The organism is Flavobacterium sp. (assembly GCF_049240005.1).
Classification (GTDB): Bacteria; Bacteroidota; Bacteroidia; order Flavobacteriales; family Flavobacteriaceae; genus Flavobacterium.
The window spans coordinates 54,036-111,706 of sequence record NZ_JBMLTK010000058.1; the positions used below are offsets into that span (position 1 = coordinate 54,036).

Annotated in this window: 53 protein-coding genes; 28 read left to right on the plus strand and 25 right to left on the minus strand. The window is 39.5% G+C overall.

All coding sequences use genetic code 11. From position 1 onward, the window contains the following. Window positions 1-158: 158 nt before the first annotated feature. A complete protein-coding gene (locus tag ACOVQQ_RS05910; protein ID WP_421817375.1) occupies window positions 159-1,553 on the minus strand; it encodes an FAD-binding oxidoreductase in 1,395 nt (464 codons plus the stop codon). 181 nt (window positions 1,554-1,734) lie between these two features. After that, window positions 1,735-2,517 (minus strand): DUF2490 domain-containing protein, encoded by a 783-nt coding sequence (locus tag ACOVQQ_RS05915; RefSeq protein ID WP_421817376.1) that lies wholly within the window; start codon window positions 2,515-2,517, stop codon window positions 1,735-1,737. 89 nt (window positions 2,518-2,606) lie between these two features. Between ACOVQQ_RS05915 and ACOVQQ_RS05920 the strand changes: the two genes are divergently transcribed. Continuing rightward, on the plus strand, window positions 2,607-3,062 hold the full coding sequence (locus tag ACOVQQ_RS05920) for an META domain-containing protein (protein ID WP_421817377.1): 456 nt from the start codon (window positions 2,607-2,609) through the stop codon (window positions 3,060-3,062). Here ACOVQQ_RS05920 and ACOVQQ_RS05925 read toward each other — a convergent pair. Genes ACOVQQ_RS05925 through ACOVQQ_RS05945 form a run of 5 tightly spaced genes read right to left on the minus strand, consistent with a single transcriptional unit; the run spans window position 3,059 to window position 6,523 of the window. Continuing rightward, window positions 3,059-4,252, minus strand: coding sequence for a chloride channel protein (locus ACOVQQ_RS05925; RefSeq protein WP_421817378.1), 1,194 nt, complete (start codon window positions 4,250-4,252; stop codon window positions 3,059-3,061). The genes ACOVQQ_RS05920 and ACOVQQ_RS05925 overlap by 4 nt on opposite strands. After that, complete coding sequence (locus tag ACOVQQ_RS05930; protein WP_421817379.1) at window positions 4,249-4,665, minus strand: hypothetical protein; 417 nt, start codon at window positions 4,663-4,665, stop codon at window positions 4,249-4,251. The genes ACOVQQ_RS05925 and ACOVQQ_RS05930 overlap by 4 nt, the downstream gene beginning before the upstream one ends. A gap of 11 nt (window positions 4,666-4,676) precedes the next feature. Beyond that, window positions 4,677-5,207, minus strand: a complete 531-nt coding sequence (locus tag ACOVQQ_RS05935; protein WP_421817380.1) for a DUF1003 domain-containing protein — start codon at window positions 5,205-5,207, stop codon at window positions 4,677-4,679. 6 nt (window positions 5,208-5,213) lie between these two features. Further along, the gene (locus ACOVQQ_RS05940; protein ID WP_421817381.1) at window positions 5,214-5,930 is read right to left on the minus strand and encodes a DUF3307 domain-containing protein; all 717 of its coding nucleotides are present in this window, start codon (window positions 5,928-5,930) and stop codon (window positions 5,214-5,216) included. Then, entirely contained in the window at window positions 5,918-6,523 is a 606-nt protein-coding gene (locus ACOVQQ_RS05945; protein WP_421817382.1) for a SatD family protein, read from the minus strand. Before ACOVQQ_RS05945 ends, ACOVQQ_RS05940 begins: the two co-directional genes overlap by 13 nt. Window positions 6,524-6,834: 311 nt before the next feature. Here ACOVQQ_RS05945 and tgt point away from each other — a divergent pair, with 311 nt between their 5' ends. From tgt to ACOVQQ_RS05995, 10 genes are all read left to right on the plus strand, one after another. Beyond that, complete coding sequence (gene tgt / locus ACOVQQ_RS05950; protein ID WP_421817425.1) at window positions 6,835-7,965, plus strand: tRNA guanosine(34) transglycosylase Tgt; 1,131 nt, start codon at window positions 6,835-6,837, stop codon at window positions 7,963-7,965. A gap of 1 nt (window position 7,966) precedes the next feature. Next, window positions 7,967-9,079, plus strand: coding sequence for an LptF/LptG family permease (locus tag ACOVQQ_RS05955; RefSeq protein ID WP_298147551.1), 1,113 nt, complete (start codon window positions 7,967-7,969; stop codon window positions 9,077-9,079). Beyond that, complete coding sequence (locus tag ACOVQQ_RS05960) at window positions 9,066-9,950, plus strand: DMT family transporter (RefSeq protein WP_421817383.1); 885 nt, start codon at window positions 9,066-9,068, stop codon at window positions 9,948-9,950. Before ACOVQQ_RS05955 ends, ACOVQQ_RS05960 begins: the two co-directional genes overlap by 14 nt. Window positions 9,951-10,399: 449 nt before the next feature. Continuing rightward, a complete protein-coding gene (locus ACOVQQ_RS05965) occupies window positions 10,400-11,107 on the plus strand; it encodes a hypothetical protein (RefSeq protein ID WP_421817384.1) in 708 nt (235 codons plus the stop codon). 177 nt (window positions 11,108-11,284) lie between these two features. After that, window positions 11,285-11,875 (plus strand): DUF2199 domain-containing protein, encoded by a 591-nt coding sequence (locus tag ACOVQQ_RS05970; RefSeq protein WP_421817385.1) that lies wholly within the window; start codon window positions 11,285-11,287, stop codon window positions 11,873-11,875. 112 nt (window positions 11,876-11,987) lie between these two features. Next, window positions 11,988-12,248 carry a hypothetical protein gene (locus ACOVQQ_RS05975; protein ID WP_094487419.1) on the plus strand — a complete coding sequence of 87 codons (261 nt, stop codon included), beginning with the start codon at window positions 11,988-11,990 and terminating at the stop codon, window positions 12,246-12,248. Continuing rightward, window positions 12,238-12,384, plus strand: a complete 147-nt coding sequence (locus ACOVQQ_RS05980) for a hypothetical protein (RefSeq protein ID WP_165764527.1) — start codon at window positions 12,238-12,240, stop codon at window positions 12,382-12,384. Before ACOVQQ_RS05975 ends, ACOVQQ_RS05980 begins: the two co-directional genes overlap by 11 nt. A 309-nt stretch (window positions 12,385-12,693) precedes the next feature. Next, window positions 12,694-13,038, plus strand: coding sequence for a type II toxin-antitoxin system RelE/ParE family toxin (locus ACOVQQ_RS05985; RefSeq protein ID WP_421817386.1), 345 nt, complete (start codon window positions 12,694-12,696; stop codon window positions 13,036-13,038). Between the two features lie 2 nt (window positions 13,039-13,040). Continuing rightward, window positions 13,041-13,331 carry a helix-turn-helix domain-containing protein gene (locus tag ACOVQQ_RS05990; protein ID WP_421817387.1) on the plus strand — a complete coding sequence of 97 codons (291 nt, stop codon included), beginning with the start codon at window positions 13,041-13,043 and terminating at the stop codon, window positions 13,329-13,331. A 233-nt stretch (window positions 13,332-13,564) separates the two neighbouring features. Further along, the gene (locus ACOVQQ_RS05995; RefSeq protein WP_421817388.1) at window positions 13,565-13,801 is read left to right on the plus strand and encodes a hypothetical protein; all 237 of its coding nucleotides are present in this window, start codon (window positions 13,565-13,567) and stop codon (window positions 13,799-13,801) included. Between the two features lie 343 nt (window positions 13,802-14,144). Here ACOVQQ_RS05995 and ACOVQQ_RS06000 read toward each other — a convergent pair whose 3' ends face one another. Then, window positions 14,145-14,585: a hypothetical protein gene (locus tag ACOVQQ_RS06000; protein ID WP_421817389.1), complete on the minus strand. Its 441-nt coding sequence runs from the start codon at window positions 14,583-14,585 to the stop codon at window positions 14,145-14,147. On the opposite strand from ACOVQQ_RS06000, the gene ACOVQQ_RS06005 reads away from it, so the two are divergent. From ACOVQQ_RS06005 to ACOVQQ_RS06020, 4 genes are all read left to right on the plus strand, one after another. Further along, the gene (locus ACOVQQ_RS06005; protein ID WP_421817390.1) at window positions 14,584-14,907 is read left to right on the plus strand and encodes a hypothetical protein; all 324 of its coding nucleotides are present in this window, start codon (window positions 14,584-14,586) and stop codon (window positions 14,905-14,907) included. The genes ACOVQQ_RS06000 and ACOVQQ_RS06005 overlap by 2 nt on opposite strands. Window positions 14,908-15,084: 177 nt before the next feature. Further along, entirely contained in the window at window positions 15,085-15,591 is a 507-nt protein-coding gene (locus tag ACOVQQ_RS06010; RefSeq protein WP_421817391.1) for a hypothetical protein, read from the plus strand. A 407-nt stretch (window positions 15,592-15,998) separates the two neighbouring features. Continuing rightward, on the plus strand, window positions 15,999-16,343 hold the full coding sequence (locus tag ACOVQQ_RS06015; protein ID WP_421817392.1) for a type II toxin-antitoxin system RelE/ParE family toxin: 345 nt from the start codon (window positions 15,999-16,001) through the stop codon (window positions 16,341-16,343). Continuing rightward, window positions 16,327-16,629 (plus strand): helix-turn-helix domain-containing protein, encoded by a 303-nt coding sequence (locus tag ACOVQQ_RS06020; RefSeq protein WP_421817393.1) that lies wholly within the window; start codon window positions 16,327-16,329, stop codon window positions 16,627-16,629. Before ACOVQQ_RS06015 ends, ACOVQQ_RS06020 begins: the two co-directional genes overlap by 17 nt. 378 nt (window positions 16,630-17,007) lie before the next feature. Here the strand turns inward: ACOVQQ_RS06020 and ACOVQQ_RS06025 are convergent, their stop codons facing one another. Next, a complete protein-coding gene (locus ACOVQQ_RS06025) occupies window positions 17,008-18,270 on the minus strand; it encodes an asparagine synthetase B (protein WP_421817394.1) in 1,263 nt (420 codons plus the stop codon). A gap of 229 nt (window positions 18,271-18,499) precedes the next feature. Between ACOVQQ_RS06025 and ACOVQQ_RS06030 the strand changes: the two genes are divergently transcribed. Together ACOVQQ_RS06030 and ACOVQQ_RS06035 are read left to right on the plus strand one after the other, a co-directional pair. Continuing rightward, entirely contained in the window at window positions 18,500-23,158 is a 4,659-nt protein-coding gene (locus ACOVQQ_RS06030; protein WP_421817395.1) for a beta strand repeat-containing protein, read from the plus strand. Between the two features lie 544 nt (window positions 23,159-23,702). Continuing rightward, window positions 23,703-24,083 (plus strand): hypothetical protein, encoded by a 381-nt coding sequence (locus ACOVQQ_RS06035; protein WP_421817396.1) that lies wholly within the window; start codon window positions 23,703-23,705, stop codon window positions 24,081-24,083. Between the two features lie 545 nt (window positions 24,084-24,628). Here ACOVQQ_RS06035 and dnaB read toward each other — a convergent pair. The 5 genes from dnaB to cphA form a co-directional block, all read right to left on the minus strand. Continuing rightward, a complete protein-coding gene (gene dnaB, locus ACOVQQ_RS06040) occupies window positions 24,629-26,185 on the minus strand; it encodes a replicative DNA helicase (protein ID WP_421817397.1) in 1,557 nt (518 codons plus the stop codon). A 141-nt stretch (window positions 26,186-26,326) separates the two neighbouring features. Continuing rightward, window positions 26,327-27,280 carry an acetyl-CoA carboxylase carboxyltransferase subunit alpha gene (locus ACOVQQ_RS06045; RefSeq protein WP_421817398.1) on the minus strand — a complete coding sequence of 318 codons (954 nt, stop codon included), beginning with the start codon at window positions 27,278-27,280 and terminating at the stop codon, window positions 26,327-26,329. A 421-nt stretch (window positions 27,281-27,701) separates the two neighbouring features. Beyond that, a complete protein-coding gene (locus tag ACOVQQ_RS06050) occupies window positions 27,702-29,819 on the minus strand; it encodes a DPP IV N-terminal domain-containing protein (RefSeq protein ID WP_421817399.1) in 2,118 nt (705 codons plus the stop codon). 289 nt (window positions 29,820-30,108) lie between these two features. Next, a complete protein-coding gene (locus tag ACOVQQ_RS06055; RefSeq protein WP_421817400.1) occupies window positions 30,109-30,813 on the minus strand; it encodes a hypothetical protein in 705 nt (234 codons plus the stop codon). Continuing rightward, the gene (gene cphA / locus ACOVQQ_RS06060; protein ID WP_421817401.1) at window positions 30,794-33,418 is read right to left on the minus strand and encodes a cyanophycin synthetase; all 2,625 of its coding nucleotides are present in this window, start codon (window positions 33,416-33,418) and stop codon (window positions 30,794-30,796) included. The genes ACOVQQ_RS06055 and cphA overlap by 20 nt, the downstream gene beginning before the upstream one ends. Window positions 33,419-33,670: 252 nt before the next feature. On the opposite strand from cphA, the gene ACOVQQ_RS06065 reads away from it, so the two are divergent. Both ACOVQQ_RS06065 and ACOVQQ_RS06070 read left to right on the plus strand, forming a co-directional pair. Next, window positions 33,671-34,567 (plus strand): cyanophycinase, encoded by an 897-nt coding sequence (locus ACOVQQ_RS06065; protein WP_298147478.1) that lies wholly within the window; start codon window positions 33,671-33,673, stop codon window positions 34,565-34,567. Window position 34,568: 1 nt separating this feature from the next. After that, entirely contained in the window at window positions 34,569-35,411 is an 843-nt protein-coding gene (locus tag ACOVQQ_RS06070) for an isoaspartyl peptidase/L-asparaginase (RefSeq protein ID WP_421817402.1), read from the plus strand. Between the two features lie 10 nt (window positions 35,412-35,421). On the opposite strand, the gene ACOVQQ_RS06075 is transcribed toward ACOVQQ_RS06070, so the two are convergent. Continuing rightward, window positions 35,422-35,802, minus strand: a complete 381-nt coding sequence (locus ACOVQQ_RS06075; protein WP_421817403.1) for a lipocalin family protein — start codon at window positions 35,800-35,802, stop codon at window positions 35,422-35,424. A gap of 938 nt (window positions 35,803-36,740) precedes the next feature. Then, window positions 36,741-37,502 (minus strand): LuxR C-terminal-related transcriptional regulator, encoded by a 762-nt coding sequence (locus ACOVQQ_RS06080; RefSeq protein WP_421817404.1) that lies wholly within the window; start codon window positions 37,500-37,502, stop codon window positions 36,741-36,743. A 353-nt stretch (window positions 37,503-37,855) separates the two neighbouring features. Between ACOVQQ_RS06080 and ACOVQQ_RS06085 the strand changes: the two genes are divergently transcribed. The 8 genes from ACOVQQ_RS06085 (at window position 37,856) to ACOVQQ_RS06120 (ending at window position 43,480) form a co-directional block, all read left to right on the plus strand. Then, window positions 37,856-38,410, plus strand: a complete 555-nt coding sequence (locus ACOVQQ_RS06085; protein ID WP_421817405.1) for a hypothetical protein — start codon at window positions 37,856-37,858, stop codon at window positions 38,408-38,410. A 19-nt stretch (window positions 38,411-38,429) separates the two neighbouring features. Further along, window positions 38,430-38,831, plus strand: coding sequence for a hypothetical protein (locus ACOVQQ_RS06090; protein ID WP_421817406.1), 402 nt, complete (start codon window positions 38,430-38,432; stop codon window positions 38,829-38,831). A gap of 18 nt (window positions 38,832-38,849) precedes the next feature. Then, on the plus strand, window positions 38,850-39,860 hold the full coding sequence (locus tag ACOVQQ_RS06095; RefSeq protein ID WP_421817407.1) for a hypothetical protein: 1,011 nt from the start codon (window positions 38,850-38,852) through the stop codon (window positions 39,858-39,860). A 226-nt stretch (window positions 39,861-40,086) separates the two neighbouring features. Beyond that, window positions 40,087-40,374: a hypothetical protein gene (locus ACOVQQ_RS06100; RefSeq protein WP_421817408.1), complete on the plus strand. Its 288-nt coding sequence runs from the start codon at window positions 40,087-40,089 to the stop codon at window positions 40,372-40,374. 11 nt (window positions 40,375-40,385) lie between these two features. After that, window positions 40,386-41,900 carry a hypothetical protein gene (locus tag ACOVQQ_RS06105; RefSeq protein WP_421817409.1) on the plus strand — a complete coding sequence of 505 codons (1,515 nt, stop codon included), beginning with the start codon at window positions 40,386-40,388 and terminating at the stop codon, window positions 41,898-41,900. Continuing rightward, complete coding sequence (locus ACOVQQ_RS06110) at window positions 41,887-42,429, plus strand: hypothetical protein (protein ID WP_421817410.1); 543 nt, start codon at window positions 41,887-41,889, stop codon at window positions 42,427-42,429. Before ACOVQQ_RS06105 ends, ACOVQQ_RS06110 begins: the two co-directional genes overlap by 14 nt. A gap of 16 nt (window positions 42,430-42,445) precedes the next feature. Next, window positions 42,446-42,955 (plus strand): hypothetical protein, encoded by a 510-nt coding sequence (locus ACOVQQ_RS06115; protein ID WP_421817411.1) that lies wholly within the window; start codon window positions 42,446-42,448, stop codon window positions 42,953-42,955. An 81-nt stretch (window positions 42,956-43,036) separates the two neighbouring features. Beyond that, window positions 43,037-43,480: a hypothetical protein gene (locus ACOVQQ_RS06120; RefSeq protein ID WP_421817412.1), complete on the plus strand. Its 444-nt coding sequence runs from the start codon at window positions 43,037-43,039 to the stop codon at window positions 43,478-43,480. Between the two features lie 367 nt (window positions 43,481-43,847). Here ACOVQQ_RS06120 and ACOVQQ_RS06125 read toward each other — a convergent pair whose 3' ends face one another. From ACOVQQ_RS06125 to ACOVQQ_RS06165, 9 genes are all read right to left on the minus strand, one after another. Beyond that, window positions 43,848-45,371 carry a serine hydrolase domain-containing protein gene (locus ACOVQQ_RS06125; protein WP_421817413.1) on the minus strand — a complete coding sequence of 508 codons (1,524 nt, stop codon included), beginning with the start codon at window positions 45,369-45,371 and terminating at the stop codon, window positions 43,848-43,850. A gap of 156 nt (window positions 45,372-45,527) precedes the next feature. Then, window positions 45,528-46,370: a helix-turn-helix domain-containing protein gene (locus ACOVQQ_RS06130; protein WP_421817414.1), complete on the minus strand. Its 843-nt coding sequence runs from the start codon at window positions 46,368-46,370 to the stop codon at window positions 45,528-45,530. Between the two features lie 912 nt (window positions 46,371-47,282). Beyond that, window positions 47,283-49,148: a membrane protein insertase YidC gene (gene yidC / locus ACOVQQ_RS06135; RefSeq protein WP_421817415.1), complete on the minus strand. Its 1,866-nt coding sequence runs from the start codon at window positions 49,146-49,148 to the stop codon at window positions 47,283-47,285. 17 nt (window positions 49,149-49,165) lie between these two features. Next, complete coding sequence (locus ACOVQQ_RS06140; RefSeq protein WP_421817416.1) at window positions 49,166-50,779, minus strand: CTP synthase; 1,614 nt, start codon at window positions 50,777-50,779, stop codon at window positions 49,166-49,168. Between the two features lie 69 nt (window positions 50,780-50,848). Further along, window positions 50,849-51,085: a DUF3820 family protein gene (locus tag ACOVQQ_RS06145; RefSeq protein WP_094485265.1), complete on the minus strand. Its 237-nt coding sequence runs from the start codon at window positions 51,083-51,085 to the stop codon at window positions 50,849-50,851. Beyond that, window positions 51,086-51,490: an OsmC family protein gene (locus tag ACOVQQ_RS06150; protein ID WP_421817417.1), complete on the minus strand. Its 405-nt coding sequence runs from the start codon at window positions 51,488-51,490 to the stop codon at window positions 51,086-51,088. Next, window positions 51,490-53,388 carry a LysM peptidoglycan-binding domain-containing protein gene (locus ACOVQQ_RS06155; protein WP_421817418.1) on the minus strand — a complete coding sequence of 633 codons (1,899 nt, stop codon included), beginning with the start codon at window positions 53,386-53,388 and terminating at the stop codon, window positions 51,490-51,492. The genes ACOVQQ_RS06150 and ACOVQQ_RS06155 overlap by 1 nt, the downstream gene beginning before the upstream one ends. Window positions 53,389-53,408: 20 nt before the next feature. Further along, window positions 53,409-54,938 (minus strand): glutamine-hydrolyzing GMP synthase, encoded by a 1,530-nt coding sequence (gene guaA / locus ACOVQQ_RS06160; RefSeq protein ID WP_421817419.1) that lies wholly within the window; start codon window positions 54,936-54,938, stop codon window positions 53,409-53,411. A gap of 600 nt (window positions 54,939-55,538) precedes the next feature. Further along, the gene (locus ACOVQQ_RS06165; protein WP_421817420.1) at window positions 55,539-56,519 is read right to left on the minus strand and encodes a fasciclin domain-containing protein; all 981 of its coding nucleotides are present in this window, start codon (window positions 56,517-56,519) and stop codon (window positions 55,539-55,541) included. Between the two features lie 426 nt (window positions 56,520-56,945). Between ACOVQQ_RS06165 and ACOVQQ_RS06170 the strand changes: the two genes are divergently transcribed. Continuing rightward, on the plus strand, window positions 56,946-57,635 hold the full coding sequence (locus tag ACOVQQ_RS06170; RefSeq protein WP_421817421.1) for a toxin-antitoxin system YwqK family antitoxin: 690 nt from the start codon (window positions 56,946-56,948) through the stop codon (window positions 57,633-57,635). Window positions 57,636-57,671 lie beyond the last annotated feature (36 nt).

Genomic DNA, 57,671 nt, shown 5'->3' on the forward strand with positions numbered 1-57,671 from the left:
AGAGCTGCCAATACAAATAGTAATTTTCTCATAATTAAATGTTTTTAGTTATGAGTCAAAACTATTTAGTGAGCTAATCTTCTGAAATACTACAAATGACGTATTTTTCACTGCATGATCTCGCAGTGAATCAATGGAGTAAATTCCCTTATGGGTAGCTACGCATCTGGAAAAATCTTCCCTGGATTCAAAATTCCGTTTGGATCAAAGACGTTTTTGATTCCACGCATTAGATCTAAGTGATGCGTCGGGAATTTTATGGGCATATAATTTTTTTGTACGTAACCAATGCCGTGTTCGCCAGAAAGTGTGCCACCTAGCGCCACTGTTAGTTCGAATATTTCGGTAATGCCTTTTGGAATATCTTCCTGCCACTGCTGTTCGCTGAGCGCGCCGCGAATGATGTTTACGTGCAAGTTTCCATCGCCGGCGTGTCCGTAACAAACCGATTTAAAACCGTATTTCGCACCAATGCGTTTAATGCCTTGCAACAACTCAGGTAGAGCATAGCGCGGAACGACCGTATCTTCTTCTTTGTAGACCGAATTGGCTTTAACCGCTTCGGCTATGCTGCGTCGCATTTTCCAAAGTTGATTTTTCTGTTCGGTAGAATCGGCAAAAAGAATATCGTCTATGTCGTAAGCTTCGAAAACGCTGCACAATTTTTCAGCTTCTTCGAGCAGTTGGTCGAGGTTGTTGCCATCGAGTTCTACCAACAAATGTGCATTTACGTCTGGTGCAACTACAACATTAAGGTTGTCAACAAATTGCAGCGCCCAGTCGATGGCATCACGTTCCATGAATTCGAGTGCCGACGGAACAAATCCGGCTCGAAAAACGGCTGAAACAGCTTCGCAAGCTTCGGCTTCGTTGCGAAAGGGCACGAGCATTAAAACGTTTTGCGTAGGCAAGGGCAGGAGTTTAAGCGTGGCTCGTGTAATTACAGCAAGCGTTCCTTCGCTGCCTACCAACAATTGCGTGAGGTTGTAGCCGGTAGCGTTCTTTAGCGTATTTGCGCCGGTTTCGATGATTGTCCCGTTGGCCAAAACTGCTTGTAAATTAAGTACGTAATCTTTGGTAACGCCGTATTTTAACGCACGTGCTCCTCCGGCATTTTCGGCGATGTTGCCACCGATGAAACAACTGCCTTGACTGCTCGGATCGACCGGATAAAACAAGCCGTGTTGCGCCACCGCATCGCGCAGGGTTTGGGTAACGACAGCCGTTCCGGTAGTTACCTGCAAGTTTTTCAAATCGATTTCGTGAATTTGATTGAAACGTTCCATCGATAAACCAATGCCGCCATGAACGGCCAATGCTCCGCCGCTTAAGCCGGTGCGTCCGCCGATGGTAACTACGGGAATTTTATGCTGGGTTGCAATTTTTAAAACGGCCGAGACTTGTTCAACGGTAGCTGGTTTGACTACGATATGCGGTGGAAACGATAGGTCTTCGGTTTCGTCGTGGCCGTAATGCAACAGCGTTTCTGTATCGCGGTAGCAGTCGAGGTTTGGAATATTTTGAAGTTCGGAAAGAAACGAATCGGTAAGCATATTCTTTTGAAAACGATTTTTCGGTTACGGATTTTGCGTTAGGGACTGAAGCGGAAATCCTGTTTTGCGCTGCCGCTTAAGGCGCGAAACAGATTATAGCGAAAGGCCCGACCGCGAAGTTACGATTTTAGATGAAGCGATTTCGTTCTCGCGGGAACGCCCAAATAAAGTTGAAAATCGGTTATTTGGTTTCTTTGTTTTTCCGGAAATCGAAATTGAATATGGTGTTGACAATCAAACCGTTATTGTATTGATAAACGTCTTGATTGTTGATGTTTCTGCCAAACTGCACGATTTGGTTGAGGTAGCCGGCTTCGATTTTAAAATTAGACGTGAGGTTGCAGCCGAGTAGGAGTCCGAGGCGATTTTGATCGAATACATTGGCACCGATATCTTCGCCAAATCCGAGGAAAATCTCGTCGTAAACCGCTAGATACGGTGTTTTAGGTTTCGGATTTTTAGCCAAAGGAATTTGCAGGCGAAACATGTAGCGCAGTCGATTTAAAAACAGGTATTCGTCTTCGGAAGTTGCTGCTGCCGAGTTAAACCGACCCACCCAGCGTTGTTCGAGCATGAATCGGTGCGAGAGATCGATATTCCAAATTTTATCGGTTATCGTTGCCATTTGAAAGATGCGGTGCTCGGTGAATGTTTTTCCGAAGCCGTTTAACGGAATATCGCCGTAGGCATAGGTTTCTATCCAAGCGTAGCCCAAGCGAAGTTGCAATTTCGGATTTGCTTGGTAGTTGGCTCCCAGGCGAAGTAAACTTTGCTGCGGATTGGAAATGGTTTCGGCGCGTCGCCATTGGTATTCGGTGTGTACGCTCCACTTGTTGGCCACTTTAAACGTTCCGAAATAGTTGTACCAGCCAATGTTGTTGCGATCGGTGATTCGTGTGGTTTGGGCGTTTATTCCTATTGAGAGAAAAACAAAAAGCAAAGGAAAACGAAACTTCAGCGGCATAGTTTTGTGGTTAGTTGGCTGTAAAAGTACGTTAATAACAGAAACAGCTTTTATTTTTAGTATTTTCAAATCTCAAAAAAAATGGAATTATGGATAGCAGCAAAACGACCAAATTATTGAAGTTAGGCCTTGGATTAGTAGCAGTTATTTTAGGTACGGCTTGCCAGCAACGTGCAGTTTTATCGGATGCAAAAAACAACGAATCGAGCAGTTTATACAGTAAATGGCAGTTGATTGAACTAAATGGTAGCGCAGTAGAAGTGACAGCCGGATTGAAAACGCCGGTGATTACCATAGAGAAAGCAGGTCGTATTTCGGGTAATGCCAGTTGCAATAATTTCTTTGGTTCGTTTGAAACAGACGGAAGTTTTCGTTTGAAATTCAGCAAAATGGGCAGCACTATGATGGCTTGTAACGACATGAGTTTGGAACGCGAATTCCTGCAAAAATTAGAAGTTGTAGACAATTTTACGTTACGTGGCGACACGCTTTCGCTGAATAAAGCACGCATGGCTCCGCTGCTGCGTTTGGTTCGTGTGCGCTAAGTATAAATACTTTTTTTACAGGCAAAAATGCGAGCCAGTAGGCAAACCGGTAACGCAACCACAAAGTACGGTATTCCAAATAGTTCCAGGCACATAACGGCACAGGTTATCGGTAAGGCTGCCGCTGCGCCAAATACTGCGACAAAACCCAGTGCAGCAACAAAACCGATGGGCAAACCAAGCGGTACGGCGAGAAAACTTCCTAACGTTGCTCCAATAAAAAACAGCGGGGTAACTTCGCCACCTTTAAATCCGGCTGCTAAGGTAATTGCGGTGAATAAAAGTTTCCAGCCAAACACAGTTCCGTCGGTGGGTTGTTGAAAAGCGCTTTCAATTTCGGGAATACCTAAGCCAAGATAGCGGTCGGTTTGTAAAACAAAGGCAAGTGCAATAAGTATGCAGCCGCCAACAAAAGCTTGCAGCGGTTTTTTATCGGTAATTTTCTGAAATAGAAACGCTATTTTTTCTTGTAATTCGATGAACAAGCGCGCGGTAAATCCGAAGGCTAGGCAGCATGCAAGTAAAGCTAAGAATAAGCCAAAACTCCAATCGGGTAGATCCGCCGTTTTATACGTAGTATGCGAAATAGGAAGCAACAAAGCCACAGTATTTGCCACAATCGAACAAAAGCACACCGATGCCACCGCAAATGCGTTTATGCCTTTAGTTTTATCAACTTCGAAGGCAAAGACGAATCCTGCGAGCGGAACGCCAAATACAGCACTAAATCCGGCGGCTAGCGCACAACGCAAAAAGGTTTTCTGCTTTGTTGCGTCTAATTGTACTAGTTTGCTAACGGCCGATTCAAGTCCGGCGGCCATTTGTACCGCGGTTCCTTCGCGTCCGGCACTGCCTCCAAATAGGTGCGTAAGTAAAGTGGTCACAAAGATGAGCGGCGCTAAAAAGAAGTTCCAGTTTTGATTACCGTTCTGCAAAGCTGCAACCAACATTTTTGTTCCGGCTTGATAACTGGGCGCGAATTTTTGATAATACCATACCATGAAATAGCCCGCAAAAGGAAGTCCGAATATAAGATACGGAACCTGTAAACGAAGATTAGTAACACCGTCCAAAACATACAAAAACACGCCCGAAACCAAGCCAACGCAGCTAGATAAGAGCAGCAGGGCAATGATCCAGCTAATCAGTTCTTTAATGGGCGCTATTTTAGGAAAGGCCAAGCGTTTCAAGCGTTAACTTCTTGTTCGGCGGCTAAGTTTTTTTGAAGAAAATCGGTTCCAAAGCTTAGTTTTTTCGCCAAAGGAGCGGTGGGAGCGATTGCCCGCCAAAAAGGTGTGATTTCGCTTAAGGGTGTTCCTGCTTGATACTTTTCGTAATTGAGTTCGGCTACAATCCGTAGGAAAATGCCCGTCGTTACCGGACAGGTATGCGTTGCACCGTGGGTGAGTGCAAGATCTTTCCGGATATCAGTCATAGATACCAAGGTTCCCGCGGGAATTTGTGAAATGTAATCGGCAAAAATTTTTGGAGTGGCAATAAGCATGAGTGCGTTTTCGGGAATGTCTGCAAATCGTTTGTCGATTCGCTTCACTTCTGCTTCCTTGCGTTGATCGAATTTCTGTTGCCAAGTTTTCGTTGCCATGAGTCGAATAGCTAATCTTGAATTTTAGAATCGTTTAATTTCGTCAGTATTTTGGCTTCTAAATCGTAAATCGCTTTGAGTTGTTCTTCGGCGATTAAGTCGATTTTCTGATGCAAACTTCTTATCTCGAGTTCGGATTTCAAATTTACTAAATAATCGTTTTCAGAACGCTGCCGATCTTTTTCCTCTTGTCGGTTCTGACTCATCATGATAATCGGCGCTTGCAAAGCAGCAATACACGACAAGATGAGATTCATCAAAATAAACGGATACGGATCAAAGCGCTCAGACGTTAATGCCAAGCTGTTGAATAAAATCCATACGACGAGCAAAACAAAAAAGCTGATGATAAACGACCAGCTGCCGCCAAAACGTGCCACTTTATCAGAAATTTTCTGTCCTTGAGTCAGGTATTCGCGCGGTGGATGCAACAGATTTTCGGTAATCAATTGCTCTTCTTCCAGTGTTTTAGAAACAATTTCGCGTAATTTTCGCAGTTGGTCGACGGCAAAATCTTCGGCAGATTCAAATTCGGTTTGCATAACTTTTTAATTTAGTGTGACTCGGATGTTTAGATAAATTAGTGCGGTTACGATAGCTAGCGTGAAGCTCAATAGCGTTCCGATAAGTATGTATTCGGTTAGTTTTATTTCTTTGTTTTCACGCAAATCGCCAAAGCGGAAAATAGATTTCGCGGCAAGTAAAAAGCCAACGCCTTCCCACAAATTGCACGTGATGAAAATGAAAATCAGCAAACGTTCCAGAATTCCAATGTAAAATCCGGCTTCTGCAAGTCCCGTTTTTGGCGCTTCGTACGGAAAAAACTGCATCAATTTCTTCATCACAATAGCCGAACAAAACGTAGCTACCAAAACAGCGTTTGCAGTCAAGAGGGTTTGCGTACCGAAAATGCGTTCCCAATCTATTTCGTATGTCTGATGATAGGCCACAAACAACGCGATGCAACCGAAATGCAGCAGCTGGTCGACAATAAACACCACAAAGACACGCAGCCGTTTTTTTAATACAGTTTTTGTCAACGCATCGATTAAAAAATGACTGGCAGCCAGTACGATGCAACTCAAAATAGTGTCTTTTGAAAATTGCGTCATCAGCAGCAACAAGAACAAGTGAATGCCCGCGTGCAAGTAAAGCATGGGAGATTTTAACACACGTTGTTCAATGTCGGCTGCCATACGAGACGACTGCAAGACGAAGTCGCCCAACAAATGGGCTAACAGTATTTTTAGTGCTAAATCGAGCATGTTTCGAGCATATTTTTAAACAAGTTAATGGCTTGTTCTATTTCGTGAAATCCGCCGCGTTTTAATGCTTTCGAAACACTGGTTTCGTGTTTTTGTAGCAGTGCCGACAAGGCTTTTTGCGATAAGTTGTTTTGCTTCAAAGCGTGATAAATCGTTGCAGCCGTTGCGGGTTTCCAGTTTTTTATCAAAACTCCGATAAAGCTACAAATTACGTTGAGCGTTTCATCGAATTCTTTGTTTTTGGTTTTAATGCGCAGGCGGTCGTTTTTGAGCATATCGAATGCTTTACCGGAAAAGATATGTGCCTCACTCATTTTCTTTGAAATAGATTTTTCCGACAATTCCGTTGTTCCCAAGCCAATTCCCATACGAACACCAACGCCCGATTCGGCGCTCAGCAAAGCCGAAAGTTGAATGGCCACTTCCAAACAGCTAGAAGCCAAAACCTGAATTTGAAAACTGTCGCCGCGCGAAATAGCGTATTCGTGAGCGGGTTCGGCATTTTCCTGCAGAAATTTCTCGAGCAAAGGTTGCCAACGGTTTGGCTCTACGCTTCTTGAAGCAATAATGTCGCCTGTGATTACTGCATACATAGCAAAGTATTATTTATTCAAAAATACAAAAAAAATAGGTTTATTTACGCCAATTTATTAAAATAGGCTTATTTAAGCCAATTTTTAAAAATAGGTTTATTTACGCCAATTATTTAAAATCAACTGAATTAAGATATTTTTTGAAACGCCGATTGCACACAGCTTTTACACCTATTCGGAACGGGATGTCGCAGTACCTAGTCAAGAATTATGAGCGCCCTTTCACACCCAAATTAAAAGTACTCTACCGTTTTTGCACAAATGCCGACGATGCCAAGGCTTTGTGTATCTTTGCAGCCGTTAAAAATACTATGGAATTTAATCTGCTACATACCGACCCGCATTCGCGTGCGCGCGCCGGAAAAATTACTACAGATCACGGAATTATCGAAACGCCAATCTTTATGCCCGTGGGAACCGTGGCTTCGGTCAAGGGCGTTCACCAACGCGAGTTGCGCGATGAAATTAATCCAGATATCATCCTCGGAAATACGTATCACCTGTATTTACGTCCGCAGCTCGATATTTTAGAGCGGGCAGGAGGTTTACACAAGTTTATGAATTGGGACCGAAACATACTCACCGATTCGGGCGGTTACCAAGTATATTCGCTTTCGGCCAATCGAAAAATAAAAGAAGAAGGCGTTAAGTTTAAGTCGCATATCGATGGTTCCTACCACTTTTTCACACCCGAAAATGTGATGGAAATTCAGCGCACCATCGGAGCCGATATCATCATGGCGTTCGACGAGTGTACGCCGTATCCGTGCGATTACCGCTATGCACAACGTTCCATGCACATGACGCACCGCTGGCTCGATCGCTGTATCGCACATTTGGAAAAAGTTCCGTACAAATACGGCTATTCGCAAGCATTTTTTCCGATTGTTCAAGGAAGTACGTACAAGGATTTACGCCGACAATCGGCCGAATACATTGCAAATTCAAACCAAGTAGGTAACGCCATCGGAGGCTTATCTGTGGGCGAACCTGCCGAAGAAATGTACGCAATGACTGAGGTCGTAACCGAGATTCTGCCACAAGATAAACCGCGTTACTTGATGGGAGTAGGTACGCCAATCAATATTTTGGAGAATATTGCGTTGGGAATAGATATGTTCGACTGTGTGATGCCTACACGAAACGCCCGAAACGGCATGTTGTTTACCGCAAACGGCACAATAAATATCAAAAATAAAAAGTGGGAAGCCGATTTTTCTCCTTTAGATGAAAACGGAACAACCTTTGTAGATCACGAATATTCGAAAGCGTATTTGCGCCATTTATTTGCAGCAAACGAGTATCTCGGCAAACAAATTGCAACCATCCACAACCTTGGGTTTTACATGTGGTTGGTGCGCGAAGCACGCAAACAAATTCTAGCAGGCACTTTCGCCGAATGGAAAAATAAGATGGTAAAACAAATGAACCAGCGTTTGTAATATGCAAAAACTAAAGATGGGGAAGTTAACGATAATCGACAAGTACATCCTGAACCGGTATTTGGCTACCTTTTCGGTGATGCTGATGCTTTTTATTCCCATCGGAATTACGATCGACGTTGCCGAAAAGGTCAATCGAATGATGGAAAACAAAATACCTTTCGGTAAAATTGCACTCTATTACCTCGATTTTACAATTTATTTCGCCAACCTACTTTTCCCGATTTTCCTGTTTCTTTCCGTAATTTGGTTTACCTCGAAGTTGGCTAACAATACCGAAATCATTGCCATACTGAGCAGCGGAATATCGTTTACCCGATTTTTACGACCGTACATTTTCGGGGCAACCATCGTTTCTTTGTTTTCGTTGTTAATGGGAATTTTTATCGTTCCAAAAGCCAGCGAAGGATTTAATAATTTCCGATATAACTATCTGAAAGGCAGCAGCGGAAAAGCGCAAATTCGAAAAAATAGCAACGTATTTCGACAAGTTAATAAAACCGATTTCATTCACGTAGGTACTTTTAATCACGATGCCAAAATGGCGTTTAACTTTTCGTACGAGAAGTTCGATGCCAATAACAAAATGGTGTTTAAAATCAATGCCGACCGTATTAAATACAATCCGATTAAGAAGAATTTTTCGCTGTACGGATACAAAAAACGCACCATCGGACCGCTGTCGGATAAGTTGGAGTCGAAACCCAAAATGGATACGATTTTTCAATTCGATTTAGAAGATTTAACGCCTACCGTTTACGTGGCTGAAACTTTGAGTTTACACGAGTTGAGCAGTTTTATCGACAAGGAGCGAAACCGCGGTTCGAGCAACATCAGTTCTTATTTGGTGGTGTATTACAAGAAATTCAGTATTCCGGTTTCGGCGTTTATACTAACCATAATTGCGGTGGCGGTTTCGTCGATGAAACGTCGCGGCGGTATGGGAATAAACTTGGCTATCGGTATAGCTCTGGCATTTACATATATTTTCTTCGATAAAATCTTTGGAGTTTTGGCCGAAAAATCGAGCATTCCGCCTTTGTTGGCCGTGTGGACACCAAACGTACTTTTCGGTACTTTAGCGATTTACCTGCTTCGCAATGCTAAACGATAAAACCGGCGCACACTTAAAAATGCACCTCATAGTTTTTATATGGGGTTTTACCGCTGTTTTGGGCGATTTAATCAGCATACAAGAATACCGTTTGGTGTGGTTTCGCATGGGTTTAGCTACGGTTTTTTTGTATTTGTGGCAACGTAGTCGGAAGGTAAATTTGGCCATTTCTCGGGCGCTGTTGCTCAAAACGGCAGGCGTAGGTTTATTAATTGCCTTGCATTGGATTTTCTTCTTCAAAGCCATTAAAATTTCGAATGTTTCCATAACCTTGGCGGTATTTTCTACGGGTTCGTTCTTTGCGGCCTTGCTGGAGCCCTTCTTTTTCAAACGTAAGATGCTGTGGTACGAAGTGTTTTTTGGATTGATAATCGTGGCCGGACTGAGTTTTATCATACAAGTCGAGGTGCAGTATCTCGAAGGAGCTATTTGTGCCTTGTTTTCGCTGATTATGGGCGTTTTATTTACCTTGTGTAACGGAAAATTAACGCGCAACAATCCCGCTTCTATTTTAACGGTGTACGAATTTTTCGCCGGATTTCTAGCCGTGAGTGTGTACTTGTTGGCAACGGGCGAAATTAGGGCCGAGTTACTTCAACTTTCGGGCAGCGATTGGTTTTACATGCTCATTTTAGCGAGTATTTGCACGGCTTATGCGTTTACGGCATCGGTCGACATCATGAAAAAGCTCTCGCCCTATACAGTTATGCTTACCACCAATCTCGAACCTGTGTACGGCATCATTTTAGCGTACTTCATCTTAGGCGACAGCGAGCAAATGAGTCTCGGTTTTTACATCGGCGCCGCGGTAATTTTAGCCACGGTATTGCTAAACGGCTACATCAAATCACGATCGAGGGTTAGTAGCTAATCCGGCTGTTCGCTATAGTCCGCAAAAAATCCGGTTTGTTCAATCGGTTTTTGCGCGGTTTCTTGGGTCACCACGCTCCAACCGTTTCACAATACCGCATTTTTCTTACGGGCTGCCGCTACCATCCGGGCTAGGAAAATCGTTACTAACGTTTAGTGGAAAAAACGTATCTTCGTAAAAGACAAAAGGCGAAACAAGTGCCCAATTTAACATATCAAAAATACGCATAAATTTTTTGACGCAAGTTGTTGTTATTAAATAATTTAAGCTTGTTTTGGAAAATTGAGATTGAGGAAGGAACTTCGCCAATTGTCAAGTTGGCAGTAATTTTACCGCAGAAAACTAGAATTTAGAAACTTAGCACATTTTAAAAATTAAGACAGAAATATTTATGGGAAATAACAAAACTCAAAAAATTCATTTTTTTATACATAATTGGTATTTTAATCATGATTATCATTTGCCTATTTACGTTCAATTTTGGAGACCAAAGTGAATTAGTTGCATACATATCATTTGCCTTAACAATTACCTCTTTATTTTTAGCATTAATCTCTATAATTTATGCATTCTATTCAAATATGTCCTTATCTCAAACATTGAGTCAATTAAACAGTGCGTCTAATAAGGTTGATGAATCATCAAATAAATTAAACGAAAGTACAATTAAACTTAATCAACAAATAGAAAATATTCCAGTATTACTAAAAAGTTTAGAAGGTAAAGTAGACAATACACACAAATTAGTATCTGATGTTTATAATAAAGAAATTATTCCGAAAGACGCTTCAACAACTGTAATCTCTAAAGAAATATTCGATAAATTTTATAAATTTAGTTCTCCATCTGGACTTCTTGCATTATATGCAACTTACTTAAGTTTTAAAACCAAAAAGAAATTTAGCTTAAGTGAATTAGAGTATTCAACTTCGCTGATAAAAAAAGATTACACAAATGGTTTTTTAGTTGCTTGTTCATCATTTAGTTTTTTCACAAGAAAAGATTATTCTGAAGATTGGGTAATTCCAAATTTCAATAAAGACGTTTCTGAAAATATAAAGTCTGAATTAGAAAAAAGAATATCCGAAATGGATGAAGATGATAGAGAATATCTAACACACGAAAAGAATTTAATTGAAGATTTTTTTGAAGATTAAAATAAAAACTACTGCCAACATAGGTTTTGCAAGATTGCGGGTTTTGCGCTTAATTTAAAGTTGGTTTTGTATCTTTGAGTTCAGTGATTAACCAAAAGTTTCGGCTTCTTTAGTCCGAAACCTAGAAAAGCCTTTGAACATTAGTGAATATTTTTAAACAACATTATCTTAGACAAGATGTCCGAAATCGTAAAATTCAAATGTAGTTGCTGTGGAAAAGTTCACGAAGAATGGCCAGCATTGACCTTCATATCGCCTGACAATTATGATTGCTTATCAGAAGAAGATAGAAACAGAATTGGATATTTAGATAATGATTTTTGTACAATCAAACACGAAGAACAAACTGATAGATTTATTCGCTGTGTTTTAATTCAAAAAGTAAATGATCATTGCGAAAATTTAGATTATGGGCTTTGGGTTTCGTTAAGTGAAAAAAGCTATTTGGATTATGAAGATAGCTTTCAAAAGGAAAGCGAAGAAAAAGTATATTTTGGTTGGCTTTGCAATGATATTTTAGGCTACGACTTTTCAGAAAGTATTCCAATGAATGTAGTTACAAGAAACGATGGTTTAAGACCAGAATTATTTCCTCATGAAAGTTTCGAGCATCCATTTGTAAAAGATTATTACAATGGAATCTCAAAGAAAGAAGCCGAAAGGAGAATTTCGGAAATGTTAAGAAATGTCAGTGATTACAATGATGGAAAAGTCGAAGTTGAGAATAAAAAGTGGTGGCAAGTATGGAAATACAAAAACAACCACTAACAGCCGTAGCTGTTGCACAACCTCTTTTAAAAAGTAAAAAACATAAATCTGAACAGAAAAAGACCTGTTTAGAAGCGATTTTAGAGCGGTTTATTTTTTAGTTAAGTTGTAATTGGCAAATTTTAGAGGGGTTAAAAAAAGAGTAATTGAGGGAGGACACAATATAGCACCAGATGTTATTGAAAGAAGATATAAAGCTGGAATAAAAAATCTTTTTCTTCTTTATTCTAACAAAGTTGATTCTTTGCTTATATTCGATAACTCAAAGCCTGAATCAGAATTGATCGCAGAAAAAGAAATTGAAAACGAAAGTTTCACAATACATAATTCTCAAAAGTTCAACAAATTAAAAACAATTTCCGATGAGCAATAATGAGAGAGAAATTCTAAAGGAAAAAATTAAAAGAGCAATAAAAATTTCTTCTCAGAAACTGATTGAGAAAAAGAAAGCTCTAGGTCAAAAGCTTGTAATCAGCGAAGAAGGGAAAATTAGAGTAATTGAGCCATAAATAAAAAAGGGCAGCTGCCCACGGCCGTAACCGTTGCACAACCCCACTCAAAAACCACATCTTCAAAATATCTACCAAAACCGCTCTTTCTTAAATCGACTTAAAGCACTTTCGTTTGCTTTCATGCTTCAAGCGTACCGAACGGTAGGAAGCAAAAAACGTTTATCTTAGTGGAAGAAATGCCTTTCGCATAGTTTGCAACAGTCGAATGGCAGCAGAACGTTAGCAGATATGGCGTTTCCTGCAAAAGACTTATAGTAATCCGGATAACATTTGGAATATACGTAACTTTTAAGTTACCTTTGAAAAATGAAAGTGCGCGAAGTCATAGCCTATGAAAATCATTTTGAAGATTTCCTCCTTGCACAGCCAACAAAAGTTCAGGATAAGATCTTTAAAATTATACAAGCCATTGAGACCCTGGAAAGAGTTCCTTCAAATTATTTGAAATCTCTTGAAGGAACAAATGGACTTTACGAAGCTAGAATTCAACTCGGGTCAAACATTTGGCGTGTATTTTGCTTTTTTGACAATGGAAAGCTTGTGATTCTTCTCAATGGTTTTCAAAAGAAAACGCAAAAGACACCAAAAAATGAAATGGACAAAGCGTTGAAATTAATGACTAAATATTACTCAGAAAAAAAATCTAAATAACTATGGAAACTAAAAGCTGGAAAGAAATTAAAAACAATGTTTACGGTGAAAAAGGCACCGAGAGACGTGACGAACTTGAAAGAGATTTCCAAGGTTTTAAAATTGGTTTACTCTTAAAAAAAGCTCGTGAAGAGAAACAACTTACTCAAACAGAACTTGGAGATTTAGTTGATAAAAAAAGAGAATATATTTCTAGAATTGAAAATAATGGAAGCAATTTAACGCTAAAAACCTTGTACGACATTGTTGAAAAAGGTTTAGGTGGAAAAGTGAAAATTCAAATTGAACTATAGCTACATCTGTTAACAGCCGCCAGCCGATATGGTTCGAATGTGATAGTTTGGCGTTTGGCATACACGACCCAGGCGTCACTAACGTTTCAAAGTAAAAAACGTTTATCTAAGTTAGAAATAATCGTTTCGCTTTATCGCCAAAGTAGGCTATCGAAGGAACGTTAGCAATAATTGCTACGCACAGCACAAGACCGGAAATATTTTGTAAATTCGTGCAACTAGAAATAGAAAACATGACAGCAATTCAACTAAAAAAACTATTAGTGCATAGAATATCCGAGATTAACGATGTTTCATTTCTTAAGGCTCTTAAAACAATTCTTGACTCAAAAACAGACGCAGAAGTGCTAAAGTTAACCGAAGACCAAAGACAAGAAATTATGCAATCAAAGAAAGAAATACAGGAAGGTTTATCTATGGACCATGAAACGCTAGACAAGAAGGTTGCAAAATGGGCAAGCGCAAAATAATTTGGTCAAGGAATGCAACTAATAAACTCCTTGACATTATGGAGTTCTAAACTCAAAGAAATAAGAGCAAGACCTATTCTCTTAAACTATACAAAAGACTAATTGAAGAAATTTTAATTCTAAAAAAACAACCTGAAATCGGAATTAAGACAGAAATAGAATCTGTTCGTGGATTAATCATTGAAAACTTCATAGTATTCTATGAATTTAACCAAGACCAAATTATAATTCACACACTGTGGGACAACAGACAAAACCCAGACAACCTAAAAATAAAATAGCAACTACCGCTAACCTGGATAACCCACCCAAAACATAAAATTCCGATCTCGTTTAGGAACTTTTAAGCGAGTTTTTTTCTTTGGTTCCGTACCAAATTCTTCAAAAAACGTTCCTTCGTGCACACACTTCGCAGCAGGGAATGACGCGGAAATGCCGTGAAGCGCCTGCCTATTTTTGGTGTGGCTTTGCGTGCGACTGAAAGAAGCGCCGCGAAGCAACTACCAAAAACGGCGGGAGCAAGCGCCATTGCAGCAAAATGCCCGACCCGCCGCAACCCGATTCCACAAAACCTGCGGCGGGTGCTGCCCAAAGAAGTCGAGAAGTTTTTTTTGGCATTAAACGCCGGTTCTTGCGTTCCACGATTTAAAATTAACTTGTAGAAACGCTTTTTGTAATTTAGGCGAGAATCAGACATGCTTTTTTGCTGCAAAAATATTTTTAGAGTCGGCGAATTTTTCCTGGCTGTAAACCGCAATAATACACGGAAGTAAATCTTATACATGCAAGAATATACTATGAAGTACAAATGGACAATTAGATTGTCATTTTTAACTCCTTTTTTATTAATTATCGTTGTTTTTTTAAGTGGTGGTGGACATGGCTTTTATGAACCTGCTGTTGCATTTTTTCCTCTTGGAATGCTAGCTTGCCTGTGGTTCAATAAATTGAGCTTAATAAATGTAATTTTAGCAGTGCTACAATTCCCACTTTATGGCTTTTTAATAGATAGGTTTACTTTTAAAAGAATCAGCTACTTACTATTAATTGTTCATGTTTTATTAGTTTTCACCATCTTAAAATTTAGAACTGAGGTGTGGAATTAGTCTCTATACACAATCATAGTTTCGCGGAATTTCTCGGTTAACGAATACTGTTTTTATGTCTTCGTAGCTGATAAATTGGTGTCGGCAACTTTCTTTTGTTTAGAATTTTGTAGAATTGTTTAGGAGTTTTCAAGCGACAACTTACAAAATGCCTAGACCGATAAGTAAATTTGTAATATGAAAATAGATATTGATCAATCCATTAAGCGCAAGAAATTGGTTTTTAAGCGAACGCTTTCGGAGAAAGTAGTATACCTTGTTTTTGACATGTTTTTTGTGTTTATAGTTCCTATGTTGTCAATCTACCTGATTTTTTATGGTAATCAGGTTTTTAATTTAAAAGGAATACTATTTATGTTTCTTGTTAACATACCCTTTGTTTGGGGTATAATCGGTTTGAGATTTCTTAATGAATTAACGTATCTAGGTGAAATTGATTTAAATGACAAGGCATCGCATTTAAGTGAGTTAAAATTCACTGGTAAGTATCAACAAGTTGTTGAGAAAGAGAATTTGGTAATTATGCGCAAGAATGACTTTTGGCTTCAAGGAAAAGAACTTATACTTGTCTTTGATGGAAAAAAGGTCTACGGAAATTTGACTTATTTAGGGAAGGGAGATTGTAGACTCTCTATTTTTTCGTTTTTCACCAGGCGAAAGCTTCAAAAGAAAATATATTGCTAGCTTCCTTTATCGCTCCACAACGGCTTTTTTCGTTAAACGATTTACAAAATGTAAGTAGTAAATCCTCCAAAAACATTCCCTCGTGCACCCACTTTGCAGCAAAATGCCCGACCCGCCGCAACCCGATTTCGCTAAACCTGCGGCGGGTGCTGCCCAAATATAAAGAATAGGTTTTAGGTCATGGATATGGTGTTTAAAAACCGTTTTTTACTGTACAATGATTAAAAATTAACTTCTAAAGCGTACTTCGTAATTTAGGAGAGAATTTATGTTTGGTTTTCTGCATTATAAATATAAGTAAAAACTGCAAATTCCCATGGCCGCAAACCGCAAGCAAAATGTAGCTTGCTGTTTTAGATAAAAGCCAAAGTTGCTCATTCGGACAACTTTAAATATCTTTGTAACGTATGAGTGAAGTAAAATTAAGGACTATAAGCTTGTATAAAAACTACTTTTCAGACTTCTACGAAAAGCAGAAGCCTAAAGTAAGAGAGAAGATTTTATGGACTTTTAGAATTATTGAAACTCTACCGCTTGTACCGACCGACTATTTTAAACACTTGGAAGGAACCGATGGTCTGTATGAAATTCGAGTTAAAATGGGTAGCGACATTTTTAGAATTTTCTGCTTTTTTGACAAAGGAAAGCTCATTGTTTTGGGAAATGGATTTCACAAAAAAACTCAGAAGACGCCGAAATCTGAAATTGAAAAGGCAATAAAAATTAAAAAAGAGTATGAAAGCGAAAAGTAATTTAAAAACGCTTGACCAATTTGTTGACGAGCAATATGGCAAGAAAGGAACACCTAAACGCGACAATTTTGAGAAAGGCTATGAATCGTTTAAAATTGGCTTTCTTATACAACAAGCGAGACTTGAAAGAGGCTTGACACAAGAAGAACTTGCCCAAAAATGTGGCACGAATAAAGGATATATTTCAAAGATTGAAAACAACATCAAAGAGGTTCGCATTTCGACGCTTCAAAAAATTGTTGAGCTTGGACTTGGCGGACAATTAAAGCTTTCAATCACGCTTTAACTAATTTTGTTGAGCTGGACAAACTACCTTTGACGGCCTCAAGTCATTGTCAACCAATCTTTCCTAACAATCTGTAATAATGTTAGCTCGTTTAAGAACTTTTAAACGAGTTTTTTTCTTTGGTTCCGTACCAAATTCTTCAAAAAACATTCCTTCGCGCACGCACTTCGCAGCAGGGAATGACGCGGAAATGCCGTGAAGCTGCTGCCGATTTTTGGTGTGGCTTGGCGTGCGACTGAAAGAAGCGGCGCGAAGCTGCTACCAAAAACGGCGGGAGCAAGCGCCATTGCAGCAAAATGCCCGACCCGCCGCAACCCGATTCCACAAAACCTGCGGCGGGTGCTGCCCAAATGAAAATTTTTAATCGAACTCAGGTTATTAGGTTTTTTGTTTCTTTTTGCGTGCAGCGGGAAACAAAACGTTGTTTAAGATGAGTCGGTAGCCGGGTGAGTTCGGGTGTAAGTCGAGTACCGTTGGAGCGTCGCCTACCTGATGCCGGTAATCTTCGGGATCGTGACCGCCAAAGAATGTAAACATGCCTTTGCCGCGCTCGCCGTGAATGTAGCGCGCTTCGCCATTAATAAGACATTCGCCCATAACCAAAACGTTATTTTTCACCAATTCGCGGTCGAAAGCCGTTGTTTGGCCCATAAATCCTTTTACCAATTGTGTGTGGTTTTGGCACAACATGGTTGGAATCGGATCCCACTTGGCCGAATATTCCATCAGGGTAAAGTAATCTTTCTCCATCGGAATCATAGCGCGTTTGTTGGTGGTATCGATATCCGAAAACTCGTACGCATTCGGATTTCGTTCTAAAATGAAATTTTTGAAGGCAAAAGCTTGGTTGTAGTCGATCTGACTTTGGTAATTCGCGTCGCTCGGATCGCCGTCGAACATGGGTTCGCAGATATCGACGCCCTCTGCCGAGAGTGCAATATCGAAGCTATCGGTTGCCGAGCACATGGCAAACATGAATCCGCCGCCGATGACAAAATCGCGTATTTTTTTAGAGACGGCTAATTTAGCTTGCGACACTTTACTGAAGCCGAGTTGGGTGGCGAGGAGTTCGGCATCGCGTTTTTGCTCGATATACCAAGGCGTATTTTTGTAGGAACCGTAGAATTTACCGTATTGTCCGGTGAAATCTTCGTGATGCAGGTGCAGCCAGTCGTAGAGTAGGAGTCCGTCGGATAGAACTTCTTCGTCGTATATGGGTGTGAATGGAATTTCGGCGTAGGTAAGTACGAGCGTCACGGCGTCGTCCCAGGGTTGTTTGCCTTTAGGTGTATAGACGGCAATTTTTGGTGCTTTTTCGAGAATGACGGTTTCCATGTTTTGCGAAGGCGAAGAGATCTCGTCTTGAATTTGAGCGGCTTCGCTGTCGGTTAGGATTTCGAAACTCACACCGCGAATCTGACATTCTTTGCGGATTTCGGCGGTATCGGGTAGGAGGAAGGAGCCGCCGCGGTAATTGAGCAGCCAACTCGCTTTATAATTTTGAGCAAGCACCCAGTAGGTAACGCCATAGGCTTTAAGGTGATTTTGCTGTGAAACTTCGTCCATAGGAAGCAGCAGAAAACCAGCAAAAGAGCTGTATGAGCTAGTAAGAAGCAGGAAAAGAATAACAATTTTTTTCATGGTCGTTTGAAAGTGTCGAAGATAACCGATTTCGCTGAAAATAATTTAAAAGAGTCGTTAAATACTCGCTTAGAGAATTCCTAAAAAAATCGATTTATGAGATGCCAAAAATGGGAATTTGCTAGCGGTTATCAACAATCTAAAAAAAAACCTTAACAATTTGGTTACACAAAGTACTCTGCTGCAAATAAATTGTAATTAACTTTGTACCGAAAAAATTTAAAACTTTATGAAAACAAGATTACAAAGATTGTGCTTAGCTACTTTGGCCTTGGTTGCGACGTTTTTGGTTGCTCCGGAAGTACATGCGCAACAAAGTATTTCTGCGGGAGCTACAGTATCCCAAGATTTTAATGGTTTGGGGACATCCTCTACAGCATCCCTGCCGGCAAACTGGCGGGTTTCGAAAAGTGCGGCAGAACGTAACATCGTGAATTTCGACTCAGCGGTTGGCGCAGTTGAGCTTGCGGCAGGGAACAATGTTTCTGCTACAGCCAGTAACGGTATTTATCGAGGAAACGCAAATGGTGTAACTACTGAAAGCGCAATTGGCGGATTATCTTCTGGTTCTTCGTCAAAAACAGTATCGGTCTACTATCATTTATCAAATACGGGAGCTTCTAATATTGCATCTTTCAATATAACTTATGATGTTGAAAAGTATCGTCGAGGCACGAATGCAAACTTTACTATGGAGTTGTTTTATTCAACCAACGGGACGAGCTGGACGCCTTGCGGAGCTGATTTTGTGACGAGCTTTACTCCAGATGCAGACAATACTGGTTATACTGTTGCTCCAGGTGCATCTACTACTGTTTCGAATAAGGTATTCACCCCCGCGGCGCCAATATCAAACGGGCAGGCGTTTTATTTTGCGTGGAGATATACTGTAAGTACAGGAAGTACTACTAGTAGTGCTCCACTCTTGACCGTCGATAACGTAAGCATTACTGCGAATGCAGCTGCTGCCAATAATGCGCCAACTGCTACAAACGTAGCTTTTACAGGTAGTTTATTTGTGGGGCAAACTTTAACGGGATCGTACACTTACAATGATGTGGAAAACGATCCACAGGGAACTTCTACATTTAAATGGTATCGAGCCGATAATAATTCGGGCTTAAATGAAGTGGCTATCGGTGGTGCTACAAGTACAACATATGCATTAACAAATAACGATCTTGGCAAATTCATTCGCTTTTCGGTACTTCCAATAGCCACTACGGGAACGCAAAACGGTAGTGAAACATTTTCACCTCGTCAAGGTCCTATTCAAAGTGCAACGAATTCGTTGTCAACTATTACTGTTTCTGGTGCATACACACCTTCAAGTAATGTGAATTACGCTTTATTTCAGGGAACAGATGTAACAACAGCAAGCTATGAATTAGTTCGTTTCTCCTTGAACGACATTGCGGGTAGCCCAGATGACGGGTTTGCTACAACACTTACTGCGTTAACTTTATCTATGACACAGTCGGCACAAGTAGAGCGTGTAGCATTATATGATGGAACAACTGAAATTCAAGAGTTAGCTGCGGCAGCAACGCTCAATTTTACGGGATTAAATTTGGTTGCAGCATCTGGCTCCTCAAAAGTATTTTCTCTTTTAATTACGTTCAAAGCTAGTGTTACAGATAACACCAGACCACAAGTAACCATTACTTCTGCTACTGCTGATTTAGCGGGTTCACTTTTTGCTGCTGGAAACGCTGGTGGCGCAACATCGTCAACGACTTTAGATGAAAACAGAATCGAAGTAACAGCATCAACTCTTGTTTTTGGAGTTCAGCCATTAGGCGGATTTAGCTTACTTCCTATTACACCGAGCTTCACCGTTCGTGCGGTAGATGCTTTGTCTAACCTAGATTTAGATTTTGTTGATTCAATTGCATTGTCTACTGCGCAAGGCTTTACAGCTGGTTCTACCACTTCACTTCCTGCTGTTGCGGGTGTCGCTACTTTTAGTAATGTATCTATGCTACTAGGTGGTACCGGACAAATTATCACTGCATCCAGTACGGTTACAAGTGCAAATAGTGCCGCATTTGATGTAGCATCTACCTTGGTTGGAAACCCGATCACGGGTACTAATCCAAATACTTCAAACCCGTACATAACAGGTATGGTTACCGCAGCTGATATTACTTCTAGTGGTGTTGGAAGAAGTACCGGAATTGTTGGTACAAATGCAAACGACCGCTACAATGCCAATGCTTGGAATGTACCTTCGTTCGATGCAAACAAATATTTCGAGTTTAAAATTACTCCTGGAACAGGTAAACAAATTGACTTTACAAATTTTGTGGTGCAATTGCAGCAGTCTTCCGCTACAACTATTCAATTCAGAACTAGTGTTGACAATTTTACGACTGTATTTGCTACTTTATCGGCAGCAGCAGCTCCAGGTTTTATAAATACGGTTGATATTAGTACTATTCAAGATATTTCAAGCGAAATTACCTTTAGAATATACGGGTTTGGTACTTCTGGTTCTACTGCAACTTTGAGTGTAAACAACTATGTGTTTACAGGTTCAGTTGAAAACACACCAAACCCAAGTTTAAATGCAACTCCAGGAAACATTGCCAACCTTAACTATGCTTTGGCAGCAGGTCCTTCGGCTTCGCAAACCATCACAGTTAATGCTGCAAACTTAACGCCTGTTGATAGTTTCCTTACAGTAACTGCACCAGCTAACTTCGAAGTTTCTACGGATAATACCACTTTTGCCAGTTCAGTACAATTGCCGTACACAGGTAACTCGCTAACTAACGCTCCTGTTTACGTGCGTTTAGTGAGTGGCTTGAGCGCAAACAACTACACAGGTTCAGTAGAGATTTCTGGCGGTGGAACTGCTTCATTTAACGTAACTGTTTCAGGAACGGTTTACGTACCTTTTGCAGTACCTTATTTCAATGCGTTTAACACACAAACTTTATACAACAATGCTGCACTACAAGGTTTTCAATATGCGGCAACAGCTTTTAACGCTGGTGGTGGCGGATATGCTGTAATAAGCATTAACGGAACCATTACAGCTCCAGCATTTGATATCACTGGTATTTCGCAAGTTGAAGTAAGTTTTGACGGTGCTACTTTCGGTGGCAACACGAACCAAACACTTACTCTTGAAGTTTCTGAAGATGGAACTAATTATAGCACAGTAGGTTCAATTACTTACTTGAACAACAACTATGTAAACTTCCGTCAAACAATCGATTTCAGTACGTTCGTGGGTACAACAGCTTACATCCGTGTGCGCATGTCGGCAGGTACAAATACGTCGCGTTTTAGAAACTTCTATATTTCTACATTCACGACTTGGACAGGTACTTCATGGACAAACGGTACTCCTAATTCAAGTGTTGTTGCCCTTATCGATGGAAATTACAATACTGCTGCTAATGGCGATATCAACGCTAAACGTTTAGTTGTTACATCAGGCGATGTACTTGCCAATGGTTTAGGAACTATTTCTTTGGTTGAAGACTTGGCTGTAAACGGAGGAACTGTAGTTTTCGAAAGCGGTTCAAACTTAATCCAACAAAACAATAACTACGCTAACGTTGGGAACATCACAATACAACGTGTGGCTAACTTAAAGCGTCAAGATTATATCTACTGGGGAGCACCTGTAACAGGACAAAATTTACTTGATTTCAGTCCATTTACACTTACGAACCGTTTCTACACGTTCAACGAGCCAACGAATGCATTCGTAAACGTTGATGCTGCTGCAACGGCGTTCGAACCAGGTCGCGGCTATATGATTCGTGCAGAAAACAATCTCTCAAACACGACCAATACAAACTGGACAGGTACTTTTGAAGGTCTGCCAAACAACGGAACTTACAACGTTCCGGTAACACGCACAACGAGCGGTTACAATATTATTGCTAACCCATACCCATCGCCAATTTCTTGCCAATCTTTTGTAGCGGCTAACCCAAATATCGGAACTCTTTATTTCTGGGCACACGTTACACAAGGTGCAGGTTCTGCGGCTAATTACGCTACTTGGAACGGTACTGGTGCTGCTGCTCCAGCAGGTGGTGCTACACCAAACGGAACTATACAAACAGGTCAAGGTTTCTTAGTACAGTTGCCAGCTACGCCAACAATTACTTCGGTGAACTTTAATAACGGTATGCGTATCGACGATCACGGTAACCAATTCTTCCGTGCTGGTCGTCAAACTTTGTCTGAAGGTTCTTCACAACCAAACCGTTTGTGGATCGACCTAAGCAGCGGCGAAACCAATTACAACCAAGTTCTTTTAGGATACGTAGAGGGCGCTACTGCTGAATTCGATACAAACTTCGACGGTAAATTAATCGGTACAAACAGTGCAATGATTTACACCTTGCTAGACAACGAGAAGTATACCATTCAAGGTAAAGCTAATCCGGTTGATCTAGCCGACGAAACTGCTTTAGGTTTCTCTACTGAAACGGCAGGTAACTTTACGTTCACGCTTTCAAACATCGATGGTATCTTTGCAAATGGACAAAACATTTACATTCGCGATTACGCTACAGGTACAGTTCACAACCTAAGCGAAGGTCCGTTTACATTTGCTTCTGAAATCGGTACATTCAACGATCGTTTTTCTATCGTTTACGAAGGAACAACGCTTAACGTAAACAACCCAGTTGAATCAAACAACACTGTAGTGGCTATCCGTAACAACAACGGCATTCAAATCAATGCGGGTGCAGCTACGTTACAGCAAGTAACTGTTTTCGACATCACAGGTCGTCAAATTACAAGCGTAAAAGCTTCTGGTAACCAAACTACGGTTGCAACAAACAACTTGTCTAACCAAGTATTGTTAGTGAAAATCGTAACCGATAAAGGTACAGTAACTAAGAAATTAGCCTACTAAGTAGGTTCACTTCATATGAAAAGGACATCCATTTGGGTGTCCTTTTTTTTTGATTTATTTCGAACCAGTTTGTGCTGGAGTTGGTTTAGTTTTATTATTTGGGCATTCCGCCGTTGATCGTGGTTGAGCGCTGTCTGGTCAACGGCGTCGCGCTTTTGCTGCAATAAAAAACGCTTTTTAACCACGCTAGCAACAGTCAAAAGCGCTCCCGCTGTCGCGTTTTGCCTTGTGCAGCGTTAGCTTAAAAAGCGTCTTTTATTTTCGCGCCAATCGCTAATGCGGAAACCTGTTCTCGGGAAACGTTCCGGATTAAGAATTGTTCTGTATTAAAAAGGCTTTTACCCTGAAAAATAAACACTTTTGTCGAATTTGGTCACCAAAATACTAAGTGTATTTAATTCAGATTTGTACTAATTACAGTTTCTCGTAACACTTGTTAGACCTTTTTGCATTGATAATAATTGTTCTTTTTTTGCTACTTTTGAAGTAAAGAATCTAGTTGATTTATTACGATTAATTACGTTTCAAACGAATAATAGTAAAAATGGACAAAAAGCAAGCAAACGCAAAATATTCAGACGGTCGCTATAATGTTGAGTTAAGTCTTTCATTATTTCTATGGCAAGAAGACAATATATTTTATGTTTATGCTCCAGCTTTAGATCTAACAGGTTATGGTTTAAGTAAAGAGGAAGCAAGAGAATCCTTTGAAACGGTCTTAGAAGAGTTTATTGTTTACACACATAACAAGAAAACTATATTCACAGAGTTAGAAAATCTCGGTTGGGCAGTCAATAAAAAGAAAAGAAGAGTAGTTTCTCCAGATTTTGAAGATATGTTGGCTGAAAATGAGCACTTTAATCAATTGTTTAAATCAAAAGATTTGATTAAAGATTACTCAAAAGTTAATCTGCAACTTGCTTAAAGATGTCAACGCAGCATCTGCGAAATATTACAATTTCGCAATTAGAATCTTTTTTGGAGCTTTGCTTATGTAAATTTATTAAGAACAAAAAAGGTCATGCTCAGTACACTAGATCTGATTTAACTAGACCCTTACCGTTCCAAAATCATATCGAACCCGTGCCCGAATTCATCATACAAAACCTACTAAGAGGCTTGGGCTATTCAAAAAAAGATTTTTTTGATATACTTGATCAGAAGAAAGTCGTGGTTAAGATAGGTAATAAATATCATCTCAGAGACGCAGCTGATCAGTAAGCTTGAAAGTTCTTTTGGTTTGTTCTCACAAACTATAATACGCAAAGTCTTTTTCGAACAACTGCAAGTTTAAATGTTTTTCCACCAAACGTTACCAACGCATTTCCCTAGCCGTGGTTGCAGTGGAAAGCGCGCAAAGCAAAACCAAGCTATTTTACCGAAAGCTGTGGCGACCAACGAAAGCCGCAAGCTGCACGTGTAAAATGCTTGGTTTTGCTGCGTACTTGTAACGGAAAACGCGATTAGCTGCTAAAAACCAATCCCATTATCATCGTCGTCTTGGTTGTTTGCCGCACTGCCAAAGGCCTGATCCGGACTCGGTAAATTCGATGTGAAAAACGGTGAGTTGTCGGAGTTCATCTTCGAAGGCAAATCGTCGAAACCGGAACCGTATTCTTCCAAATTCGCGAACTTTCCTAAGTTTCCGATAAACTTCAATCGAATGTTCTCCAACGATCCGTTACGGTGTTTCGCAATGATGAATTCCGCCGTATTTTGCGTAGGCGAGTTGTCTTCGTCGTCCCAATCCGGAATTTTATAATATTCAGGTCGATAGATAAACGACACAATGTCAGCGTCTTGCTCGATCGCTCCCGATTCACGTAGGTCGGACAACAGCGGACGCTTATGGCCCGTTCTCGCTTCAACGGCACGCGACAACTGCGATAGTGCAATAACCGGAATGTTCAATTCCTTAGCCAAAGCTTTCAAGTTTCGCGAAATGGTCGAAATTTCCTGCTCGCGGTTTCCAATTCCCTTGCCTTTACTGTCTTTACTACCCGCCGTCATCAGCTGCAAGTAGTCGATAATAATAATTTTAATGCCGTGCTGCGAAGCCAAACGACGCGCTTTTGCCCGCAAATCGAATACCGAAAGCGAGGGCGTATCGTCCACAAACAACGGAGCGCTTTCCAAATCTTTCACTTTGGTGCTCAGCTGTTCCCATTCGTGCTGCTCCAACTTTCCGGTACGCAACTTCTCGCTCGTAAGTCCGGTTTCCGACGAGATTAAACGGGTAATTAACTGTACGGACGACATCTCCAAGGAGAAAATGGCTACCGGCGCCTTGTGATCAATGGCCATATTTCGTGCCATCGATAGGATAAATGCCGTTTTACCCATACCGGGACGCGCTGCGATAATGACCAAATCGCTCGGTTGCCAGCCCGAAGTAACCTTATCCAATTTCTCGAAACCGGTAGGTACGCCGCTCAAACCTTCTTTATTGGCAATTTCCTGAATGCGGCGTTTGGCTTGTAAAACGAGCATTTGCGCCGTTTCCGAGTTCTTTTTCGTATTTCCTTGCGCTACTTCGTACAGTTGCGATTCGGCCGTATCGAGCAAGTCGAATACGTCGGTCGTTTCGTCGTAACAATCTTCGATAATTTCCGAAGAAATGCGAATCAGCGATCGTTGGATGAATTTTTGCAGAATAATCCGCGAGTGAAATTCGATGTGCGCCGACGACGATATCTTCTGCGTTAGCTGAATCAAGTAGTAATCGCCACCAGCCGCTTCTAAAGTTCCGTTCTTTTTAAGCTGTGCGGAAACTGTTAACAAGTCTATGGGTTGCGTTTGTGTGAATAACTCGCGAATAGCCTCGTAAATGTGTCGGTGCGAATCCCGATAAAACGCATCGGGCTGCAACATATCAATCACTTCGTCGACACCTTTTTTGTCGATCATCATGGCGCCCAATACGGCTTCTTCAAGTTCCACCGCTTGCGGCGGAAGCTTTCCTTTCTCTAAATTGATTACCGCAGATTTCTCGGTAAATCCCGTTGCTATATTTCTGACGTTTTCCATAGTGCTAAAGTATGCATTGCCGCGCGTTTCTGCCGGCAGAGTTATCAGCGCGAAATTGTTTATAACCCGCTTTTTTTGTTGATAACGCAAAAAAAATCCGAAACGGTAAGGCTTCGGATAAAATAGTGAGTTTATACGATTTTATTCCTTAAACTCGCCCATCTTGCTGTATTTATCCATTCTCTGGGCAACAAGTTCGGCTGTTGATAAGTCTTTAAGTTCGTTGTAATTTTTAAGGATGTATTGCTCCACGGTTTTGAATGCAGTTTCGCGATCGAAGTGTGCGCCACCAAGTGGTTCTGGAATCACGTCGTCGACCAATTTCTGCTTTTTCATGTCGGTCGATGTCAGTTTCAAAGCCTCTGCAGCTTGTTCTTTGTAGTCCCAGCTTTTCCAAAGAATCGACGAGCACGATTCGGGTGAAATCACCGAATACCAAGTGTTTTCCATCATCAACACGCGGTCGCCCACGCCAATGCCCAACGCACCGCCCGAAGCACCTTCGCCAACTATTACGGCAATGATCGGCGTTTTCAAACGGATCATTTCAAAAATATTGCGCGCTATCGCTTCTCCTTGTCCGCGTTCTTCAGCTTCCAAACCCGGATAGGCACCTGGCGTATCGATAAACGAAACCACCGGCAAACCGAATTTCTCCGCCATTTTCATCAAACGCAAAGCCTTTCGGTAACCTTCTGGGTTCGCCATACCAAAATTGCGGTACTGACGTGTTTTGGTGTTGTATCCTTTCTGCTGTCCGATAATCATAAACGATTGTCCGCCGATTTTTCCCAAACCACCAATCATGGCTTTGTCGTCTTTGAAATTTCGGTCGCCAAAAAGCTCTAACCACGAGTCGCCACAAAGTGCTTTAACGTGATCCATCGTGTACGGTCTGTTCGGGTGTCTAGACAGTTGTACACGTTGCCATGCGGTAAGGTTTTTGTATATTTTTCGCTTGGTTTCCTCCAGCTTTTTTTCGATTTGTTTGCAGGTTGTTGATACATCAACATTCGATTCTTGACCTATAATTTGGCATTTATCCAATTGCTCTTCGAGTTCTTTTATAGGTAACTCAAAATCTAAGTATTCCATAGTAGCAGTACGGTTTCTTAATATTCGAAAGGCAAAGATAACCTTAAATTAAAAACGGGCAATCACCACTTCAAAATTTAATAAATCGTTCTCGGATTATTCGGGCAGCACCCGCCGCGCGTTTAGTGGAATCGGGTTGCGGCGGGTCGGGCATTTTGCTGCAATGGCGCTCGCTCCCGCTGTTTTTGGTAGTTGCTTCGCGGCGCTTCTGTTAGTCGCACGCTGCACAACACCAAAAATCAGCTGTAGCTTCACGGCATTTCCGCGTCATTCCCTGCTGCGAAACTCGTGCAAAAACGCATCGTCTGTTTTTTAAACGCGCGTTCAAACCATAAATTGTCACTTAAAATTACCCACAAAAAAACTGCGTGTAATTCGCAGTTTTTTTATCGTAATCCGGTTTTGAACTTATGTTAAACCATTAGTTGTTTTCTAAAACGTAATTCAGCACTTTCTCCATCAAATGTACTCGGTCTTTACCGCGCACGTTGTGTTTGTGCATCGGGTAGGGGAAGTAGTCAATTTGTACACCAGCTTCCACAAAATTTTTCACCAAATCTAAATTGTGTTGTTCAACCACCACATCATCCGATGTTCCGTGAATCAACAAAAGTTTTCCTTTCAAATTTTTTACATAATTGCGTAGGGCAGCCGTTTTGTATCCTTCCGGATTTTCGGCCGGTGTATCCATATAGCGTTCGCCATACATGATTTCGTAATACGCCCAATCGGTTACGGGTCCGCCAGCTACACCCACTTTAAACGTGTCTGGTGCTTTCAAGAGCATGGTATTGGTCATAAATCCGCCAAAGCTCCAGCCGTGTACCGCTAAGCGCGAAGCATCAACGTAGGGGAGCGATTTCAAATACGCCACGCCACTCAATTGATCGGCAAGTTCGTTGGTGCCTAAATTTCGGTGAATAACGTGCTCGAAAGCAGCACCGCGATTGCTGGAGCCGCGGTTATCTACCGTAAATACCAAGTAGCCTTTCTCTGCCAACCAATGCATCCATAAATTGGCGCCGGCGAGGTAGCTGTTGGTAACCATTTGCGCATGCGGACCTCCATATACGTAAATCAAAACGGGATACTTTTTCGAAGCATCGAAATTAGACGGTTTGATTAAGCGGGCGTACAAATCGGTTTTTCCATCGGCCGCTTTTAGCTGTACAATTTCGGTGGTTCCTATCGCTACATCCTTAAGCTTGTCGGGACTTTCTACTAGTTTCGTGGCGCTTCCTTTTACGGGTAATATTTGGCTAATATTCGGTGTATTGAGGTTCGAATATTCATCGAAGAGCGTTCCGGTAAATTCGTTAAGTTTTGCGGTATGTACACCTAAGTCCTTGGTTACCAATCGTTGTTTTCCTTTAAAATCAACAGCATAAACCAAAGTATTTGTTCCGTTTTCGCCTGTAGCCGTGAAGTAAATTTCTTTAGCCGTTGCGCCAAGAATAGTGATAACTGGAAACAAATTCTGCGTAAGCTTTCGCAACAATTTTCCGTTTAAGTCGTACAAATACAGGTTGTTGTAACCGTCGCGTTCTGAAATCCAGATAAATGAACTTTCTTTTGCATTGGGGAAATACGCTGGATGTTCAGGCTCGACCCAAGTGTTGTCGGTTTCTGTGAATAAGGTACGTTGAAATTGACCTGCTGCGCTGTATAAGTTCAATTGCATGGCGTTCTGCGCGCGATTCACTTCGGCAATGGTAAACGCTTTGCTGTCGGGCGTCCAAGCAAAGTTGGTCAAATAATCGTCGGTGGCACCACGCGGACTCACATAAACGGTTTTTCCGCTTTCAATACTGTAAATGCCCACGCGTGGTTTTTCGCTTTTTTGTCCGGCCATTGGATAGCGAATGTTGTTGAGGGTTCCGGGCGTCGACGTAATGTCTAGCAACGGATATTGCGCTACCTCGCTTTCGTTTTTCTGATAAAAAGCAATGTATTTGGCGTCGGGCGAGATAAAAATTCCGTTTGAAATACCAAACTCCGAACGTGCAATAGCCTGTCCTGAAACAATTTCGGCATTAAAATCAGTGATTTGAACTTCCTTGTTATCAATGTGTGCAAACAAATTATTCCCTTTTGTGTAGGCAAACACCAAGCCGTTTTTGGAACTGCTCACATTTTCGGCTGCCTCATTGATTTTGGTTCTTGAAACCAGCGTTTTTGTGTGCGGATTAACCGCGATAAATTCGTTTTTGATTGTAAGCAACAGCGTTTTGGCGTCTTGCCATTGGTAACCGAAAAAGCTGCTCAATTCGGTTTTGAAAAGTTCATTAAACTCTTTAACCGTGATTAAAACTTTGGTGTTGCTGTTTGCTTCTGAACCTAAGTGAATTTCCGAATAGCGATTTTTGGTAAAACTGTACTGATTGCTGTCGGGAATCCATTGAAATCCGTCGACTCGATCGGCGGCATATGCGCGAAATTGCTGCATGACCGCATCGGATAAAGTGAGTTGCTTTTTTTGAGCTACTGCAGTGAAACAAATAAAAAAGAGTGCAGAGTAAACGACTTGTTTAAATTTCATTTCTTTATAAAATAGATTGAGTATTGGTTTTTTGCGCACATGCGGTAAAGATATATAACGTGAGTTCGATACAAAAATTTTTGTTAGAACGCTTGTAGCGAGGGTTTTAGATGTTTTCAGAAAAATTTTGCTAAACCGTTTTTAAAGCTAAGCATTTAAACAGTCGCTTACGGCGTTGTATTTTTTTAAGATACCTCGGTATCCCAAATAAAATACGCCTTGTAATCAACTATTTAAACGATTTCTAACTTCAATTTTTACATCAAACTCACATTAGATGCCTACTTATTTAATCGGCATATCGTTTGAAATAATCGCCTTTAACCAACCAAGCAAAGGCAAATGCCCAGAGTGCAACTACTTCCCAAGCCCAAAAATAGATGGTATTGCCCGTAATTTCGTGCACAGCGGGAATCATTTCAAGAGCTAAAAAAGCAAGTGCTGCGATTATCGTGTAACCGCAGCGCTTGTAGATTTTGTTTCGAATTAGCTTTTTAGGCGTAACAGCATTCTTAAATTTGGTAAAAATCACCAACGAAAAATAGGCGAGTGTACTAAAAAACAAGAACGCACAAATAATGTGTATCGTTCCAGAATTGGTTTGCACTTCGGGACAAAAATTACAAGGAAAAAACGCTACACCAAGTGCAAAAACGCATCCAAAATTGCCAGCTACGTTATCCGACATTAAATCGTCCGGATCTTTTTCGTGTCCTTTATAGGCGAATAAAAAAATGGCAATTGCTGTTACCATGCCTACAAACACATTTCCCATGATGCTGTAATAGTAAAAACTTATCGAACTTTCGGGTTTAAAGAAATTCAAATTCTCAATCAAACCTAAATGTTCGGTGCGGTTTAGCCAAAGTTTCTCGACTATAACTCCTACATACAGCACAATCGGTAATAAAAATCCGATGCAACCCACCATTTTCCGAAGCAGTTTGTAGGAAATCAGCTCCGGAATGGGTCGGTTATGCGCGTCCGTCCTCATTTTCTTTGTCCAGATATTGCTGTACAATGTCGATTGCATTGGTCACCACATCACTTAAAGCCGTGATGAAGCTTCCTTCTGCTGCCGAGTTTATTGCATGTCGTATGGCTTCAACTTCTTTGTCAATCAATTCGTAGGTCACCACTTTGCCGGCGGCGTTAATTCCTTCCAAGATCAGTCCGTTGATTTCTTCTGCTGTTCTTCCACGCAAGTGCTTTTCTTGTCTAATAATGATATGGTCGAACATACGTGCTGCGATGGTTGCGCATTCGCGAATATCTTCATCCCGACGATCGCCAACGCCTGCAATGATCCCAATTTTCTTGGTAGCATCTACAGTACTTAAAAAATCTTCTACTCCGCGATATCCCGCTGGATTGTGTGCAAAGTCGATCATAACCTTAAACTTCTTGAAGTCGAAAATATTCATTCGTCCAGGAGTTTGTGCGGCACTCGGAATAAAAGTTTGCAACGATAAACTGATGTCTTCGGTTTTGAATCCCCACAGATAACTTGCCAGCGTTGCCGCCAAAACGTTCGCGATCATAAATTTTGCTTTTCCACCCATGGTCAGCGGAACTAAAGTGGCGCGTTCTACACGAATCTTCCATTCCCCTTTTTTAATGGTGACAAATCCGTTTTCGTAAACAGCCACAATTTTTCCTTCTTTACTCAATCGCTTCGCGTGTTCCGAATCTTCGTCCATGCTAAACCAGGCAATCTGGCAATTAAGTTCATTCGCAATTTTCACACATTGTGGATCGTCGGCGTTCAAAATAGCCCAACCGTCTTTTTTCACACTTCGAACTACCGTACTTTTCACTCGTGCCAAATCGTCTAAGTTGTGAATATCGTTTAAGCCCAAATGATCTTCTTGAATATTGGTTATGATGGCAATGTCGCAACGGCTAAAGCCTAATCCGCTGCGCAGAATTCCACCGCGCGCCGTCTCCAAAACAGCAAACTCTACCGTTGGATCTTTTAAAATGTATTCAGCAGAAAGCGGTCCTGTTGTATCGCCTTTTTCCATCATGTGGTTTTGGATATAAATACCATCCGATGTAGTGAAACCAACTTTAAATCCGTTGTTTTTAACAATGTGTGCAATTAAGCGTGTCGTAGTTGTTTTACCATTGGTACCCGTTATTGCAATGATGGGAATACGTGAGGGTTTTCCAGGCGGATATAGCATATCAATTACCGGTGCCGCCACGTTTCTAGGTAGTCCTTCGCTGGGCGCCAAATGCATACGGAATCCAGGAGCGGCGTTCACTTCCAAAATACAACCGCCGTTTTCTTTTAATGGCTGTGTCAGATTTTCAGCCATAATATCGATTCCACAGATATCTAAACCAATTACTCGGGAAATACGCTCAGCTAGAAAAATGTTTTCCGGGTGCATCATATCGGTAACATCTACTGAAGTACCTCCGGTAGAAAGGTTTGCAGTCGATTTTAAATACACAATTTCGCCGTTTTTCGGTACGGTTTGCAAAGTATACCCGAGTTTTTCTAGTAAATCGAGCGTATCGCGATCAACGTCTATTTGCGTAAGTACGTTTTCATGTCCGTAGCCGCGACGCGGATCTTTATTCGTTTCTTCAATAAGCTTTTCGATGCTATCAACGCCATTTCCTACCACATTTGCAGGAACTCTTTTGGCAGCCGCTACTAGTTTATTGTCGATTACCAACACCCGAAAATCGAAGCCCGATATGAATTTCTCAACGATTACTTTTCGCGAATACTTCTGTGCAAAAGCCAAACCAGCAACGGCTTCTTCGTATGTTTTTACGTTTATTGACGCACCTTTACCGTGGTTTCCGTCGAGCGGTTTCAAGACAATTGGATAACCAATTTTTTTAATGACGTTTTGTAGGTCTTCTTCGTCTACACAAATGGCGCCGCTAGCTACAGGAATACTGGCCATTTCGAGCATTCGTTTGGTTTCTTCCTTGTTGCAGGCAATATCTACGGCAATATGGCTTGTTTTCTGAGTTATCGTGGCCTGAAAGCGCATTTGATTGACGCCGTATCCCAACTGTACGAGGGAATTTGTACCTAGACGAATCCAAGGTATATCTCGTGAAACAGCTTCCTCCACAATGCTCCCAGTACTAGGCCCAAGTCGCACCCTTTCTCTAATTTCTCTCATTTTTTGGATGTCTGCTTCAATATTGTAGTCGGTTCCTGCAATTAAAGCTTCGGCAATTCGTACTGAAGCTTCTGCGGCGTACAGACCCACGTTTTCTTCGGTATATGAAAAAACTACGTTGTATGTCCCGGGCGTTTTGGTTTCGCGAGTTCTTCCAAAACCAGTTTCCATACCTGCCAGCGTCTGAATTTCCAGCGCAATGTGTTCGATAACGTGTCCCATCCAAGTGCCGCGATCGATTCGTGAAAAGAAACCACCGCGTGTTCCCTCAGAACAACGGTGCTCAATCATAGTTGGGATTAGCTTTTCAATACGTTCCCGAAATCCAGGGATTTTATTGGTTGGAAATTCTTCCATTTCTTCCAAATCCAAACGCATTTGAATGAGTTTCTTTCTTTGAACACTCCAAATGTTCGGTCCTCGCAACGCTTGAATTTTCAATATCTTCATATGTCTACAGTTTTGGTTAGTTTGGTGCAGTGTGTCTTTAGCACTTCAGTGCTCTAAATTAACGGAATTTTATCCAAAAAGTAAAGTACTCCTAACTTACATCGTAAAATTCTCATAGGAATTGCTTCGTTTGTAGTTAAAAATCTTCTGTTGTTTCAATTTTACTGCATGATTACCAGATAATTGTAAAAAAATCAATTTGCAAAATCTTTTAAAACCCTATTTTTCTACTTTTACCGTTCACGAATGACTATGGATATTAAAGGAAAATTAATCATAATTGGAGGGGCTGTCGATAAAGGCAGTTTTACAGAAACGGATTTCGATAAAAACGTTGCCAACAACTTAAACTTTTTTGAAACCGGAATTTTGCGTCGTATTATCAATGAGTCGAAGCACAAAAGCGATAGTCGCGTTGAAGTGATTACTACAGCTTCAAAGATTCCGCGTGAAATCGGACCCGAATATGTAAAAGCGTTGCAATATTTAGGCGCTTCGAATGTCGATGTTTTGCATATCGAAAAGCGCGAAATGGCGAGTGATGAAGATGTTTTGCGACGTATTAAGAACGCCGATGTTTTGATGTTTACTGGTGGCGACCAATTGCGGTTAACATCAATTTTGGGAGGAACGCCCTTGCACGAAATCATTTTGGATAAATACGTAAATGAAGATTTTATCTATGCCGGAACTTCAGCGGGAGCGGCAGCGGCGTCGAACAATATGATTTATCAAGGAAGTAGTTCAGAAGCTTTGTTGAAAGGAGAAGTGAAGATTACCAGCGGATTAGGACTGATTGACGGAGTAATTATCGATACACATTTTGTACAACGAGGTAGAATTGGCCGACTGTTTCAAGCTGTCGTGGGCAATCCGAAAGTTCTGGGAATTGGTCTGGGAGAAGATACCGGCTTGTTGATTAAGAATAACAAGGAAATGGAAGCGATTGGAAGCGGACTGGTTATTCTTGTTGACGGACGCGAAATAAAAGACACCAATTTGACACAAGTAGAACTCGGACAACCCATTTCGATCAACCATTTGGTGACGCATGTAATGAGTATGAACGATACTTTTGATTTAAATACCTATAAGATGCATATCCGCGATTCGCAATATGCTGCCGATTTAGGACCAGCTGTCGATTAATATGAAAGTACTTATTCACGGAGGCTTTTTTTCAGAATCGGCTACCGACGACGGAACCAAACAGCGCAAGCAAGCCGCTTTACAGCAAATTGTTCGTAAAGCTTTCGATTATTTGCAAACACATTCGGCTGTGGAAACGGTAGTTTTTGCCGTTAAGTTGTTGGAAGATGATCCGTTGTTTAATGCGGGAATTGGTTCGCAAATTCAAGCCGACGGTAAAATTCGGATGAGCGCTTCTTTGATGGACGGAACAACCCAGAAGTTTAGCGGTGTTATTAATATCGAAGAAGTGAAGAATCCGATTGAGGTTGCCTTGGTACTGATGCAAGAAGACGATCGTGTGTTGGGTGGAGAACCGGCTACGCGGTATGCACGCCAGAAAGGATTTGAGGTTTTTTCAACAGAAATTCCGCAACGTCGAAACGAGTACGAAGCGAAACTAAAAAGCAAAGGTTTGGGCACCGTAGGTTGCGTGGCTTTAGATGCAAACGGACGCTTAGCAGCCGCGACATCGACCGGCGGAAAAGGTTTTGAAATTCCCGGTCGCATTTCCGATTCGGCTACGGTTGCTGGTAATTTTGCTACTTCTGTTGCCGCCGTTAGCTTAACCGGAGTTGGCGAAGACATTGTTAGCGGAGCGGTTGCTGCAAAAATTGTTACTCGTGTAACCGACGGTTTTTCGGTGGAGGAAGCCACAAAAAAAACCTTCAACGAATTAAAGGCTTTTGATGGTTTTGCCGGAGCTATTGTTTTAGACGCCAGCGGAAACAGCTTTCATTTAGATTCACATCCGAAGATGGTTTATGCTGTTTTCGACGGCATCGAAGAAGATATCTTTGACTAGCTAATTTTGCTTATTCAATTCGTCCTAAAGTAATTACAGGTTTGGCATCCTGATTTGACGGATTGTTATTCAGAATTAACTTGTTGTTTTCGAAATAATACCGAAAAGTTTTATTGTTAAAGTTGAGCTGAGCACCATTTCCTGTGATATCGTACGAATTACCGGGAATCGAAAACTCAGGTAAGTTAAAATCTTCGTCGAACGTTACCGTTTGATTAGACAGATTGAAAGTAACTTGACAATCATACGGAACTATAGCTGCAACATCGCCGTAAATAACCGCACTTTCCACACGCCATAAACCAACAATCTCTTGTTGTATTGGTGCATTTTCATCGTCGTCGCAACTAAATAGTGCAACGCAAGCGAGAACGAATAGCCATTTTTTCATAGTTTGTTTATCTTGGTTACCCTTTAGACGCAACGATTGTTAAAAGGTTGCCAATTTTAACAGTATTTTTTTGGATAATATTGATAGAAGGTTTCAAGTCGTGTCAATTTTTATTTTATATCGCTCATAATTAAGGTTTTATAGATTGGGTTGTTGCGAAGTTCAAATCTCGGTTGGTATAGATCACAATGCGGTTGCAGCGATCATTTAGATTTTTTGGGTGTGCCGGCGCAGTGGTGGCTTCGCCGCGTAGTAGTGGCGCCGTCGCGTGCTCCACTGTATCTTTTAAGCAACTATTTAGTGGAAATTCCGTACGCTTAAAAGGATGCCATTGCGCCCGCTCACACAGGGAAAGTATTAAGGTGGAAGTATCAAGTATTAAGATGTGAGTATTAAGACGGAAGGTATTGAGATTTAAGTATTAAGAGAGGAAAGTTATTATTTGTTTTTTAAAAAAGGGAAATAGAAGGCCTTTCGGCTTGGTGAAAATGAAAACGTAATATTGCAATATTACCTCGATTAAAATACTTGTAATCATTAATTTAAGTAAAATATTAGTTGTCGATTTTTTAGGGTATTAGGTTTTGAATTTTGCCAAATCCGTGAGTTCTGTGAGCCAAAAAAAGTTGTACAGCATCCAAGAAAATCTTTTGCCGACTATACAACCAAATTTAAAATGAGAACATAAGGTTTGGTACTGGTTTTTGCTTTAGTTCGCACTTCCAGTAAGTTTGGCTAAACTGTCGAGTTTGTCAAGAATTCTGTTTTCTAAAGGTTTTTGAGTGATAATATGGCTTGCAGCGGAAAGGCTCTGTGGTGCAGATTATTTTTTAATTGAAGTTTACACTTCGTATAAGGTTAAAAGGAGGGTTTTACTTTGGCAAAGCTATTTTTAAGTATTTAAGATATAGATATTATTTTGATTTAACTAAGTGAAATTATAATAAATTGTAATTCAGTACTTTAATGATTAATTCGCTAATTGATTTACTATCTGTTTTTTGTAAAATTTTTTTTCGGTGGCTGTTAACGGTGTGTATGCTAATAAAAAGGCTATCGGCAATTTGAGAACTTGTTTTGCCTTCTACAATCTTCCTCAGAACTTCTTTCTCTCGGTTTGTTAGGTTGATTGTATTTGCAGTATTTTCTATTGAAATAATATCGTTAACAGGTACATTATAATATGATTTTTCACCGTCTAAACCTATGAATGATAAACCAGAGGGTTGGTTGTTGGTTTTTAAATGTGAGATGTCAGTTTGTACTCCAATCACTCGAATTACAGCTCCAAAGTCGTCGGTTTGAATTGTTACAGTTTGCATAAGTATCCATTTATAGTTGCCCTCGGTTGTTTTCATTCTGTAGTCGTAACTCACTTTATATTTCAAAACCTGCTCAGGAGTTAAATGGCTAAAAAACTCTAATACTTTTTGTTCGTGAGCTAGAAAACGATTTTGGTCATCCGGATGCATATTTTCAAAGACGTACTGAGGCGTAAAGTCGGTCGCTTTTTCTACTTTCATCACATTTCGTACAGTATCGCTTACATACTCGAACGAAGCTGTTGCGGGGTTGAAAATATAATAGTAGTATTCTCCAACTTGAAAAATATCGAGTAATTTTTTGTGAATTTGTAATTCAAAATTCACATCCATTGGCTTCTCTTGATATCGAGCAATTTCGTACCAAGTTTTTTTCATATCGTCGAATTTCAATTTTTCCATAAAAAATGCCAATTAAAAATCACTACAAGTAGTGACTTAATATAAAAATTTAAACAATAATTTCACAATCGTTTATTCGAAGGCTTTGTTTGTTATATCTTAATACCAACGTATAAAATTTGTAATTATTTAAAAACTGTTTGGTGTTAAAATTTGTAGTCACTCGGTTTATTTTTTCTTATGGGTTGTTATATAGTTTTTTATCTAGATCAGTTTGTTGATTTTAGGGTTAAAGAAAAGTCTTTTAATATAAAACAGTATATATCATCTAAACATTAAATCTGAAAACTACCGGAGTCCAATGTCTAAACATTTAAATTAATTTGAAAATGAAAACAATCAAAATGCTATTCCTATTTGTAGGAATGTTAGTAAGCGGTACCGTGACTGCGCAAAACAACTTCAGCGAATGGCTGTACCTTAGAGGTGATAAGCCTGTGCAATTTCGGTTAGAAAAAACAAAAGTTGAGGGCAACAAAGTATTCTACAAGATTCATTTACGAATCAACAAAGAAGGTGCTGGCTTTTGCACCCACGAATTGTGCTACGGCTACGTGATTTATTTACCTATTTATGAATATGATACGGATACTAAAACTGGAAAAGCAACCGATTTACATTTTAAAATGCCTAAAGGGTTTACAGGACAATACACTATTCCAAATGAATTTTATACTGTAAATAAAGCGGAATCCAATGGACTAATCTCATATTGGGATCATGACAAAAATTATCCTATGCAAAAAGTGATTTCCAATGGAGAAATAAGACAGCAGCTTGAGTTTCTGAGAGGGTGTGTAGATACGAAAAGGGTAAACAAACCTTATGATGACCAATGCAATTTTAAAGGATTTAAAGAATCTGAAGCTATTGAAATAAAATAAACATTTGAAGAGATAACCAATGAAAACAATCAAAATTCTATTCCTATTTGTAGGAATGTTAATGAGTAGTGCAGTGAGTGCGCAAGCCAAAGGAGAAGCTTGGTTTTATGCCATAGACAATACCAATAAAATTGTTTATATCACTGAACTAGAACAAATAACCGTGCCTGACAACCTCAACAATCATGAAGCGTGGCGCAATGGTTTTGTAGATCAAATGAGCTGGCAAGAACTTTCGCCAGGTTCGTATGTGATTTCTTTTAACTGGATGAAATCCAACCACGAAAAATGGTATGCATCCGATGTTGAAAGCAGAAACAACAAAATAGAGGCATTCAAAAAAAAATATACCTTAAGATGGATCAAAATGCCAACACCTAAAAACCCAACCCGAAAACCCTCTGGCGTGAGTGGTCAATAATTTTTAAATTGTATGATTATGAAAAAACAAAACCATTTTTTAGTCTATTTATTATTAATAATTACAACAATTGGAATCAACAAATTAAGTGCGCAAACAGACCCCACTTTTGAACAAACGGTTGATTATATAATTAAAAACACAAAAGGTAGGGTTATGTACCCAGGAGCTTTAGACTCATATAGTAGAGTAAAAGGATATGTATTAAAAGATGTAAAGATTGACAAAACTGGAAGAATAGAATTATTCACAGATCAAAAATTTGATGACAATAAATTCAGTATTAATTTTAATATATTCGATTTAGTACAAAAAGTAGATTATCCTGACGGGATAAGAGCCTATAAGTTTTTAGTTCATTTTAATGGTTTAAATGTTTCTTCTGGTTATGGCATTACCTTTGCTACTGATGCGGATGCTCAAAAAATAGCGAGAGCCTTTAGACATTTAAAACAAGTGTGTACACCCGAGAATGATTTGTTCAGTCAAATTCCAGCAGAAGAGAAAAAGATAAAATTGACTAGAGAAGAGACTATTGATTATATCAATAAACTGATTAGATTTGATAGTCCTCTTGTTATACATTATGGCACCTCTAATACTAGGAGTGGTAAATCTTACTATTATACAAAAAAGATAAACCTTGGACTATCTTATGATTATTCGAGTAAAAGCTATATTTTCAAATCTAAAACTAGTTTTTTTTCATCAAAAGGTGGACCATTGGATTTTGTAGACGAAAGTATCCACACCTATAAAGTAAAATTTGCCTATTATAACTCTTATGGAATAAAATATTGGGATGATAAATTAAATGGAGGCAAAACAAGCGAAACTTTTCAAATTTACTTTAATCCCAACAATTACCTTGATTCAAGTGTTGAAATTTATTTTCCAGTAAACGCAGATTATGGAGATAAAATTTATGATCTGGAAGGCACATATAGCAAAGAGATAAAAAAACTAGCAAAAGCATTCGAGCGACTAAAAGAATTAGATTCTGATGACAAAGATCCTTTCGAAGATTAATTTTATGATTCATTATCAAGAAAATATTTACTAATCAAAAAAACAATTAGAAATCATGAAATTAAAAATGACAACTATGATTTTCATATTAATAGTACTATTAAGCTGTCAATCAAAGAAGACTACTCCTGATAATTCAATTCTTTTAAATAACGTTTTTTAATTAACTAATAAAATAGCACAGAAATTTAACGGCGCAACAAATAAAGCCTATGAATCAAATTATGTGTTTGAAGAAATAAATGCCACTATCAAAATTGACTTGAAGTGTTTAGAAAAAGATTCGCTCAATTCAACTATTAAAAACGTAAGAGTAACATTAATTAAAGGTGCGAAAAATTATGAATTTTCAGCTCAAGGAAATCCCATACAAGATAATAATGGAAAGAAGGAAGTTTTTAAAACATCTTCAATTATAACAGTTGGATATTACACCGAAAACACAAAAGGAAAAGAATTTACAAGTAAGGTTTTTCAACTAACATCAAATGGAGAAATAAAAGAACTAAATTAACTTTTTAATTTATGAAATCAAAAATCATTTTACTAGTAGTGTCGTTTGTCTTTGCAATTCAAAGCCAAGCACAAATTGAAACAAAAGTTTTTACCTTAAACCTTGGGGAACCAACGTTAAACTCTTTACGTGATTCGGTAAATTCTAATTCCAAATTAGTTATTAAAGCAAAAGAACCATTAGCATTTAAATTAGTTAATGGTAATCCATATAAATACAAGTATGTAATCAATCATAAATTAGTTAATTTTTTTGAAGGACAAGGTTATAATCCTATAGATAGTGTTGGGAAAATTATAGGTAATCCAAATATTTCAAATAAAGTTGTTGATGAAAAAACTAAGTTAGAAAACAAAATTAAAGTTAAAGAACAAGAACTTAAAAAAGTTGAAGCAGAAATTAATGATACTAATTTAAAGAGTGTAAATAATAAGAGTATACTTTTATCAAAAAAATTAGCAATTAAAAGTGAAATTGATTCATTGCAGAATGAATTAAAAAACAGGAGTATGCAGTCTAGTTCGCAGTACATTTCTCAATCTTTCTACTCTGCAAATATCATTAACGAAACCAAATTGAACAATCTACTAAAATCAATAACAAAAGCAATTAATGCTAAGAATGAGGTTGATGATAAAAAAAACATCAAAAGTGCTTCAATAGTTTTGAAACAAGCATTTGATGATTTAAAAATTGATATTGATAATTATGTATCAGAAATTTCAGCAGAAGATTTCTTAAACAAAGATAGTTTAATAGCAAAAAGACAGAATTTCAATTCAGCTTACATAAAGTTACTTCAAAATATACAAGGTATTGGTAACGAAGCAAGTGCTTTTACTGATGTCTTAGAAGATTTTAACAAAAAAACAGCAGAAATAAATCCTATTTCCCTAAAAATAAAAGATGAAATTTCTAAAATGTATCAATTAAAATTATATAATTACTTACTTCCTGTAGATATAAATGGAAAAAATATCGATGTAGTAGAAGTAACAGTTGAACGCTATGACAAAAATTCAACAAATCCAACACCAGATAAATATACATACAATATTTGGGTGAAAGGTGGTGTAAAAATTGACATAAGTGGTGGTTTATTTTTAACTTCTTTAATGGATAAAGAATATGAAACAAAAGATGACGGTAGTAAAAAATTTATTTTTGAAAAAAATAGAGGAGATTATGAATTTGGTTTTGGTTCAACTATCAATGTATCTCTTCGAGGTGGTTCTTGGGTTAGACCGGGTTTAAGCATTGGTGCATTATTTACTACTAACCAAAAATTCCAATTATTAACAGGTTTAGGTTTTATCATTGGAAAAGAAGAACGAATTGTATTGCATACAGGTTTATCTATGGGAAGAATTTCTCGAATATCAGACAATTACAAAACGGATGGAAGCGTTTCATATGACCTAGGCACAGAAGGGACTCTACCAATGACAGAAAAATTTTCATTTGGACATTTTTTTGGGTTAACCTATAATTTTGGAAAAGTTAAGAAACAAGATGAAAATAATTAACGATTTTAAAATTATAGTTAGCTTACTGTTTTTCACTTTAACTGCTTCTCCACAAACCACCACCATCACCCATCTTCTGCAAAAAACTTTGCAACAAGAAAACGAAGTTCGACAAATGCTTCGTGCAGAAGCGGACAGATTAGGTAATGAAATAGGTTATATTCAACAAGATATCGACAGTCTGGAAGTAGCAGAACTTGCTATTAAAAATGATACCTTGTTTTACACCACAAAGCAAAAAATGCTCTATGAAAAAGGCTATTACTTAGAGCAACAAATTGTTGCTTTACAAGATATCAAAGCCGTAACCAAAGACATCGGAATCTTTTTTGAATCCGCACCTGAAAAAGTCCAAGTCATCCGACAAGAATATTTTGAAGATGGTAACTACATCAAAACCAATAGAAAAGTAGATTTGTTTAGGACGTATTTTGTATCACTACGAGAAAATGAATACTTTGCCAAGGATTTGGTAAAAGCTTTTAAAAAAGCAGGATATACAATCGAGAAAGGGTACTGGTTTGACTAACAACATAATAAATAGTATGAGATTACTTTTCCACCTTAAAGCTTCGGCATTATTTCTCTTTTTACTTTCGTCTAGTAACTTGTTTGGTCAAGTTTTCCTTGAAGAAAAGTTCGACATTGTAGAGATGTATCACGCAATGCAAAATCAGCAGTTTGAAAAAGAAAAACTACCCAATGGCGACATGTTGTTAACCCATTTCGTTTTTGATGAAAACAAACAAGTACAGGCTTTTAAAGAGATTCTTTTTTCAAAAAATAATACCGTCGATTACACTTGTTTTAAAGAAAGTGCCTACGTGCGTTACAACGAGAAAATTGCAAACGACCTAATATTGGATTTTAATGCGCAAGGCTATGAGAGCACTAATTTTATTTCTAAAGATGGAAATCAAATTTTTAAGTCTTCGGATAAAGAAACAGATTCAAAAAAGCACTACCTCTGTATGTCGACAGTAGAAATTGAATCGCAAGGGAAATGGATTCTTTTCGAGTATTTTTCAAAAGAAACCGAATTTGTCGAGAAATAATAAAACTTTTCCAATCAAAGAATGCTCGAAAGTTTTATTTGCAATTCGCTTTCGAAAAATAGATATAGTGACTACATATTTATGCAAAACCGCTTTCAGGACCAAAATTTTCGTCTTACTCACTTCCAAGAAGAAGTAGCTGTGGCGTGCCCAAAATGTAGTAAAAAAGCACTCACAACCGTAAACTATGACGAAAAGAAAGCCAAGTTAACCTGCACGCACTGTGGTTTTCATGATGTAAAAGACACTTTGTTAACCCATTTAGGCTATACCGCTAACTACAAGGCTGATGCAAGCGCTTATTTTGATGTGGAAACTTGGTATTTGGCCCCTTTTAAAAACGACTTCTTTTTTGCTTACAACGAAGCGCATTTGTTGTATTTAGAACAATACATCGGTGCCAAATTACGTGAACACAAAGACCGTTCGCATTTTACCCTTTTGGAAAAACTACCCAAGTTTTACCACGAAGCCAAAAATCGAGAAGCTCTACTAAAATTAATTCAAAAATTGAAGAACAAGTAACTACCAAGTGTAATCGCAGCTATCTTTCGCTAAACAAGCGCTCATAAAAATCATATATTTATCATTGAGTATTTGGTGGAGGTTACAACGCAACGATTGTTAAAAGGTTGCTAATTTTAACAGTATTTTTTTTGAATAATATGGATGACTTTCCTTTATCAGCAGTGTTTTGAATGTATCTTGCTTATTATGAGTTGTATCGATTGTTTTAACATGAAGTATAATGATAGGTAGGTTGAGATTACAAAATAGCTGTTGAGAGAGTTCTTATTAATTCAAGTACACGTGATAGCAAATGATGGGAAATCTTAGATAGATTTAGGCAGTTTTTCTCCAGTTTATTTATCTGTAATCGAGATAAAATACTTTACTCTTTAGTAAATGAAACGTTTTTAATTCGTTCTCCATCTAGTAATAAACCGTTGTCCGATTTTTTTAGCAGAAAGTTGTCCACTAATATTTGATGTTCGGAGATTAGTTTTCCTTCGGTTGGCTTATTCTCTAAAAAAGATATTTTGAAATTGTCATCTGCTATATATTCGATTTTGATTTGAGTTTGTGTTTCGGTATTAAAATAGCTGCCATTCCAATTTTTTGGGTTGAAATTACTATTAATTGGCGTTGTTTTAGTTAGCGAATACGGTGCATGGTTTGTGTAATAAGCAGTAACTATGAGTTTCCCGTTGTTTAATCTGATAAATTCTTGTTTAAAATCAGGATCATATTTTTGATGAAAAATGTTATCAGATTCACGTTCTAGCTCCACGTCATTCCGTCCTGAACGTTGTAAAAATATCTTCCCATCCTTGTTTATAAATGAAAAGGCGAAGTTATTTTCTGTTAGGTATGTTCCAAGAATAGCATCATTGGAAATGAAAGGGCCAACGCTTGTGGGTTTAGTTAAAAATGAGTTCACATTTTCGTTTTTAAGAACTTTTGCTGCGAGCTGTCTCGTTTGCTGAGCAGGTATGGTTTTTCCTGAATTTGTTAATGTAACAAACGCTAAATTCATTTCATTGAAGCGCAGTGTTGTAGCTTTCCATGCTCCCGTTGCACCCTCGTGAAAGGTACATTTTTTGTTATTAAATTCACCAAATTCCAGACCATAACCGTAATTTTTAATTGAAGATTCACTACATAATTTTTGACTTTCTTCGAGCAATTTCCTTTTTACTGTACTTTCTCCATATCCTTGCAATAAACGTTCCCATTGGATTTGATCTTCTAAAGTCGTGAATAAATTCCCATCTCCGCTTACCTTCCATTTCCAGTCAAAAGTTGTCCAAGTATCAAAATTAAAGTAAGCATGCGCAATTGATTTAGGAAGTTTTGTTTCCTTGTCTACGAAGAATGTATTTTTCATGTTTAATTTTCGAAAAAGCTCATTTGTATATTGAACAAAAGAAATTCCTGAAGCTTCTTCGATAATAGCTGCTAATAAAATATAATTTGAATTACTGTATAAGTATTGGCTTCCTGGTGGAAAGTTCAGTTCGTTTTGTTGCTCAATAATTCTAATTGCATCGCGATTATTAAATGAATTTTCCCACCAAATGATGCCTTTTAGAGACCACAAGTCGTAACAATCTCGTATGCCACTGCTGTGAGTAAGAAGGTGTGCAACAGTAATTTTTTCGGTTATTTTTGGAAAAAGTTTAGGGAGCCAAGTTCTAATGTCGTCTGACAAATTTATCTTTTTTTCATCAATGAGTTCCAGTATCGCTAGCGCAGTAAATTGTTTTCCATTCGAAGCAATATTGAAGAGAGATGATTGGTTTATTAACGTTTTGTCGGATAAGTTTGCAAAACCAGCGTATTTTGAATAGACAACTTTTCCCTGATATACAATTGCTGTTGCAATACCAGGCGCGTGGCTTGGCACGTCTTGCACCGAGATAGAATCTAAAGTAGACTTGTTTATCGAAATTGAAAGTTCTTGAGCAGATGAAATCTGAAACGTTGCTACGTAAATGAGGAAAAGAAGAAGCTTGCTGTTCATGTTTTTTTTGGCAAGATTAGGAAGTTGTAGTTTGCCATTCGTCTCAAATCAGGATTTGGCACCAATATTTACTGTTAATTTTTGGCAAAAAGCAGCAGGCGTATAACTAGTTTGATATTTAAATACTCTGTTAAAAGTTGATTTTGAATTAAATCCACAGTCAAAAGCTATTGCTAATAAAGTTTGTTTTTCATGAGCACCAGCATGTAAGAGATCTATTACCGCTTTTATTCTGTATTGATTTACGTAATCATTGAAATTCATAGCAAACTCCTGATTAATTGTTTGAGATATTTTTTTTGGATGGGTATTCAATTCTTTTGCTAAATCGAAAACCGATAATTCAGGATTCTTGTAGTATTTTTCATTGGTCATAAGAGCCTCTAGCTGTACCTTCCATTTTTCTAGGTCTCTAGCCAACGAAAGCTCGTTATCTAATTGGTTACCCTTCTTGGTTTTTAATTTCGAAGGTTCAACATGTAAATCTTTTTGACTCAAGGAAGTTAATGAAGTAACCACATTCAGTAGACCATTGATTGAAATGTAATATACTAGCACTGAAAAGCAGCAATAATACCAAAATTTGGCGCCGAAATTTGCCCACTCTGGATTAAAAATGAAAAAGAGCAATCGCAAAATTAATATACTCAAAAGCGCATAAAGAAATTTTTTTGCCCAAGAAAATGTTAGTTCATCAGCAAAGCTATACGTGTTGAAAATCAGAATTTTGTATTTTTTTAATAGTTGTAAACTTAAAATTAAGTACGTAGCAAGTGACAGAAACCCTGCAACTTGATACCAGCTATCAAAATCCTTGTCTCGACCGTTGGCATAGAAATACGAATAACCGAAATAGAATTTATCGGCAAGGAAGATAAAAATGGTATACAATAAATAGAATATCGGGGGAACAAAATGCCACACTAGATTTTTTGAAAAATGGAAATTCTTATCTAGTAGGGTTTGAAAGTAGAAGTACAAAACTACAGGAAATAGAAATAGCTGTTGAAAGGGAACATAAAATAGAAATTCGCGATACGGATTTCTTGAGTACCAGCCCGCATAACCCAATGCAAACGGCAAGATGTATAAGGCTGCAAGAAAAGTGAATATGCTGAGCCATATACTCGATTTCTCTCCCTTTCTAGCCCCTTTTGTAAGTAACAAAACAGAGAACAATGTGGCGTGAAAGCAGCAAAATAGAAGTGTAGTGCTTTTAAAATTGAAATCGAATAGCATGGTCAGCAAATAAGGTATGACGTAAAGAAACAAAAATCTCTTGTTAAAAATTTAAATTAAATCTAACCTGCATATTGTTAATTGTTTGAGGAAGTATTAAGACAGGAGTATTAAGATTGGAGTATTAAGACGGAAAGTCATTCTTTTTGCAGATATAAAGAGCAATAAAATAACAGTCTGGCTTTGCGAAATTTTATACGTAATATTGCAATATTACCTCGATTAAAATAATTAAAATCAATATTTTAACTATTGATAATTGTTGTTGATTTTTTGAAATATCAGATTTAAGATTCTGTGAATTCCGTGAGTTATTTGGATCAAAAGTATGTTGGGCAAATTTTCAAGAAATTCTCTTTCCAACTGTACAACCAAATACAAAATGAAAACAAAACGTTTGGTACTAGTTTCCGCGTTAGGGATTACCTTAAGTCAGTTCTGCTAAAGCCTCGGGCGCAGCAGAAAGCCCGATGGCAGCGATGAACTCCCACCAAACGTCTACCGCCGGAACGCCATAAAAAAACCGCTACGAAATGCAGCGGTTTAGATTAACTTCTAAAAAAATTATTTCTTCTTTTTAGCTTTTTCAGCTTCGGCAGCTTCCATCATTTCTTGCAACTTGCGTTGGAATTTACTTTGCTGCTTTGGCTCGCGCTGTTTGTTTTCCTGAATTTGTGCGTGAATCTTATCGTTATCTACAATATAATTCTTGATAACCAACATAATTCCAATAGTAAGCACGTTAGAAACAAAGTAGTATAAACTCAAGCCCGATGCGTAGTTGTTGAAGAAAATCAACATCATAACTGGAGAAATGTAAATCATGATTTTCATAATCTTCGCCATATCCGGCATGCCTTCTTGTTGCGGTTGTTGCATGGCCTGATCGCCTGTTGTCATTTTCATGTAAAAGAAAATGGCAATCGATGCAAGAATAGGGAACAAACTGATGTGATTTCCGTACAGCGGAATGTAAAACGGCAATTGTACAACGGCATCGAAAGAGGATAAGTCGTTTGCCCACAAAAATCCTTGCTGACGCAAAGCTAACTCAGCCGGGAAAAATTGGAACAAGGCGTAAAATATCGGCATTTGTAACAGCGCCGGAATACAACCTGCCATTGGGTTAACGCCCGCTTTCGAATACAATTTCATGGTTTCCTGCTGGCGCTTCATCGGATCTTTCTTGAATTTCTCATTTAATTCGGCAATATCCGGACGTAAAACTTTCATTTTCGCCTGAGATAAAAACGACTTATACGTAATGGGCGACAATACCAATTTAATTAGGATGGTGAATAAGATAATTGCCCAGCCTTGTGCCAAAAAGCCCGATAAAATATCGTAAGCCGGAATAAAGAAATAACGGTTTATCCAACCGAAAATCCCCCAACCTAGCGGAACTATGTACTCTAGATCACGCTCATACGTTTTTAGCAATTTGTAGTCGGTCGGACCAAAATACCAATGCATGTTTTGGTTGATTTCGCCTGCCTGCGCTTTCAGGGCAATTTTAGCCTTGAAATCTTTGGTGAAAAGCGTATCAACTTCTTCGTCTTTAACAAGATTATTTGACAGTAAATCGGCTTTTGCAAACGGTTTGTCTGTTAATAATATGCTTGAGAAAAAGTGCTGTTTGAATGCTACAAATTTCACCGATTCCGGATTTTCGGTAGCATCGTTGCCTTGACCTACGTAACTGGTTTTGTCATCTTCGTATTGGTAGTAGATTTCAGCATAACGATTTTCGTACGAAACGCTTTTCTCATTGCGGAACGTTTTCAAATTCCATTCTATTTCCACTGCTTGCTTAGGCGACAAAACGCTGGTTAATCCTTGTGAAACTAGGTCGAATCCAACCAAATAATCTTTTGGTTTTAAGCTATAACGGTACTCAAGAAAACCGCCGTTTGCTGTTTTTGCTTTAAGGGAAAGTATTTGGTTCTCGCCACTTTTTAACAACTGCGGTTCAAAGTATAAATCGGCCGTATTGATGATTTTGTTATCCGAAGTAATTAGCTTCGTATTGAAGTTTGCATTGTTGTTTTGAATCAAACGAACAAGTTCGCCACTGCCTTTTTTGAAACGCTCGTAGTTTTTCAAAGTGGCTTCGGTTACTTGTCCGCCTTTAAGTGCAATTTTCAAAGAAAGAACCTCATTGTCGAGCTGCACTTCTTTTTTGGCATTTTGCTGGGCTAGGGCAGCGCTGTTTCCAAATACACCAAATTTCTGCGAATACGCACTGCTGTCGGCTGCTGTGGTTGCAGCAGCAGTTGTTGCTGGCAAAGCTTTTGTGGACGCTTCCTCGGTTTTTGGTTTAGTTGAAGCTTCGGGCGCTGTAGGCTGATTTTGATACATGATCCAAAACAGCAAGCCGAAAATTAAGGCGAAGCCGATGATGGTGTTGAGGTCTAACTTTTTTTCTTCCATTGATTAAAAATCGTGAGTTACTTTTGTTTTGCTTTGACCGTTGCTTCTACAAACGCTACAAAAAGCGGATGCGGATTGGAAACGGTACTTTTATATTCAGGATGGTATTGAACACCAATAAAAAACGGATGTTCGGGTAATTCGATAATTTCTACCAAGTTCGTATCTGGGTTAACGCCCGAAGTAACTAAGCCGTGCTGTTGCAGGACTTCTTGGTAATCGCCGTTAAATTCGTACCGGTGTCTGTGTCGTTCCGAAATGGCAGTAGTTTTGTAAATCTTTGCTGCAAGAGAATTTTCTTTCAATTCGCATTTCCACGCACCTAAACGCATGGTTCCTCCTTTTTCGGTGATGTTTTTTTGTTCTTCCATCAAATCGATGACAGGAAATGCCGTTCCTCGGTTCATTTCGGTTGAATTCGCATCTTTAAGTCCGGCGACGTTTCGTGCAAATTCAATAACCGCCATTTGCATTCCCAAGCAAATTCCCAAAAACGGAATTTTCTTCTCACGCGCGTAACGTACGGTTTCGATTTTCCCTTCGATTCCGCGTTCTCCAAAACCTGGCGCGACTAAAATTCCGTCGAGTCCGGCAAGTTTTGTGGCTACGTTATGTGAGTCAACATGCTCTGAATGTACGGAAACGATATTAACCTTCGTTTCGTTTGCCGCTCCAGCGTGAATAAAGGCTTCGAGTATCGATTTATACGAGTCTTGTAATTCTACATATTTTCCAACCAAACCAATGTTCACCACATGTTTCGGATTTTTTAATCGGTGTAGGAATACATTCCAATTCTTTAGATCCGGAATCGACTTTGGTGGTAAATTCAATTCGCGCAGCGCCACAACGTCTAGTCCTTCTTCTAACATGAGATTCGGAACTTCATAAATTGTTGAGGCATCAATCGATTGGATTACGGCTTCGCGTTTCACGTTGCAGAAAAGTGCGAGTTTGCTGCGGAGTTCGTCGGATAGTTCGTGTTCGGTACGACAAACCAAAATGTCGGCTTTAATTCCGCTTTCCATTAAGGTTTTAACCGAGTGTTGCGTTGGTTTGGTTTTCAACTCGCCTGCAGCAGCCAAATACGGAATTAAGGTAAGATGAATCACAATAGCGTTCGATTCGCCCAATTCCCAAACCAATTGACGCACCGACTCGATGTAAGGCAACGATTCAATATCTCCAACGGTTCCACCAATTTCCGTAATTACGATATCAAAATTGCCGGTATTTCCGAGCAATTGCATACGCTCTTTGATTTCGTTGGTGATGTGCGGAACCACTTGTACCGTTTTTCCTAAGAATTCGCCGCGGCGTTCTTTTTCGATAACCGACAGGTATACGCGTCCGGTTGTTACGTTATTTGCTTGCGAGGTTGGAACGTTGAGAAAACGTTCGTAGTGTCCAAGGTCGAGGTCGGTTTCGGCACCGTCGTCGGTAACGAAGCATTCTCCGTGTTCATACGGATTTAGCGTTCCGGGATCGACGTTAATGTACGGGTCAAATTTCTGAATCGTCGTGCGATACCCACGCGCCTGCAGTAATTTAGCAAGCGACGCTGCGATAATACCTTTCCCCAATGAAGAGGAAACGCCACCGGTAACAAAGACGTACTTGGTTTGATTCATGATAATGTAGTTGTTGTGTTGTAGTTGCGGTTTCGTAAAAAAACGTGGCAAAAGTACACAATTTCGGAGCTATTTTTTTGGAAAATCGGCTCTTAATTTTCGCAACAGCGGTTCGAGTCCGTTTACTTTGATTTCCAAGACCTCGCGCAGTTGTTGTCCGAGTTTCCCAGCTGGAAATCCCTTTTGTTGAAACCATACTAAATAATACTCGGGCAGTTCGCTCAAATAGCGATCTTGGTACTTTCCGAACGGCATTTTAGCATGCGCCAACTCGAGTAAGTGCTGTTTGTTGGGTGCATCCAACATTTACAAAGTATAATGAAAACGAATGTTCTGAATTAAATCGGGATGTAAAGAATGATGAACCGGACAAGTTTTTGCAGTTCGTTCAAGAATAATTCTGTTTTTGTCATCTAGATTTTGAGGTAGGTACATCTCAACGACGATTTCGCCAATCCGACGTGGATCTGCAGCCATGATTTTAGTTACTTCAGCGTAACTGCCAGTCAAGTCAATTTCCATTTCAGATGCTTTTATTCCCATAACGGTAAACATGCATGCGGCCAAGGCGTTAGCCACGTAATCGGTAGGAGAAAAAGCTTCTCCTTTGCCGTGATTGTCGATTGGCGCATCGCTGGTAATTTCGTTACCCGATGCTATGTGCACTGAGCTTGTTCGCAGCTGTCCTTGATAAGTTACTTTGCTAGTCATTAGTTGATGGTTTTAACCGTTAAATCGGGTTGGTATTGCAATATGTAAATGCCCGAATTGCGTGTACCAGTTTTGGTAGCCTCGTATTTGAATCGGTTTTCGAGTCCGTTGGTTTCGCCTTGAAACAGGTCTTTCTCATTTTCGTTAGTTGCTAAACGATTTACAAGATCGATGGTCAGGTCGAAACCGCGAATGGCAAATTGCGTTGGGTTGCTTTTGTACTTGCTGCGATAAGCTGCACGAAACGGCACATCTTCAGTTAATTCGGTAGTTACTGAAGGTGTAATTAAGCCCAATTTTGCTAATTTTTCGATCGAAATTTCTTCGTAATCAAAGGTTTCGTTTTTGTCGAGCGTTACCGGCGTTACTTTATGCGTGGTCACCAGTGCATTTAACGCATTTATAAAGTTAAGTGCTAAGCCTGTTCTTTCGCTTTCGAAAATGATGTAATTCACTTTCGTGGAATGGAGTAGTGGTTGAATCAATTCTTTGGTAACACCACCTTTTTCGGTAAGCGGAATAAAGACAATGTCTTTGTAATTGGCTTTAAGATAATTGGTTAGCGCCACCTTCTTTGGTTCAACGATCGCTAAAATCTTGGCGTCTTTTTCGTAAAGGAATTCCAAAGTTTCGTCGCGAAGTACGTTTGAATCGGGCATGGTTTGCACCAAATTTTTAAACTTCTTGTCGTAATCTTTGCTTAAAGGCGAAACGACCAGGGTTTTTGATTTTGCGAGAAGTTCGCAGGTTTTTTCGACATGATTTTGGTAAAACGGACCAATAACCGCATCGTACGAAGCTAGATTCTCGGATTTAATTAATTCGGCAACTTTCGAACTTTGCTTGCTTTCGCCGCTATCGAAGTAACTTACGTCGACAGTTACACCGTCTTGTTTTAATGAATCGATGGCTGCTGCGACACCGCTGTAAAAATCGAGCGTCATATTTAGAAAACGATCTGCTTTCAATTTATTGGTAACCAACGGAATAGAATCAACGGCAATTTTATCTAAATTAAACGGAATCAACACGGCAAGCTTAACGGATTTGTTTGCCGACTTAATTTCAATTTTTGAGGGTTCGGATTTTTCTTCATCGGGAATTACGAGCGACATTCCTTCTTGCAAGCCGTTTTTCAATTCAGGATTTAATGCAATAAGCTCGTCTACCGTTGTTTTGTATTTTTTAGAAAGTCCGTACAGTGTCTCCTTTGGAGCGACTGTGATTGTTTTTTTAACTTCTTTTTCGATAGGTTTTTCAAGAGCTGGAGCCGTTACTGGTTCGGGCTCTACATACGTTCCTGGTTTTATTTTTAGGCGAAAACCAATTTGTAAACCCGATTTAATTTCCGGATTTAAGGCTTCCAAATCCGTAACACTCATGCCGTATTTTTTAGCGATGCCGTATTTGGTTTCTTTCGGTTCAACGATGTGAAAGCTGGTTTCGGTTTTAGTTGTTGCTTTTTCAGCTGATTTACCGTTCTTTTTTTCTGCTTTGAGTACAAGTATATCACCTGGTTGTATACCTTTTTTTGCATCCGGATTGGCTGCTAGGAGCTCGGTTTCCGATAAGCCATATTTTTTGGCGATGCTGTAAATGGTTTCGCCACTGCTCACTGTGTGCGATTTTTCAGTAACTTTTTTTGGAGTATCCTCAGTTTTTTTGGGAGCTTCGGCTTTAACTTTTCCTTCGGTTGTTGTTTGGATGAGTAATGTCATTTCGGGTTTAAGTCCGGCTTTAGCATCTGGATTTAAACGATAGATATCAGCAGGAGTTACCTTGTAGTCTTTCGCTATTGAGGTTACGGTTTCACCCGCCTTTACCTGATGTTTTTTGATGCTTTGCGCTTGAGCAAGTAGCGAAAAGAACAAAACGAATACAAACAATACTTTTTTCATATAAAACTTATTGGCAAAAACTATTCCCATTCTATGGTTGCAGGTGGTTTTGAACTAATGTCGTACACCACGCGATTTACTCCTTTTACTTTATTGATGATTTCGTTACTTATTTTCATTAAGAAATCGTACGGCAAATGTACCCAATCTGCGGTCATTCCGTCGGTTGATTGCACCGCGCGCAACGCCACTACCTTTTCGTAAGTACGTTCGTCGCCCATAACACCAACCGAATTTACAGGAAGTAGTATAGCTCCGGCTTGCCAAACGCTGTCGTATAAGCCCCACGATTTTAATCCATCGATGAAAATTGCATCGACTTCCTGTAATAAGTTTACTTTTTCGCGAGTGATATCTCCTAAAATACGAATCGACAATCCCGGTCCCGGAAACGGATGGCGACCCAGTAGCGCAGCATCAATTCCCAACGTTTTGCCCACTCGACGAACTTCGTCTTTGAATAGCATCCGCAAGGGTTCGACGATCTTGAGTTTCATATAATCGGGCAAACCACCTACGTTGTGGTGTGATTTTATGGTTGCCGACGGTCCTTTTACCGAAATCGATTCGATTACGTCGGGATAAATAGTTCCTTGTGCAAGCCAAGTTACGTCTTCGATTTTGTGTGCTTCTTCATCGAATACTTCGATAAAAACGCGTCCGATGGCTTTTCGCTTGGCTTCCGGCTCGCTAATTCCGGCAAGAGCATCGAGAAATTGCGCGCTGGCATCGACACCTTTAACATTCAAGCCCATGTGCTCGTACTGTTTGAGCACGTTTTCGAATTCGTTTTTGCGCAGGAGTCCGTTGTTTACAAAAATGCAATACAGATTTTTACCGATGGCTTTGTGGAGTAAAACGGCGGCTACGGTAGAATCGACACCGCCCGAAAGTCCAAGAACTACACGATCGGAACCGATTTTAGTTTGCAATTCGGCAACAATCTCTTCGACGAAGGCGTTTGGCGTAAAGCTTTGTTCGATTTTCGCGATATCGACTAAGAAATTTTTTAGCATTTGCATACCGTCGGTGCTGTGATACACTTCCGGATGAAATTGAATGGCGTAGGTTTGCTCGCCTTCGATACGGTATGCTGCATTTTCAACGTCGTGTGTACTCGCTAGGCGAACGCCGTTTGTTGGCAGTGATTTTATCGTGTCGGAATGACTCATCCACACTTGTGAATTTGCGGGAATGTTAGCGAGGAATGCTTCGTTTTCTTTGAGATACGATAGGTTTGCACGGCCGTATTCGCGGATGTTTGATGGCGCCACTTCTCCGCCGTTGAAATGTGCTAAATATTGTGCGCCGTAGCAAACGGCAAGTAGCGGCACTTTTCCGCGAATTTCTGAAAGATCGGGATGCGGTGCATCGTCGGCACGAACCGAAAACGGCGAACCGGATAGAATAACAGCTTTAAAATCTTTGAGATTTGCAGGCGGTTGGTTGTAGGGAAAAATTTCGCAAAAGATGTTTAATTCGCGAACGCGGCGTGCAATTAGTTGCGTGTATTGCGAGCCGAAATCTAAAATAAGTACGTTGTGTTGCATGCGCAAAAGTAAGTTTTTGAACGGCATCGTGCAACGCCGATTTTGCAGTTGTAGCGATTTTTTGGCAACGATTTGCTGCGACTGCTTTGGCTATTGGCTTCGGGCGCATTTAGGTTTAATAGCGTTTCGAAATCATTAAAAAAATAACAGTTTGGCTTTATCGATGCTTTACGGTTGAGTATTAGCAGGAAATGGCTAGTAGTTTTTATTTGAAGCTTTGCGATTTTTAAAACGTAATATTGCAATATTACCTCAATTAAATATCATTAAATCAATTGTTTAATAAAAATTTGCACTAGGCAATTTCGTTTGGTTTAATGTCTATTTTCCTTAACCTTATTCTTCCAATAAATCGATTTTTTGGCAACGATTGCCGCGCCAACGATTGCCGCGCCAACGATTGAGCCGGTACCCCACAGCCCAAGTAGCGAAGCGGAATGGGCGAGGAGTAAAGGCGAAAGCGTGCCCGGGCGCCCAAAAAAAAGAAAGTCGACTATAATTCGCTTGCACTACGGATCTTACTCTTTTAATCTCGATTTGTTTTTTTAAGCAAAAAAAGCCGCCCGTAGGCAGCTTTTCCAAGAAAATATATGAAGGAAATTATGGAAGTAAAACGCGATCAATTTCGTGGATAACTCCGTTGTCGCCTTGAATGTCGGTAGCAACAATTTTAGTTACGCGGTTATCTCCGTCGGTAATCTGAGCTCCAGTAGCTGGAAGTTGAATGGTGAAAATTCCATCGCCAGCAGTTGTTACTGGCTGATTGTTTTGCAAGCTTCCTGCAAGCACATTAGCACCTGCAACTACGTGGTAGTATAATACTGCTGTTAATGTAGCACCGTCGATAGCTGCTAAGTTTGGAGCGTTTAATTCGCCTAATAAAGCTGCAAACGCATCATTATCAGGTGCAAATACAGTTACAGGGGCTGGTTCAGTTCCAACTTGAGTTCTCAACAAGCTAACAAAATCTGGCTGATCGTTGCGAGTTAACGCAGCACGTAATGAGCTGTAGTTTGGATTAGCCAACACTAAATCGACCACATCTGGAACACTAATTACACTATTAACAATGTGAATAACACCGTTGCGAGCTGCGATGTTAGGTGTAGTTACTGTTGCTCCGCCGTTTGGAACACCGCCATTTAATACAACACCACCGTTTGTATTGATAAACATTGAGATGTTTGAAGTGGTAGAAGCTGCTCCTGTTGAAAGCGTTTTTACATAACCAGTTTGCAAATCACTTGAACGGAGTGAACCAGCAACAACGTGATTTAGCAATACTTTTTGCAAAAGAGGTACCGGTACATCTTCTAAGGTATTGAAGTTGTTCGCTTCTAAAAAGTCTAGAAATGCTTCGTTTGTTGGCGCAAATACAGTTAAATTGGTGTTGCCACTCACATCGTCAACCAATCCTGCTCTTGTTAATGCTTGAACCAAGATGCTAAGGTTTGGAGTTGCTGTTGCGATTTCAGCAATGTTTCTTGTTTCTCCGTTTGAATCGGAATCGTCGCACGAGTTAAACGTTGTTAGTGCAAGAGCACCTAATGCAATGGCTGCAAATTTTCGTAAATTTTTCATAGTTATTGATTTATTGATGGAGTAAAACTAGGAAAGAAAATTCTTTTGTTTAACTTTTATTCAAGAAGATTAAACACTTTTAGGAGTAATTTAACCATCTCCGTTAATCTTTAGTGAAATTGCTTTTAACAGACGCAACCGCTGCGAAATATTTTACTCTGCACCGCGTTTTGAACCTGAGTTCGATTTAAAAATTGCGGTCAGAAAACAGATAAATGGTTGAATACAAGGCGGATTTGTTTTGGGATACTGTAGTACCGCAAAAAAATCTAACGAAGTAGGCAGCCGTTTATCTGTTTAGCGTGAAGGTTATATCTTTCCACATTTTATTTGATTTCATAATTTATTGATTTTAAGCGATGTGACAAAGATTTTTAATCGAACTCAGGTTTTGAGGTTATATTTGCACGCAAAATCAACATGTATATGAGGTTAATAGTTGTTTTCATGATAGTTACACAAATGTTAAGTGCACAACAAATTAACAGTACTGATGCAAAAGGACTGAAGCAAGGATTGTGGCGAGGCTTTTATGAAACATCGAAACGCATTCGTTACGAAGGCAACTTCAAAGACGGAAAAGAGGTAGGTACCTTTAAATTCTTTGCAGACGATAAGAATTCTACTCTAACCGCCGAGCGCGTTTTTTCTGATTTAGGTAAAACAGCCTACACTAAAATTTATGAAAACGGCTTTTTAAGTTCGGAAGGCAAAACGGTTAACAAAAAGAAGGAAGGTTTGTGGAAATACTATCACCCGAAATCGACCGTCGTAGCTTTGGAAGAGTTTTACAAGAACGACAAGCTCGACAGTATTCGTAAAGTGTATTACCTATCGGGTAAAACCGCCGAAGAATCGACATATAAAAACGGTCAGAAAAACGGTACGTACAAGAAAATCACCGAAGAAGGCATCGTTTTGGAAGAAACCATCTATGTGAACGATCAGTACGACGGTGATGCCATTTTCCGCGAAAGCGACGGTAAACTAGCGTCGAAAGGCAAGTTTGTAAAAGGCGAAAAGAAAGGCTATTGGGAATTTTATAAAGACGGAAAGCTTGATAAGCGCGAGAAATACCCAATAACCAAGAAAACGGTTGCCAAAAAAGTAAAGTAATCGCGTTGATACACTAATAAACGAGCAGCCAATTTT

Coding starts and splice junctions, on each gene's coding strand:
- ACOVQQ_RS05910 (WP_421817375.1), bottom strand. CDS start 1,553: ATGCTTACCGATTCGTTTCTTTCCGAACTTCAAAATATTCCAAACCTC.
- ACOVQQ_RS05915 (WP_421817376.1), bottom strand. CDS start 2,517: ATGCCGCTGAAGTTTCGTTTTCCTTTGCTTTTTGTTTTTCTCTCAATA.
- ACOVQQ_RS05920 (WP_421817377.1), top strand. CDS start 2,607: ATGGATAGCAGCAAAACGACCAAATTATTGAAGTTAGGCCTTGGATTA.
- ACOVQQ_RS05930 (WP_421817379.1), bottom strand. CDS start 4,665: ATGGCAACGAAAACTTGGCAACAGAAATTCGATCAACGCAAGGAAGCA.
- ACOVQQ_RS05935 (WP_421817380.1), bottom strand. CDS start 5,207: ATGCAAACCGAATTTGAATCTGCCGAAGATTTTGCCGTCGACCAACTG.
- ACOVQQ_RS05940 (WP_421817381.1), bottom strand. CDS start 5,930: ATGCTCGATTTAGCACTAAAAATACTGTTAGCCCATTTGTTGGGCGAC.
- ACOVQQ_RS05945 (WP_421817382.1), bottom strand. CDS start 6,523: ATGTATGCAGTAATCACAGGCGACATTATTGCTTCAAGAAGCGTAGAG.
- tgt (WP_421817425.1), top strand. CDS start 6,835: ATGGAATTTAATCTGCTACATACCGACCCGCATTCGCGTGCGCGCGCC.
- ACOVQQ_RS05955 (WP_298147551.1), top strand. CDS start 7,967: ATGCAAAAACTAAAGATGGGGAAGTTAACGATAATCGACAAGTACATC.
- ACOVQQ_RS05960 (WP_421817383.1), top strand. CDS start 9,066: ATGCTAAACGATAAAACCGGCGCACACTTAAAAATGCACCTCATAGTT.
- ACOVQQ_RS05965 (WP_421817384.1), top strand. CDS start 10,400: ATGATTATCATTTGCCTATTTACGTTCAATTTTGGAGACCAAAGTGAA.
- ACOVQQ_RS05970 (WP_421817385.1), top strand. CDS start 11,285: ATGTCCGAAATCGTAAAATTCAAATGTAGTTGCTGTGGAAAAGTTCAC.
- ACOVQQ_RS05980 (WP_165764527.1), top strand. CDS start 12,238: ATGAGCAATAATGAGAGAGAAATTCTAAAGGAAAAAATTAAAAGAGCA.
- ACOVQQ_RS05985 (WP_421817386.1), top strand. CDS start 12,694: ATGAAAGTGCGCGAAGTCATAGCCTATGAAAATCATTTTGAAGATTTC.
- ACOVQQ_RS05990 (WP_421817387.1), top strand. CDS start 13,041: ATGGAAACTAAAAGCTGGAAAGAAATTAAAAACAATGTTTACGGTGAA.
- ACOVQQ_RS05995 (WP_421817388.1), top strand. CDS start 13,565: ATGACAGCAATTCAACTAAAAAAACTATTAGTGCATAGAATATCCGAG.
- ACOVQQ_RS06005 (WP_421817390.1), top strand. CDS start 14,584: ATGCAAGAATATACTATGAAGTACAAATGGACAATTAGATTGTCATTT.
- ACOVQQ_RS06000 (WP_421817389.1), bottom strand. CDS start 14,585: ATGTATAAGATTTACTTCCGTGTATTATTGCGGTTTACAGCCAGGAAA.
- ACOVQQ_RS06010 (WP_421817391.1), top strand. CDS start 15,085: ATGAAAATAGATATTGATCAATCCATTAAGCGCAAGAAATTGGTTTTT.
- ACOVQQ_RS06015 (WP_421817392.1), top strand. CDS start 15,999: ATGAGTGAAGTAAAATTAAGGACTATAAGCTTGTATAAAAACTACTTT.
- ACOVQQ_RS06020 (WP_421817393.1), top strand. CDS start 16,327: ATGAAAGCGAAAAGTAATTTAAAAACGCTTGACCAATTTGTTGACGAG.
- ACOVQQ_RS06025 (WP_421817394.1), bottom strand. CDS start 18,270: ATGAAAAAAATTGTTATTCTTTTCCTGCTTCTTACTAGCTCATACAGC.
- ACOVQQ_RS06030 (WP_421817395.1), top strand. CDS start 18,500: ATGAAAACAAGATTACAAAGATTGTGCTTAGCTACTTTGGCCTTGGTT.
- ACOVQQ_RS06035 (WP_421817396.1), top strand. CDS start 23,703: ATGGACAAAAAGCAAGCAAACGCAAAATATTCAGACGGTCGCTATAAT.
- dnaB (WP_421817397.1), bottom strand. CDS start 26,185: ATGGAAAACGTCAGAAATATAGCAACGGGATTTACCGAGAAATCTGCG.
- ACOVQQ_RS06045 (WP_421817398.1), bottom strand. CDS start 27,280: ATGGAATACTTAGATTTTGAGTTACCTATAAAAGAACTCGAAGAGCAA.
- ACOVQQ_RS06050 (WP_421817399.1), bottom strand. CDS start 29,819: ATGAAATTTAAACAAGTCGTTTACTCTGCACTCTTTTTTATTTGTTTC.
- ACOVQQ_RS06055 (WP_421817400.1), bottom strand. CDS start 30,813: ATGAGGACGGACGCGCATAACCGACCCATTCCGGAGCTGATTTCCTAC.
- cphA (WP_421817401.1), bottom strand. CDS start 33,418: ATGAAGATATTGAAAATTCAAGCGTTGCGAGGACCGAACATTTGGAGT.
- ACOVQQ_RS06065 (WP_298147478.1), top strand. CDS start 33,671: ATGGATATTAAAGGAAAATTAATCATAATTGGAGGGGCTGTCGATAAA.
- ACOVQQ_RS06070 (WP_421817402.1), top strand. CDS start 34,569: ATGAAAGTACTTATTCACGGAGGCTTTTTTTCAGAATCGGCTACCGAC.
- ACOVQQ_RS06075 (WP_421817403.1), bottom strand. CDS start 35,802: ATGAAAAAATGGCTATTCGTTCTCGCTTGCGTTGCACTATTTAGTTGC.
- ACOVQQ_RS06080 (WP_421817404.1), bottom strand. CDS start 37,502: ATGAAAAAAACTTGGTACGAAATTGCTCGATATCAAGAGAAGCCAATG.
- ACOVQQ_RS06085 (WP_421817405.1), top strand. CDS start 37,856: ATGAAAACAATCAAAATGCTATTCCTATTTGTAGGAATGTTAGTAAGC.
- ACOVQQ_RS06090 (WP_421817406.1), top strand. CDS start 38,430: ATGAAAACAATCAAAATTCTATTCCTATTTGTAGGAATGTTAATGAGT.
- ACOVQQ_RS06095 (WP_421817407.1), top strand. CDS start 38,850: ATGAAAAAACAAAACCATTTTTTAGTCTATTTATTATTAATAATTACA.
- ACOVQQ_RS06105 (WP_421817409.1), top strand. CDS start 40,386: ATGAAATCAAAAATCATTTTACTAGTAGTGTCGTTTGTCTTTGCAATT.
- ACOVQQ_RS06110 (WP_421817410.1), top strand. CDS start 41,887: ATGAAAATAATTAACGATTTTAAAATTATAGTTAGCTTACTGTTTTTC.
- ACOVQQ_RS06115 (WP_421817411.1), top strand. CDS start 42,446: ATGAGATTACTTTTCCACCTTAAAGCTTCGGCATTATTTCTCTTTTTA.
- ACOVQQ_RS06120 (WP_421817412.1), top strand. CDS start 43,037: ATGCAAAACCGCTTTCAGGACCAAAATTTTCGTCTTACTCACTTCCAA.
- yidC (WP_421817415.1), bottom strand. CDS start 49,148: ATGGAAGAAAAAAAGTTAGACCTCAACACCATCATCGGCTTCGCCTTA.
- ACOVQQ_RS06140 (WP_421817416.1), bottom strand. CDS start 50,779: ATGAATCAAACCAAGTACGTCTTTGTTACCGGTGGCGTTTCCTCTTCA.
- ACOVQQ_RS06145 (WP_094485265.1), bottom strand. CDS start 51,085: ATGTTGGATGCACCCAACAAACAGCACTTACTCGAGTTGGCGCATGCT.
- ACOVQQ_RS06150 (WP_421817417.1), bottom strand. CDS start 51,490: ATGACTAGCAAAGTAACTTATCAAGGACAGCTGCGAACAAGCTCAGTG.
- ACOVQQ_RS06155 (WP_421817418.1), bottom strand. CDS start 53,388: ATGAAAAAAGTATTGTTTGTATTCGTTTTGTTCTTTTCGCTACTTGCT.
- guaA (WP_421817419.1), bottom strand. CDS start 54,938: ATGCAACACAACGTACTTATTTTAGATTTCGGCTCGCAATACACGCAA.
- ACOVQQ_RS06165 (WP_421817420.1), bottom strand. CDS start 56,519: ATGAAAAATTTACGAAAATTTGCAGCCATTGCATTAGGTGCTCTTGCA.
- ACOVQQ_RS06170 (WP_421817421.1), top strand. CDS start 56,946: ATGAGGTTAATAGTTGTTTTCATGATAGTTACACAAATGTTAAGTGCA.